At 67.7% G+C, this 41,867-nt stretch carries 40 protein-coding genes and 1 pseudogene (1 of these 41 cut by a window edge); 19 read left to right on the top strand and 22 right to left on the bottom strand.

Annotation, left to right across the window (positions count from 1 at the left end):
• Positions 1-510 carry the 3' portion of a TetR/AcrR family transcriptional regulator gene (locus AC5Y7V_RS04630; RefSeq protein ID WP_499878837.1) on the top strand. The gene continues 57 nt to the left of window position 1, outside the view, so 510 of the gene's 567 nt are visible here — the last part of the coding sequence; the start codon falls outside the window, past its left edge; the stop codon is at positions 508-510.
• Between the two features lie 199 nt (positions 511-709).
• Positions 710-2,335 (top strand): chaperonin GroEL, encoded by a 1,626-nt coding sequence (gene groL, locus AC5Y7V_RS04635; protein ID WP_499878838.1) that lies wholly within the window; start codon positions 710-712, stop codon positions 2,333-2,335.
• Positions 2,336-2,476: 141 nt separating this feature from the next.
• On the opposite strand, the gene AC5Y7V_RS04640 is transcribed toward groL, so the two are convergent.
• Genes AC5Y7V_RS04640 through AC5Y7V_RS04650 form a run of 3 tightly spaced genes read right to left on the bottom strand, consistent with a single transcriptional unit; the run spans position 2,477 to position 6,063 of the window.
• Entirely contained in the window at positions 2,477-2,875 is a 399-nt protein-coding gene (locus tag AC5Y7V_RS04640) for a pyridoxamine 5'-phosphate oxidase family protein (protein ID WP_499878839.1), read from the bottom strand.
• 18 nt (positions 2,876-2,893) lie between these two features.
• A complete protein-coding gene (locus AC5Y7V_RS04645) occupies positions 2,894-4,282 on the bottom strand; it encodes a PPE family protein (protein WP_499878840.1) in 1,389 nt (462 codons plus the stop codon).
• A gap of 38 nt (positions 4,283-4,320) precedes the next feature.
• Positions 4,321-6,063, bottom strand: a complete 1,743-nt coding sequence (locus AC5Y7V_RS04650; RefSeq protein WP_499878841.1) for an N-acyl-D-amino-acid deacylase family protein — start codon at positions 6,061-6,063, stop codon at positions 4,321-4,323.
• Positions 6,064-6,110: 47 nt separating this feature from the next.
• Here AC5Y7V_RS04650 and AC5Y7V_RS04655 point away from each other — a divergent pair, with 47 nt between their 5' ends.
• From AC5Y7V_RS04655 to AC5Y7V_RS04665, 3 genes are read left to right on the top strand one after another with little or no spacing between them, the layout of a single operon-like run.
• Complete coding sequence (locus tag AC5Y7V_RS04655) at positions 6,111-6,479, top strand: VOC family protein (protein ID WP_499878842.1); 369 nt, start codon at positions 6,111-6,113, stop codon at positions 6,477-6,479.
• Positions 6,480-6,489: 10 nt separating this feature from the next.
• On the top strand, positions 6,490-7,005 hold the full coding sequence (locus tag AC5Y7V_RS04660; RefSeq protein ID WP_499878843.1) for a mycothiol transferase: 516 nt from the start codon (positions 6,490-6,492) through the stop codon (positions 7,003-7,005).
• Between the two features lie 10 nt (positions 7,006-7,015).
• Positions 7,016-7,858 (top strand): hypothetical protein, encoded by an 843-nt coding sequence (locus tag AC5Y7V_RS04665; protein ID WP_499878844.1) that lies wholly within the window; start codon positions 7,016-7,018, stop codon positions 7,856-7,858.
• On the opposite strand, the gene AC5Y7V_RS04670 is transcribed toward AC5Y7V_RS04665, so the two are convergent.
• The 9 genes from AC5Y7V_RS04670 to AC5Y7V_RS04710 are packed head-to-tail and all read right to left on the bottom strand — an operon-like array spanning position 7,855 to position 18,249.
• Positions 7,855-8,553, bottom strand: a complete 699-nt coding sequence (locus tag AC5Y7V_RS04670; RefSeq protein ID WP_499878845.1) for an anti-sigma factor — start codon at positions 8,551-8,553, stop codon at positions 7,855-7,857. The genes AC5Y7V_RS04665 and AC5Y7V_RS04670 overlap by 4 nt on opposite strands.
• Positions 8,550-9,095, bottom strand: coding sequence for a sigma-70 family RNA polymerase sigma factor (locus AC5Y7V_RS04675; protein WP_499878846.1), 546 nt, complete (start codon positions 9,093-9,095; stop codon positions 8,550-8,552). The genes AC5Y7V_RS04670 and AC5Y7V_RS04675 overlap by 4 nt, the downstream gene beginning before the upstream one ends.
• 33 nt (positions 9,096-9,128) lie before the next feature.
• Complete coding sequence (locus AC5Y7V_RS04680) at positions 9,129-9,917, bottom strand: DUF1295 domain-containing protein (protein WP_499878847.1); 789 nt, start codon at positions 9,915-9,917, stop codon at positions 9,129-9,131.
• Complete coding sequence (locus AC5Y7V_RS04685; protein ID WP_499878848.1) at positions 9,914-11,185, bottom strand: class I SAM-dependent methyltransferase; 1,272 nt, start codon at positions 11,183-11,185, stop codon at positions 9,914-9,916. Before AC5Y7V_RS04685 ends, AC5Y7V_RS04680 begins: the two co-directional genes overlap by 4 nt.
• Entirely contained in the window at positions 11,182-11,889 is a 708-nt protein-coding gene (locus tag AC5Y7V_RS04690; protein ID WP_499878849.1) for a DUF1365 domain-containing protein, read from the bottom strand. The genes AC5Y7V_RS04685 and AC5Y7V_RS04690 overlap by 4 nt, the downstream gene beginning before the upstream one ends.
• Positions 11,883-13,181: an NAD(P)/FAD-dependent oxidoreductase gene (locus tag AC5Y7V_RS04695; RefSeq protein WP_499878850.1), complete on the bottom strand. Its 1,299-nt coding sequence runs from the start codon at positions 13,179-13,181 to the stop codon at positions 11,883-11,885. Before AC5Y7V_RS04695 ends, AC5Y7V_RS04690 begins: the two co-directional genes overlap by 7 nt.
• 36 nt (positions 13,182-13,217) lie before the next feature.
• The gene (locus AC5Y7V_RS04700; RefSeq protein ID WP_499878851.1) at positions 13,218-14,900 is read right to left on the bottom strand and encodes a cytochrome c biogenesis protein DipZ; all 1,683 of its coding nucleotides are present in this window, start codon (positions 14,898-14,900) and stop codon (positions 13,218-13,220) included.
• Between the two features lie 41 nt (positions 14,901-14,941).
• Entirely contained in the window at positions 14,942-17,830 is a 2,889-nt protein-coding gene (locus tag AC5Y7V_RS04705; protein WP_499878852.1) for an MMPL/RND family transporter, read from the bottom strand.
• Positions 17,827-18,249, bottom strand: coding sequence for an MmpS family transport accessory protein (locus AC5Y7V_RS04710; RefSeq protein ID WP_499878853.1), 423 nt, complete (start codon positions 18,247-18,249; stop codon positions 17,827-17,829). Before AC5Y7V_RS04710 ends, AC5Y7V_RS04705 begins: the two co-directional genes overlap by 4 nt.
• A 285-nt stretch (positions 18,250-18,534) precedes the next feature.
• Between AC5Y7V_RS04710 and AC5Y7V_RS04715 the strand changes: the two genes are divergently transcribed.
• The 3 genes from AC5Y7V_RS04715 to AC5Y7V_RS04725 all read left to right on the top strand — a co-directional run bounded on the left by AC5Y7V_RS04715 (position 18,535) and on the right by AC5Y7V_RS04725 (position 22,771).
• Complete coding sequence (locus tag AC5Y7V_RS04715) at positions 18,535-19,239, top strand: TetR/AcrR family transcriptional regulator (protein WP_499878854.1); 705 nt, start codon at positions 18,535-18,537, stop codon at positions 19,237-19,239.
• Between the two features lie 86 nt (positions 19,240-19,325).
• The gene (locus AC5Y7V_RS04720) at positions 19,326-19,844 is read left to right on the top strand and encodes an MmpS family transport accessory protein (RefSeq protein ID WP_499878855.1); all 519 of its coding nucleotides are present in this window, start codon (positions 19,326-19,328) and stop codon (positions 19,842-19,844) included.
• Positions 19,841-22,771 (top strand): MMPL/RND family transporter, encoded by a 2,931-nt coding sequence (locus tag AC5Y7V_RS04725; protein WP_499878856.1) that lies wholly within the window; start codon positions 19,841-19,843, stop codon positions 22,769-22,771. The genes AC5Y7V_RS04720 and AC5Y7V_RS04725 overlap by 4 nt, the downstream gene beginning before the upstream one ends.
• A gap of 70 nt (positions 22,772-22,841) precedes the next feature.
• Here the strand turns inward: AC5Y7V_RS04725 and AC5Y7V_RS04730 are convergent, their stop codons facing one another.
• The 4 genes from AC5Y7V_RS04730 to AC5Y7V_RS04745 all read right to left on the bottom strand — a co-directional run bounded on the left by AC5Y7V_RS04730 (position 22,842) and on the right by AC5Y7V_RS04745 (position 25,118).
• Positions 22,842-23,171 (bottom strand): hypothetical protein, encoded by a 330-nt coding sequence (locus AC5Y7V_RS04730; protein ID WP_499878857.1) that lies wholly within the window; start codon positions 23,169-23,171, stop codon positions 22,842-22,844.
• A 195-nt stretch (positions 23,172-23,366) separates the two neighbouring features.
• Positions 23,367-23,825, bottom strand: a complete 459-nt coding sequence (locus tag AC5Y7V_RS04735; protein WP_499878858.1) for a DUF5078 domain-containing protein — start codon at positions 23,823-23,825, stop codon at positions 23,367-23,369.
• Between the two features lie 66 nt (positions 23,826-23,891).
• Positions 23,892-24,800 carry a crotonase/enoyl-CoA hydratase family protein gene (locus tag AC5Y7V_RS04740; protein ID WP_499878859.1) on the bottom strand — a complete coding sequence of 303 codons (909 nt, stop codon included), beginning with the start codon at positions 24,798-24,800 and terminating at the stop codon, positions 23,892-23,894.
• Positions 24,801-24,806: 6 nt separating this feature from the next.
• On the bottom strand, positions 24,807-25,118 hold the full coding sequence (locus tag AC5Y7V_RS04745; RefSeq protein ID WP_499878860.1) for a hypothetical protein: 312 nt from the start codon (positions 25,116-25,118) through the stop codon (positions 24,807-24,809).
• 156 nt (positions 25,119-25,274) lie between these two features.
• On the opposite strand from AC5Y7V_RS04745, the gene AC5Y7V_RS04750 reads away from it, so the two are divergent.
• Positions 25,275-26,525 (top strand): hypothetical protein, encoded by a 1,251-nt coding sequence (locus AC5Y7V_RS04750; RefSeq protein WP_499878861.1) that lies wholly within the window; start codon positions 25,275-25,277, stop codon positions 26,523-26,525.
• Positions 26,526-26,580: 55 nt separating this feature from the next.
• Here AC5Y7V_RS04750 and AC5Y7V_RS04755 read toward each other — a convergent pair whose 3' ends face one another.
• The 4 genes and pseudogenes from AC5Y7V_RS04755 to AC5Y7V_RS04770 all read right to left on the bottom strand — a co-directional run.
• Entirely contained in the window at positions 26,581-26,823 is a 243-nt protein-coding gene (locus AC5Y7V_RS04755) for a hypothetical protein (protein WP_499878862.1), read from the bottom strand.
• 28 nt (positions 26,824-26,851) lie between these two features.
• Positions 26,852-28,924: a prolyl oligopeptidase family serine peptidase gene (locus tag AC5Y7V_RS04760; protein ID WP_499878863.1), complete on the bottom strand. Its 2,073-nt coding sequence runs from the start codon at positions 28,922-28,924 to the stop codon at positions 26,852-26,854.
• A gap of 41 nt (positions 28,925-28,965) precedes the next feature.
• A complete protein-coding gene (gene tnpB, locus AC5Y7V_RS04765; RefSeq protein ID WP_499878864.1) occupies positions 28,966-30,345 on the bottom strand; it encodes an IS607 family element RNA-guided endonuclease TnpB in 1,380 nt (459 codons plus the stop codon).
• Positions 30,345-30,721 (bottom strand): annotated as a pseudogene (locus AC5Y7V_RS04770) (IS607 family transposase); the annotation flags it as partial. The gene tnpB and the pseudogene AC5Y7V_RS04770, both read right to left, overlap by 1 nt.
• A 147-nt stretch (positions 30,722-30,868) precedes the next feature.
• Between AC5Y7V_RS04770 and adh the strand changes: the two are divergent.
• From adh to AC5Y7V_RS04800, 6 genes are read left to right on the top strand one after another with little or no spacing between them, the layout of a single operon-like run.
• Positions 30,869-32,392, top strand: coding sequence for an aldehyde dehydrogenase (gene adh, locus AC5Y7V_RS04775; protein ID WP_499878865.1), 1,524 nt, complete (start codon positions 30,869-30,871; stop codon positions 32,390-32,392).
• Positions 32,392-32,913: a DUF779 domain-containing protein gene (locus tag AC5Y7V_RS04780; protein WP_499878866.1), complete on the top strand. Its 522-nt coding sequence runs from the start codon at positions 32,392-32,394 to the stop codon at positions 32,911-32,913. The genes adh and AC5Y7V_RS04780 overlap by 1 nt, the downstream gene beginning before the upstream one ends.
• Positions 32,914-32,932: 19 nt before the next feature.
• Positions 32,933-33,211 (top strand): putative holin, encoded by a 279-nt coding sequence (locus tag AC5Y7V_RS04785; RefSeq protein WP_499878867.1) that lies wholly within the window; start codon positions 32,933-32,935, stop codon positions 33,209-33,211.
• On the top strand, positions 33,204-33,719 hold the full coding sequence (locus AC5Y7V_RS04790) for a hypothetical protein (RefSeq protein ID WP_499878868.1): 516 nt from the start codon (positions 33,204-33,206) through the stop codon (positions 33,717-33,719). The genes AC5Y7V_RS04785 and AC5Y7V_RS04790 overlap by 8 nt, the downstream gene beginning before the upstream one ends.
• Before the next feature lie 18 nt (positions 33,720-33,737).
• The gene (gene lpdA / locus AC5Y7V_RS04795) at positions 33,738-35,135 is read left to right on the top strand and encodes a dihydrolipoyl dehydrogenase (RefSeq protein WP_499878869.1); all 1,398 of its coding nucleotides are present in this window, start codon (positions 33,738-33,740) and stop codon (positions 35,133-35,135) included.
• An 8-nt stretch (positions 35,136-35,143) separates the two neighbouring features.
• Positions 35,144-35,419, top strand: coding sequence for a hypothetical protein (locus tag AC5Y7V_RS04800; RefSeq protein ID WP_499878870.1), 276 nt, complete (start codon positions 35,144-35,146; stop codon positions 35,417-35,419).
• Here the strand turns inward: AC5Y7V_RS04800 and AC5Y7V_RS04805 are convergent.
• Together AC5Y7V_RS04805 and ramB are read right to left on the bottom strand one after the other, a co-directional pair.
• The gene (locus tag AC5Y7V_RS04805) at positions 35,416-35,973 is read right to left on the bottom strand and encodes a carboxymuconolactone decarboxylase family protein (RefSeq protein ID WP_499878871.1); all 558 of its coding nucleotides are present in this window, start codon (positions 35,971-35,973) and stop codon (positions 35,416-35,418) included. The genes AC5Y7V_RS04800 and AC5Y7V_RS04805 overlap by 4 nt on opposite strands.
• The gene (gene ramB, locus AC5Y7V_RS04810) at positions 35,970-37,385 is read right to left on the bottom strand and encodes an acetate metabolism transcriptional regulator RamB (RefSeq protein WP_499878872.1); all 1,416 of its coding nucleotides are present in this window, start codon (positions 37,383-37,385) and stop codon (positions 35,970-35,972) included. Before ramB ends, AC5Y7V_RS04805 begins: the two co-directional genes overlap by 4 nt.
• Before the next feature lie 155 nt (positions 37,386-37,540).
• On the opposite strand from ramB, the gene AC5Y7V_RS04815 reads away from it, so the two are divergent.
• From AC5Y7V_RS04815 to AC5Y7V_RS04830, 4 genes are all read left to right on the top strand, one after another.
• On the top strand, positions 37,541-38,335 hold the full coding sequence (locus AC5Y7V_RS04815) for an acyl-ACP thioesterase domain-containing protein (protein ID WP_499878873.1): 795 nt from the start codon (positions 37,541-37,543) through the stop codon (positions 38,333-38,335).
• A gap of 286 nt (positions 38,336-38,621) precedes the next feature.
• Positions 38,622-39,908 (top strand): isocitrate lyase, encoded by a 1,287-nt coding sequence (gene aceA / locus AC5Y7V_RS04820; protein ID WP_499878874.1) that lies wholly within the window; start codon positions 38,622-38,624, stop codon positions 39,906-39,908.
• 160 nt (positions 39,909-40,068) lie between these two features.
• Positions 40,069-40,932, top strand: coding sequence for a 3-hydroxybutyryl-CoA dehydrogenase (locus AC5Y7V_RS04825; RefSeq protein WP_499878875.1), 864 nt, complete (start codon positions 40,069-40,071; stop codon positions 40,930-40,932).
• 84 nt (positions 40,933-41,016) lie between these two features.
• A partial coding sequence (locus AC5Y7V_RS04830; protein WP_499878876.1) for a cyclopropane mycolic acid synthase family methyltransferase occupies positions 41,017-41,867 on the top strand: 851 nt, incomplete at its 3' end.

The following is a 41,867-nucleotide window of genomic DNA, read 5'->3' on the forward strand; positions in this document are numbered from 1 at the left end:
CTGGACGTCGCCTACGAGACGTTCGCGGCCGAGGGCCTGTCGGTGCCGATCGACGAGATAGCCCGGCGCGCCGGCGTCGGGGCCGGCACCGTCTATCGACACTTCCCCACCAAGGAGGCGCTGTTCCGGGCCGTGATCGAGGACCGGATGCGTCGCCTCATCGATGACGGGCGCGCCCTGCTGGAGTCCGCGGGGCCGGCCGAAGCGCTCTTCGTCTTCCTGCGCTCGATGGTGCTGCAGTGGGGCGCGGCGGACCGGGGTCTGGTCGACGCGCTGGCCGGATGGGGCATGGACATCGCCGGCGCGGCGCCCGACGCCGAGGACGCCTTCCTGGCCGTGCTCGACGAGCTCTTGCGGGCCGCGCAGCGAGCCGGCACCGCGCGGGCCGACCTCGGCGTGCGGGAAGTGAAGACGATCCTGGTCGGATGCCAGGCGATGGAGGCCTATGACTCGGCGCTGGCCGAGCGGGTGACCGACGTCGTCGTCGACGGTTTACGCGCGCAGCGATAACCCCGGGCCGTTCTTGCACTCGGCATAGGCGAGTGCTAAGAATGACTTGGCACTCGCGACTGGCGAGTGCTAGGTCGGGACGGTGAGGCCAGCTTGGTCGTCCGTCGCGGGCACTGCACCCGGCCACAGCGTAAATGGGGCGACCCGACAAGCGGCCGCCCTGAGTGTCACCCCATAAATTCGGAGGAATCACTTCGCAATGGCCAAGACAATTGCGTACGACGAAGAGGCCCGGCGCGGTCTCGAGCGGGGCCTGAACGCCCTCGCCGACGCGGTAAAGGTGACGTTGGGCCCCAAGGGCCGCAACGTCGTCCTGGAGAAGAAGTGGGGTGCCCCCACGATCACCAACGATGGCGTGTCCATCGCCAAGGAGATCGAACTGGAGGACCCGTACGAGAAGATCGGCGCCGAGCTGGTCAAGGAAGTCGCCAAGAAGACCGACGACGTCGCCGGTGACGGCACGACGACGGCCACGGTGCTGGCCCAGGCGCTCGTCAAAGAGGGCCTGCGCAACGTCGCCGCCGGCGCCAACCCGCTCGGCCTCAAGCGCGGCATCGAGAAGGCCGTCGAGAAGATCACCGAGACGCTGCTCAAGTCGGCCAAGGACGTGGAGACCAAGGAGCAGATCGCGGCCACCGCGGCCATCTCCGCGGGCGACCAGTCGATCGGCGACCTGATCGCCGAGGCGATGGACAAGGTCGGCAACGAGGGCGTCATCACCGTCGAGGAGTCCAACACCTTCGGCCTGCAGCTCGAGCTCACCGAGGGCATGCGGTTCGACAAGGGCTACATCTCGGGCTACTTCGTCACCGACGCCGAGCGTCAGGAAGCGGTCCTGGAGGACCCCTACATCCTGCTGGTCAGCTCCAAGGTGTCGACCGTCAAGGACCTGCTGCCGCTGCTGGAGAAGGTCATCCAGGGCGGCAAGCCGCTGCTGATCATCGCCGAGGACGTCGAGGGCGAGGCCCTGAGCACCCTGGTCGTCAACAAGATCCGCGGCACCTTCAAGTCGGTGGCCGTCAAGGCCCCCGGCTTCGGTGACCGCCGCAAGGCGATGCTGCAGGACATGGCCATCCTCACCGGTGGTCAGGTCATCAGCGAAGAGGTCGGCCTGTCGCTCGAGACCGCCGACATCTCGCTGCTGGGCAAGGCCCGCAAGGTGGTCATCACCAAGGACGAGACCACCATCGTCGAGGGCGCCGGTGACCCCGACGCCATCGCCGGCCGGGTGGCCCAGATCCGCACCGAGATCGAGAACAGCGACTCCGACTACGACCGCGAGAAGCTGCAGGAGCGCCTGGCCAAGCTGGCCGGCGGTGTTGCGGTGATCAAGGCCGGCGCCGCCACCGAGGTGGAGCTCAAGGAGCGCAAGCACCGCATCGAGGACGCGGTCCGCAACGCCAAGGCGGCCGTCGAGGAGGGCATCGTCGCCGGTGGCGGCGTGGCCCTGCTGCAGTCGGCACCCGTCCTGGACGAGCTGAAGCTCAAGGGTGACGAGGCCACCGGCGCCAACATCGTCAAGGTGGCGCTGGAAGCTCCGCTGAAGCAGATCGCCTTCAACTCCGGGCTGGAGCCCGGCGTTGTCGCCGAGAAGGTCCGCAACTCGAAGGCCGGTACCGGGCTGAACGCCGCGACCGGTGAGTACGAGGACCTGCTCAAGGCCGGCGTTGCCGACCCGGTGAAGGTGACCCGTTCGGCGCTGCAGAACGCGGCGTCCATCGCGGGGCTGTTCCTGACGACCGAGGCCGTCGTGGCCGACAAGCCGGAGAAGGCGGCCGCTCCCGCGGGCGACCCGACCGGTGGCATGGGCGGCATGGACTTCTAGGTCCGCACTACGAAAAAGCCCGGTTCCCTATGGGGGCCGGGCTTTTTCGTGCGCTCGGTGAGTGTCCTCGTTCGTCGAGCGTGCGGCCAGCCGCACATTCGACGCCGAGCGTGCGGCCAGCTTCACGTTCGGCGCCGAAACTCAGGCCGGCAGCGAGAACACCACGCAGTCGTGCAGGCAGCCTTTCGCCGCGCTGGGGGAGTCGGCCTCGCGGTGCAGCAGCGCGCGCTCGGGCACCACGCCCAGGCGGACCGTGTCGTCGGCCGATTCGGTCACCTCGGCGCTGCCGTCGACGATCAGCGAGTAGCCCCCGGGCTCGCGCGGGGGCCAAAGCAGGGTGACGTCGCGGCGGTGGGCGAGGTTTTCGCGGGTGCGGCCGCCGATGAGCCCGACGTCGAGGACCGCGCCGTCACGCAGCCGCGGCTCGACGGTCACGGTGTGCGCGCGGTAGTCCTCGCCGACGGTGATCAGGTACGCGAACGGGAAGTCGCTGAGCGCCGCCGCCAGCCGCTCGACGTCGACCTTTTTCTTCGTGCGCATGGCTTCGAGGATAGGCCGCTAGTCGGTTAGCAGCGGCTCCCTGGTCTCGGGGGCGGGAGCGTCGGGGCCGCGCTCGGCCTTGTTGAAGAAACCGGAGTTGGGGATGTTCGACTCGCGGGCCGGCAGGCTGCGGACGCCGGGGTCGCCGTTGCCGGCCGCGAAGAAGCCCGACGGGGCGCCCGTCGTGGTCCGCAGGGCCGGCGGGGTGGGGGTGGGGCCACCCGCCGCGCTGACCCCGGAATTCGCGTGGCCCGCTTCGAGGCCGCTGGCGAGGGCGGAGGCGTCGGCCGGCGCGGCGAAGCCGGCGTTGCTGAGCAGGCTCGATCCGGCCGCTGCCGGACCCAGGCTGCCGGTCGACGCGCTGACCGAGTTGAGCAGCCCCGAGCTGAGGTTGGCCGCGCTGACGCCGCCCGTCATGTAGTGGCTGGAGTTGACCGCTTCCGCGCTGCTCAGCCCTTCCCCTTGGAAGAGGCCGGTGTTGGCGGTCCCGGTGTTCAAAATGCCGGCATTGACCGAACCCGAATTCAGGAAACCGGTATTCGAGACGCCCGAGTTCCCGATGCCCAAGTTTCCGCTACCGGAGTTGAAAAAGCCGATGTTGCCGGTGCCGGAGTTGAACAACCCGATGTTGCCACTGCCCGAGTTGAAGCCGCCGAAGCCGATCTGATTGCTCCCGGTCAGCCCGATCCCGAAGTCGTTGCTGCCGCTGTTGCCGAAGCCGAAGTTGTTATTTCCGAGGTTGCCGAGACCGAAGTTGTTGTTGCCCGAATTTCCGGAGCCGACATTCAGGCTGCCGCTGTTTCCGAAACCGATGTTCGAATTGCCCATACTTATGGGACCGAAACTCATTCGGCCGTTGGCGAAGCTGAAACCGAGCTTCTGCAGAACCTGCTGCCAGGGCGCCAATTGTGCGACCGCCGAGGACGCGTCCGCGTGGTAGCCGAACATCGCGGCCACGTCCGCCGCCCACATCGCCTCGTAGGCCGCCTCGGTGTCCATGATCGCCGGGATGTTGAACCCGAACCAGTTCGTGGACGCCAGGGCCTTCACCAGGGAGCGGTTGGCCGCGACCACCGCGGGCTGCACGGTGGCCGCCACCGCCGTCTCGAACGCGGCCGCGATGGCCGCGGCCTGGCTCGATGCGGCCTCGGCCTGCGCCGCCGCCGCGCTCAGCCAGCTCACATACTGCGTCGCCACGGTCATCATGGCGGCGGCCGACGCGCCCTGCCACGAACCGTTGGCCAGATCGTTTGTTACCGAAAAGAATGACGAAGCCGACGACGCCAGATCCTCGGCCAACCCATCCCATGCGGCGGCCGCAGCGAGCAGCGGCGCCGCCCCGGGACCGGCGAAGATAAGTGCCGAGTTGATTTCTGGCGGCAACCACGCAAAATGCGGGCTTGTCACTAACCCAACTTAACCGGGATGGGGGGCCCTTCGTGGCGTTATCGACCAGGTACCGGAATAGGCTTTCGGCCCCGGACCAACTTCCCTGGCCGCGCGGCGGTCGGAACGCCATTTTCGGCAATTATTTCACCGGAAACGATCGTTGTCACATATCCTTCGGCGGTCTGGTCCAGTCTTCGGCCCCCGGCGGGTAGGTCGCGCCGGATTACCGGCTTGTGCAGCCGCAGGGCGGCGTGATCGATGACGTTGAGGTCAGCCTTGTAGCCGACGGCGATGCGGCCACGATCGCCCAGCCCGGCGACGCGGGCCGGCACGGAGGTCAGCTCGCGCACGGCCTCCGGCACGGTGAACCGCCCGGACTTGCGATCGCGCGCCCAGTGGGCCAGGAAGTACGTCGTGTAGCTGGCGTCGCAGATCATCCCGTAGTGCGCGCCGCCGTCGCCGAGCCCCAGCACCACGTCGTCGCGGTGCAGCAGCTCACCGACGGTGTCCAGCGTGTTGCCCTGCAGGTTGCTGGTCGCGACCAGCAGCATGGCCCGGCCGTCGTCGTCGAGCAGCCGGTCGTAGGCCTCCTCCATCGGGTCCACCCCGCGGGCCCGGGCGCGGGCCCCGACGCTGGTCGACGGGTCGGGCTCGTAGTCGGGGTCGTCGGTCAGCGGGAAGATCCAGTCCCACATCTGGGCCACGTACAGAATCGGGTGACCGACGCCGGGCTTGTCGGCCAGGATGCGGGCCCGGACCTCCGGCTTGCGCATCTCGGCGACCCGCTCGGCCAGCGGCAGGTGCGCGATCTCGCGGTAGCTGGGGTAGAGCACGAACGGGTTGGCCGACAGTTGCAGCCCGATGATCAGCCCGATCGGGCGCGGCAGCAGCTGCGCGGTCACCTGGGGCTCGTCGCCGCCCACCCGTGAATTGGCCTTCTCGATCATGGTGATGGCGTCCGGCCACGTCGGGTCGCCGGCGTTGGCGACGACCAGCGTGAAGGTGACCGGCAGCCCGACGTCCTCGGCCACGTCGAACACCGTCTGCAGCACCGGCTGATAGCCGCCGGCCGGGATGTCCGGCACGAACTGGAGCAGCCCGCCGCCGCCGTCGACCACACCCCGCGCGATCTCTTCGATCTCCTCGCGGGCGGCGTCGTAACTCGGTATGGGCGAACCGCTTTCGGTCTTGTGGATGGTCAGCCGCGACGACGCGAAGCCCAGCGCGCCGACCTCGATCGCCTCCTTGGCCAGCGCCCGCATCTTGGCGAGGTCCTCGGCGGTGGCCGGCTCGCGGTCGGCGCCGCGCTGACCCATCACGTAGACCCGCAGCGGGGAGTGCGGCAGGTAGGCGGCGACGTCGATATCGCGCTTGCCCGCGTCCAGCGCGTCCATGTACTCGGGGAAGGTCTCCCAGTTCCACGGCAGGCCGTCGGTCATGACGACGCCGGGAATGTCCTCGACCCCGGCCATCACGTCGACGAGCACGTCGTGGTCCGCCCGGCGGCACGGTGCGAAGCCGACCCCGCAGTTGCCCATCACGACGGTGGTCACCCCGTGCGCCGACGACGGCGTCAGCCGCTCCGACCAGATGGACTGGCCGTCGTAGTGGGTGTGCAGGTCGACGAAGCCGGGCGTGACCAGCAGGCCGGTGGCGTCGATCTCCCGCGTCGCGCCGTCCCCGTTCACGGACCCGACCGACGCGATCACGCCGTCGCGCACCGCCACGTCGCCGACGTACGGGTCACCGCCCAGCCCGTCGACGATGGTGCCATTGCGGATGATCAGGTCGTAGGTCATCTAAATAATCTACGACCGGGTCGGTGCGTCGTGCCAGGATCTCTTCCGTGATCGATCACTTCGGAATCAATTGCGCCGATTATTTGAAATCGCAGGATTTTTACGACCACGTGCTGGCAGTGCTCGGGTTCTCGCGGCAGATGGACGTCGGCCCGGCGATCGGGTACGGCCGGGACGGCAAGCCGTCGTTCTGGATCGCGGAAGGGGCGGGCATGGGCCCCAATCGCGAGGTCCACGTGGCCTTCGAGGCCGCCGACGAGGACGCGGTGCGCGCCTTCCACCGGGCGGCGGTGGAACGCGGCGCCGAGTCGTTGCACGAGCCGCGGCTGTGGCCGGAATATCACCCGGGCTATTTCGGCGCCTTCGTGCGCGACCCCGATGGCAACAACGTCGAGGCGGTCTGGCACGGCGCGTAGGGTCGGCCGCATGGGAGCTGAAAGTGACGCCGCCACACGAGAGTTGCTTCGCGACGCGTTCACCCGGTTGATCGAGCACGTCGACGAGATCGCCGACGGGCTGACCGACGAGGTGTCCGACTACCGCCCGACGCCGAACGCCAACAGCATCGCCTGGCTGATCTGGCACAGCGCGCGGGTGCAGGACATCCAGCTCGCCCACGTGGCCGGCGTCGAGCAGGTGTGGACCCGCGACGGCTGGGTGGACCGCTTCGGGCTTGACCTGCCGCGCAACGACACCGGCTACGGCCACGGCCCCGACGAGGTGGCGAAGGTCAAGGCGCCTGCCGAGCTGCTTTCCGGCTACTACCACGCCGTGCACAAGCTGACCCTCGAATACATCGCCAGCGTCACCGCCGACGAGCTGTCCCGCGTCGTCGACACCAACTGGGACCCGCCGGTGACGGCCAGCGCGCGGCTGGTCAGCATCATCGACGACTGCGCCCAGCACCTCGGGCAGGCCGCCTACGTGCGGGGGATTCAGTAGGTTCTAGGGCGTGCGATTCGCCGCGACCCTGGTGCTGTGGCTGGCCGCCACGCTCGCCCTGGCCGTCGCGATCCCGGCGTCCTGGGCGCAGCGCAACCTCGTCAGCGAGGACGGCTACGCCGCGCTGGCGCAGCGCGCGGCCGGCGATCCCGCCCTGCAGTCGGCCATGGCGGCCGAGCTCACCACCCGGGCCATGGCGCTGATCGCGGCGCACGGCGGGGGGCGTTACCCCGTGGACGGCGCGGAGGTGCACGGCGTGGCCGCCGCCTTCACGGCCGGGCCGGGGTTCCCGCCGCTGTTCGCCGAGGCGAACCGCGCGGCGCATCGCTACCTGTTCACGGCCGACGGGTCTGCTCAATGGGCGATCGACGTGGCGCCGATGCTCAAGGACGCCGCCATGCAGCAGGTGCTGGCCCGCCACCACGTGACGGTGCCGGCCAGCCTGACGGTTCCGCTGACGGTGTCGATGCCGTCCTCGGTGCGGCCGGGGCAGCTGAGCCCGCTGGCCACGTGGGGGCCGTGGATCAGCGCCGGGGCGGCGGCGCTGAGCGGCCTGTGCGCGCTGTTGACGCTGGCCGCCGCGCGCCGCCGCGGCAAGGCGCTGACGAGCCTGGGCGTCTCGGCGCTGCTCGTCGGCGGGGCGGGCTGGGCGGGCATCGAGGCCGGCGGCCGCCACGTCGACGACGCGCTCAATCGCACCACCGGGAACATCCGCCAGATCGCCGAGGCGATGGTCGCCCACGCGGAGGCCGGGTTGCGCGACTGGCTCGACCTGACGCTGGTCGCCGGCGCCGGGCTGGTCGCAGCGGGGGTGCTCGTCGCGGTCCTGGGCGGCCTCGCCAGGAAGGCCTAACTGAGTGGGAGCTCGGCGAGGATCGGGGTGGTCGGCTGCGGCGATCCCTTGCCGGGCTCGACGGTGAACGCGAGTTCGGTGGAGGCGCCGATGTTGGTGAGGGTGTCTTTCGTCGACGGCGACACCGCCGCCGCGTCCATCGTTCCGGCCGAGGTCGGGCCGTTGGCCGAGATCAGCCACATCTGATAGACGGTGCCGGGCGAGGGGGGCGGCACGTTGTTCATCACCAGCACCGCCGCGTTGCGGTCGCGGGAGAACATCACCGTCGCGGTGCCGTTGGCCAGCGGCCGCGACACCGTCTGGACGTCCGGGGCCGACAGGACCTGTTCGGCGACCGAGTGCTTGGCCGGGGGACGCATCAGCACGCCGGCGCCGAACGCCGCGGCGCCCACCACGACCGCCGCCGCCGCGGAAGCCAATATGGCTCTGCGCCAAGGCATCTGGCGGACGTTGTCCGGCGCCACGGCCGACAGGGTGGTCGCGCGCAGGCGCGGCGGCGGTTCGTTCGCGGTGGCCGCCGACACCACCGCCATCGTCTCGCGGACGGCGCGGACCTCGTCGTTGAAGGCCTGGGCCACCGGCGACGGCGCCGCGGCGACCCGGCGCTCGATCTCGGCGCGCTCCGCCTCCGACACCGCGTGCAGGGCGTACGGCGTGGCCAGCTCGAGCAGCTCGAATTCAATAGGTTCGGTCATGGCACGTCCAGGCAGTTACGCAGGCCGCGCAGCGCGTCGCGGATGCGGGATTTGATCGTCGACAGGTTGGCGGCCAGCCGCTGCGACACCTCGCTGTACGTCAGCCCCTGGTAGTAGGCCAGCTCGATGCACTGCCGCTGCGCGTCGCTCAACCCCTCCAGGCATTGGGTCACCCGGCGCCGCTCGTCACCGGCGATCGCCGAGTCCGCGACGACGTCGGAGGCCGGTTCCGCGCTGGCCGCACCGTAGCGGGATTCCCGGTTGCTGCCGGCCTGTTCGGCGCGCACCCGGTCCACGGCCCGCCGGTGCGCGATGGTCAGCAGCCAGGCCAGGGGAGAACCCTTGGCCGGGTCGTACTGCGCGGCGGTGCGCCACACCTCGAGGTAGACCTCCTGGGTGGTTTCTTCGCCGTAGCCGGGATCACGCACCACCCGCGTCACCAGTCCATACACCCGAGCTTTGGTGAGGTCGTAGACCGTCGCGAAGGCGGCGCCGTCCCCGCGCGCGACCTGGCGCAGCAGGGCGTCCAGCTCGTTGCTCATCGATCGGTAGCCTAGCGCCCGTCATCGCTTTCCCTATCCCGGTGGCCGGGGAAAGAAATACGCCGTCCGTTCCCGGTATTCGTCGAAGCCGGGGCGCCCGGCCATCAGCTTCTCGGTCAGCCGTGCGCCGCTCACGTGCACCAGGAAGTAGGTCATGAGCAGCGGCGAGCCGACCGTGACCAGAGGCAACCAGCCGTTGATGGTGATCAGCCACAATCCCCACCACACCGCCGCGTCGCCGAAGTAGTTGGGGTGCCGCGTCCACGCCCACAGGCCGCGGTCCATCACCGCGCCGCGGTTCGCCGGGTCGGCCTTGAAGGCCCGCAGCTGCTGATCGCCGACGGCTTCGAATGCGAATCCGACCAGCCACACCGCGATGCCCGCCGCCATGACGGCTTTGACCGGTCCCACCGTGGGGCCGGTCACCGACGACAGCTGCAGCGGCACCGAGACGAACCAGGTGATGAGGGCTTGCAGCACAAAGACCTTGCGGACGATCTGGGCGAGGGTGGCGCCCCGGAGCAGGGCGGCGTAGCGGGGGTCCTCGCCCTTGCCGGCGGTCTTGCGCTGGATGTGCCAGCTCAACCGCAGCCCCCAGATCGCCACCAGCGCCAGCAGCAGCCACCGCCGGGTCACGTCACCGTGGCCGAGCGCGGCGGCGACGGCGGCGATGGCGACGAACCCCACGCCCCACGCCACGTCGACGACGTTGTAGCGCCCGATTCGCCGGCCGACGGCGAAGGCCACCGCATGCACGACGGCCAGCGCCAGCAGCGAGGCGCCGCTGACCTGCAGGAGATTGACGAGGTTCGATGCGCTCATCGGCCGCCCTCCCGGGTGAACGTCCACTGATACACATCAAGGTAGCCCGACCGGAAGCCGGCCTCCGAGTACGCCAGGTACAGCTCCCACATGCGGGCGAATACCTCGTCGAAACCCAGGCGCGCCAGCGCATCTCGCCGCGCGACGAACCGTTCGCGCCAGAGCCGCAGCGTCTCGGCGTAATGCGCGCGCAGCGAGGTCGCCTCGACCGTGCGTAATCCCGTGTGCCGCCCGGTGATAGCGGAGATCGCCTGCGTGGACGGCAGCAGCCCGCCGGGAAAGATGTACTTCTGGATCCAGGTGTGCGTGTTGCGGGTGGCCAGCATCCGGTCGTGCGGCATCGTGATCACCTGGATCGCGACGCGCCCGCCGGGCCGCACCAGGCGTTCGACCGCGGCGAAATACGTTGGCCACGAACGGTATCCCACCGCCTCGATCATCTCGACCGAGACGACGGCGTCATAGCTGCCGGTGACGTCGCGGTAGTCGCACAGCTCGATCTCCACCAGGTCCGACAGCCCCGCCGCGGTGACCCGCAGCCGCGCCAGCCGCTGCTGTTCGACCGACAGGGTGACCGAGCGGACGCGCGCGCCGCGGGCGGCCGCCCGGATGCACAACTCGCCCCAGCCGGTGCCGATCTCGAGGACGCGGCTGCCGCGTCGCACCCCGGCCGCGTCGAGCAGCCGGTCGATCTTGCGGCGTTGCGCGGCGGCCAGGTCCTCCGGCGCGGCCGGCAGCCGGTCGAACAACGCTGAGGAGTAAGTCATTGTCTCGTCGAGGAATTCGGCGAACAACTCGTTCGACAGGTCGTAGTGCTCGGCGACGTTGCGCCGGGCCCGTTCCCGGCTGGGGGCCCGCCAACCGGGCCGGAACGCGGGAGCGAAGGGCCGCAGCCACTGCAGGGTGGCCGGCACCAGGTCGGCCACCGAGGCGGCCAGGACCGTCAACGCGCCGGTGAGGTCGTTCGACGACCATTCGCCCGCCATGTAGGACTCGCCGAAGCCGATCAGGCCGTGCCGCCCGATGCGGCGGGCCAGCGCCTCGGGTCGGTGGATGAACAGGGTCGGCGCCGTCGGATCGGCCGCGCCGACGAAGGTGCGGTCGGGATAGACCAGGCGCAGCGGCAGGCGAGCGGCGGCGCGCCGCAGCAGCCGGCCGGCGACGGCGCCCGACGCCGCCGCGAGCGGGCCCGACGGCACGCTCGCGACCGCGGGCCAGCGGCCCGGATCGATTGCCGCCGGGGGTTTTTCAATGGCCGCGACGCTCATCGCGGTACCACCGGAACTCGACGTAACCACAACTTGATCCCCTGTATCCGGATCCGCGCCGACACCGTCAGCGGTGCCAGCGGTGCGATGAACTGCATGACGGCGACCTGGCTCACGGTGGCCGGCCGGCGGCGTCCGCGCAGCTCGGCGGTGAAGACCGGGCACGCCGGGCGGCGGTCCCGGTGCAGCGCCACGGTGACGTCCACCTCGTCGCCCGGTTTCGGCGCCTGCACCAGGTAGTAGCCGTCCACCTGATTGAAGGGCGACACGTAAAAATTCTTGGCGGTCACGACGGGCAGATCGGCCGGCGGCAACAGGTAGGCGTGGCGCTCGCCGTAGGTGTTGTGTACCTCGGCGATCACGTGGCACAGCCGGCCGTCCCGGTCGTGGCACCAGAAGACGCTCAGCGGGTTGAAGACGTAGCCGAAGACGCGGGCCTGCAGCAGGGCGGTGACGCGGCCGTCGGGGGCCGGCAGTCCGTGGTCGGCGAAGAAGGCGCCGAGCCTCGCGCGCAGCGAGCCGTGCGAGTCGCCCGAAAAGTGGTCCTCGGCATGGAATCGCGCGAACGGTCGCAGCCACCAGGGCAGCCGGGGGAGGTCGTCGATGTCGACATACCAGCTGTAGCTTCGGTATTCGAAGGAGTGGTGCACCGGTGCCCGCCGCGAATGCGTGATGGTGGCGCGGTAGATCGCCGGCGTCAGCACGTGGTCACCGCCTCGCGCCGGGCCGCGGCGGGCCAATCGGCGCCGAGCCGGCGGGCCGCGCGCAGCCCGGACGCGGCGCCGTCCTCGTGGAAGCCCCAGCCGTGGTAGGCGCCCGCGAACACCACCCGATCGTCGTCAAGGCTGGCCAATTTGGCTTGGGCGGCAACGGATTCCGGTGTGTAGAGCGGGTGGCTGTAGGTCATCTCGGCGATCACTGAGGCCGGGTCCACCCGGTCGCGGCCGCCCAGGGTGACCAGGTAGCGGCGCCTGGCGTCCAGCCGCATCAGCCGGCTGATGTCATAGCTGACCACCACGTGGTCCGCTCCGGGTGCCACCAGGTAGTTCCACGAGGCGCGGGCGCGGCGGTGGCGGGGCAGCACGGACTCGTCGGTGTGCAACTGCGCGCGGTTGGTCGAGTAACCGATGGCGCCCAGGACGGCGCGCTCCCGCGGGGTGGCGCCGTCGAGCAGCAGCAGCGCCTGGTCGGGGTGCACCGCGACGACGGCGGCGTCGAAGATCCGTGGCGCCTGCCCGCCCGCGCGCACCAGGACCCCGTGGGTCAGCCGCCGCAGCGAGTGCACCGGCGTCGCGGTGCAGACGCGATCCAGGCGAGAAGCGATGGCCCGCACGTAATTCGCCGAGCCGCCCGTGACCGTCCGCCATGTTGGGGAGCCGAAGACCGACAGCATGCCGTGGTGGGCGAGGAAGACGAACAGGTAGCGGGCCGGATAGTGCAGGGCGTCGCCCGCGGCGCAGGACCACACCGCCGCCACCAACGGCGTGATGAAGTAGTCGACGAAGTGGCCGGAGAAGCGGTGCCGGTTCAGGAAGGCCGCCAGGGTCTCCAGGTCGTCCTGGGCGGGGTCGTGCAGCAGGCGCGTCGCGGCGCGGTGGAAGCGGAGGATCTCGGCGAGCATCAGCAGATGGCGGGGCCGCAGCGACTGCCGGCAGGCGAACAGGCCCCGAATGCCAAGGGCCCCGGCGTATTCGAGGCCGATGTCGTCGGCGCGCACCGACATCGACATGTCGGACTCCTGGGTCGCGACGCCGAGCTCGGTGAACAATCGGCACAGCGTGGGGTAGGTCCGGTCGTTGTGCACCAGGAACGCCGAGTCGACGGCGACGACCCGGCCGTCACCGTCGTCGACGTAGTGGGTGTGCGCGTGGCCGCCGAGTCGAGTGTCGGCCTCGTACAGGGTGACCCGGTCGCGCCCGGACAGGACGTAGGCGGCGGTGAGGCCGGCGACGCCGCTGCCGATCACCGCGACCGAGCGGGGTTCTGGCTGATCCACACCCGTTATTCGGAGCCACCGGCGAAATGGACGGGTTCAGCCGAATGTGAACGAAAACACCTGCAGGCCTTTGCCGACCCGCATGTCCAGCTGGTCGCGGTGCGCGGTGTCATCGGAGGCGATCTGGTGCAGCGTGGGCGGCCCGTCGATCGGCGTCGTGGTCGTCTTGCCGCCCCGGGTCACGCTGATGGTGCCGGTGCCGCCGACGACCACGTAGACGCTCTTGCCGGTGTAGTTCAGCCGGATGCCGGCGTCGTCGCCGTCGGCGGTGGCGCCCTGGTCGTCCAGCGTCCAGCGGCCGCGCAGCGCGAACCGGTCGTCGGGCATCCTCGTCGGGTAGGCGAACGTGGCGGTGCCCGCGCGGTATTCGCCGGCGCCGTCGTAGTTGACGGCCTTGCCGGCGCCCAGGTAGGTCTCCGGCGTGAGCCTGGTCCGCGGGGTGGCGTCCACCGCGTTCGTCGGGGCGGGCAATTTGACGTCCGGGTTGGCGGCGGTCAGCAATTCGCGGATCAGCTTTTCGGTCGTGTCGTAGTCGCCCTCGCCGAACTTGGTGTGGCGGATCGTCCCGTTGGCGTCGATGAGGTACTCGGCCGGCCAATACAGGTTCTGGTAGGCGTTCCAGGTCGCGTAGTCGTTGTCCAGCGCGACGGGATAGGCGATGTGCAGCGCGGCGGCGCCGCTGGCCACGTTGGCGGGAACCCGTTCGAACGCGTACTCGGGCGTGTGCACCCCGATGACGACCAGGCCGGCGTCGCGATACCGGTCGTACCAACCCACCGCGTGCGGGATGGCGCGCTGGCAGTTGATGCACGAGTACGCCCAGAAGTCGATCAGGACCACCTTGCCGCGCAGCGAGGCCGGGTCGACCGGCGCGCCGCCCGGGGTGTTGAGCCACTCGGTGATCCCCGTGATGGCGGGTGCCGGGCCGCACTGCTGCAGTTGGTTGGAGCCGTCAACGCAGTCGGCCAGTTGGCCCGTCACCGCGCCGCGTAGCTGGTGCCGAATCTCGTTGGCGCCGATGTCTTTCTGCATCGCGGTGGTGTAGTCGGGGACGGCGCGCTGCAGCGTGGCGGGCAGGTTGAAGACCAGCGCCACGGCCAGCACGATCATCGTGATTCCGCCGGCGACCCGGATCACGTGTTGGCGGCGGCGGAATGCGGCGACGCGCTCGGCCAGGCGCCGCCCGGCCAGCGCGAAAACCAGCAGCGGCAGCGCGGTGCCGATCGCGAACGCCGCCGTCAACAGCAGCACCGGCGGGCCGATGGACGCGGTGCCGCCCGCGACGACGATGGCCGCCAGCACCGGTCCGGCGCACGGCACGTACAGCGCGCCCAACGTCAGGCCCAGCCCAAAACCGTTTCGGCTCAGGCTATTCGAGCCGAGCGCGGGCAGCGGGATGCGGGCGAACGGGCGCTCGATCAGGTGCGCCAGCGGCGGGAAGATCAATCCGAGGCCGATGAGCGTCAGCGTCACCAGCGCGGCCCAGCGGATCGCGTCCTGCGGCAGGCGCAGCGCCGACAGCAGGGCCGAGCCGGCCAGGGTGACCACGCTGAAGCTGCAGACCAGCCCGGCGATCACCAGGTACGGCCGGGCCGCCGGGCTGCTGTCGCGCGTGCTGCCGGCCCCGGAGAAGAACACCACCGGAAGCACCGGCAGGATGCACGGCGAGACGCCGGTGATCAGGCCGCCGAGGAATCCGATCAGCGCGATGGTGGGCATGGCTGTTATTCGGAGCTGATGCGGCTAGGGACTGGTCGGGATCAGTCGCTGTAGGCCAGGGAGCGGTCCGGCGGATGGGGCTGCACCGGCTGCGACGGAACCCGCAGCGGCCGGGAGCGCACCCGCATCGGCCACCAGAACCAGCGGCCCAGCAGCGCGGCGATGGACGGGGTCATGAACGCGCGGATGATCAGCGTGTCGAACATCAGGCCCAGCCCGATCGTGGTGCCCACCTGACCGACGATCCGCACGTCGCTGACGACCATGGACGCCATCGTGAACGCGAACACCAGGCCCGCGTTGGTCACCACCTTGCCGGTGCCGCCCATCGACCGGATGATGCCCGTGTTCAGACCGGCATGAATTTCCTGCTTGAACCGGGAGACCAACAACAGGTTGTAGTCCGAGCCCACGGCCAACAAGACGATCACGGACATCGCCAAAACCATCCAGTGCAGATCGATGCCGAGGATGTGCTGCCAGACGAGCACCGACAGCCCGAACGAGGCGCCCAGCGAAACCGCCACCGTGCCAACGATTACCGCGGCGGCGACCAGCGCGCGGGTCAGGATCAACATGATGATGAAAATCAGGCACAGGGAGGAGACTCCGGCGATCACCAGGTCCCATTTGGCGCCCTCGGCGATGTCCTTGAAGACGGCCCCCGTGCCGGCCACGTAGATCTTCGCGTCCTCCAACGGGGTTCCCTTGAGCGACTCCTCGGCCGCGGTGCGTATCTTGTCGATGCTGGCGATGCCCTCGGCCGACGCGGGATCGCCGCGATGCAGGATGATCATCCGCGCCGCGCGCCCGTCGGGGGACAGGAAGTTCTTCATGGCGCGCTGAAAGTCTTTGTTCTTGAACACTTCTGGTGGCAGATAGAACGAGTCGTCGTTCTTGGAGGCGTCGAAGGCGTGGCCCATCGCCGTCGCGTTGTCGCTCATCTCGTTCATCTGGTCGAAGATCCCGGACATGGTGCTGTGCATGTCCAGCATCATGGTCCGCATGTTGACCATGGTCTGGATCATCGGCGGGAACTGGGCGACCATCTGCGGCATCAGCCGATCCAGGTCCTTGATGTCACCGACCAACGTGTTGAGTTTCTCGTCGATCTGGTCCAGGCCGTCCAGCGCGTCGAATATCGAGCGAATCGACCAGCAGATCGGGATGTCGAAACAGTGCCTCTCCCAATAGAAGTAGCTGCGGATCGGCCGCCAGAAATCGTCGAAGTCCGAGATGCGGTCCCGGAGCTCGTTGGTGATCTCCTGCATCTGTTCGGTGTCGCCGACCATGCGGTGGGTGGTGCCGACGAGCTGCGTCATCAAGTCGTACATCCGCTGCATGTTGGCGATCGTCTTGGTCATCTCGTCGGCCTGCTTGACCATGTTGTCCATCTGATCGCGCTGGTATTTCATGGTCTGCGTCTGAGCGGCGTTCTGCATGCTCATCTGGAACGGAATCGACGTGTGGTCCATCGTCGTCCCGTCGGGCCGGGTGATGGCCTGGACGCGGGAGATCCCCGGGACCCGAAAGATGCCCTTGGCCAACCTATCCAGGACCAGGAAGTCGGTCGGGTTACGCATGTCGTGGTTCGCCTGGATCATCAAGATTTCCGGCTTCATCCGGGCCTGGGAGAAGTGGCGATCCGCGGCCGTCAGGCCCGCGTTGGCGGGGATGGTGCTGGGCAGGTACTCGCGGTCGTTGTAGTTGGCGCGGTAGCCGGGCAGGGTCAGCAGACCGATGAGGGCGACGGCGAATGTGACGGCGAGGATGGGCAGCGGCCAGCGGACCACCGCGGTGCCGACCCGGCGCCAGCCCCGCACCCCGAGCTTGCGCTTGGGGTCGAAGACGCCGAACCGGCTGCCGACGGTGAGGATCGCGGGGCCCAGCGTCAGCGCGACGAGCACCGCGAGCAGCATCCCCACCGCACACGGAATGCCGAGGGTCTGGAAATACGGCATCCGCGCGAAGCTGAGGCAGAACATCGCCCCCGCGATGGTCAGGCCGGAGCCCAGGATGACGTGGGCCGTCCCGCGGTACATGGTGTAGAAGGCCGATTCCCGGTCTTCGCCGGCATGGCGGGCCTCCTGATAGCGGCCGACGATGAAGATGCCGTAGTCCGTCCCGGCCGCGATCGCCAGCGAAGTGAGCAGGCTGACGGCGAAGGTGGAAAGCCCGATGAGCCCGAAGTGCCCCATCACCGCGACGGCCCCGCGCGCAGAGGTCAATTCGAAGCCCACCGTGACCAGCAACAGGATCACGGTGAGGATCGACCGGTAGACGAACAGCAACACGATCAAAATCACCGCGACCGTCGTCAGCGTGATCCTGACCATGGACTTGTCGCCGCTGTGGTGCAGATCCGCGGCCATCGCCGAGACGCCGGTGACGTACGCCTTGACCCCGGGCGGCGCGGGCACGCTGTTCACGATCTTGCGCACGGATTCGACGGATTCGTTGGCCAGCGGCTCGCCCTGATTACCGGCGAGATTGACCTGCACGGTCACGGCCTTGCCGTCGTTGCTCTGCGCGCCCGCCGCCGTGAGCGGATCGCCCCAGAAGTCCTGGATGCTCAGCACGTGCGCCTTGTCGTCGCGCAACTTGCGGATGATGGTGTCGTAGTACCGGTGGGCGTCGTCGCCGAGGGGCTGGCTGCCCTCCAGCACGATCATCGCCGAGCTGTCGGTCTCGCCTTCGTTGAACGCGTGGCCGATCTGTTTCATCGCGACGAAAGACGGTGCGTCCTTTGGGCTTAGCGAGACCGACCGCTCCTGCCCGACCACTTCCAGCGCCGGCACGAACAGGCTCAGGACGACGGCGACGCCCACCCAGAACAGGATGATCGGCACCGCGAGGGTGTGGATCGTCCGCGCGATGCGCGGCCGCTCGGCGTGGGTGTCGGCGGCGAATCCGGCGAATCGGGTGGTCACGCGGACTTCACCACGCAGAAGGTGAAGGCGTGGACCCCGTTGGAGAATCGCTCGGCCTTGACCACGTCGTCCACCGTGATGCGGCAGCCGATGCTGTCGCTATCGCCCCGCGCCGTGAGGTTTCCCATCATGGCCGCCTTGTCGGTGGTGACGCGCAGCGTCCACGGCAGCGGCGCCCCGTCGATGCGCTGCGGGTCGGCGTTCACGTCGAAATAGCTGATGTCGGCGCGCGTTCCGGGCGGCCCGAACACCTCGTAGACAATCCGTTTCGGGTTGAACGGCTTGGGATTCTGCAGGTTGCTGTCGGCATACGATTCACGCTTTTCCGAGCCGAAGTAGCCGTGGACCCGATACACGATGAAGCCACCGACCATCACGACCGCGACGATGACCAGTGGAATCCACGTCCGGGACAGCACCTTGAAAATTGGAATCCCTTTCAGCGGTCGGTAGTTCTGCGTGCGGTCCGTCGCCGCCGAACGTGGTCAACTACGGATCGCCGCGCTGCGCCCGTCCGCCGATCCCGGTGAGAACAGCCAAGGCTTACCTAAGTAAATCACGGCCGAATTGTCGCCCGGTCCGGGACCGTTGACTCCTTCCCCTCGCGCCCTGGAGTGTAACGCATATCACGTGCGTAACCGGAATCGACTGCGAGCTGTGACCTAGGACAAATCACATGGCGTGCGTTATACAAATCACGTAATGTGCGTTATCCTCGCCCGATGGCGCAACTGACCTTTCAGCGCGCCCGCACGGAGGAGAACAAGCGCCAGCGTGCGGCGGCACTCGTCGAAGCCGCGCGGTCACTGGCGCTCGAGACGGGCGTCGCGTCGGTCACCCTGACCGCCGTCGCCGGTCGCGCCGGAATCCACTATTCCGCGGTGCGCCGCTACTTCACCTCGCACAAGGAGGTCCTGCTGCACCTCGCCGCCGAAGGCTGGGTGCGCTGGTCGACCACGGTGTGCGAGCAGCTCGGCGAGCCCGGTCCGATGTCGCCCGAGCGGGTCGCCGAGACCCTGGCCAACGGGCTGGGGGCCGACCCGCTGTTCTGCGACCTGCTCGCCAACCTGCACCTGCACCTCGAGCACGAGGTGGAGGTCGAGCGGGTCGTCGACATCAGGCGCACCATTTCCGCCGCCGCCGTCGCGCTGGCCGACGCGATCGAGCGCGCGCTGCCGAAGCTCGGCCGGTCCGGTTCCTTCGACATCCTGATCGCCGCCTACTCGCTGGCGGCCGCCTTCTGGCACATCGCCAATCCGCCGGAGCGGCTCACCACCGCCTACGCCGACGAGCCGGAGGTGCTGGTGCCCGAGTGGAACATCGAATTCCCGTCGGCCCTCACCCGGGTGCTCACGGCAACGTGCATCGGCCTCGTCACCGAGTCCCCACGACAAGACAGGGAGGCATGAGCGCCATGGCTTGGCGAACTGCAACCGGTGCGAACGATGCCGAGCTGTCCGACCGCTCGGCGCCTGAGCCGAGGACGGAGCCGCTGATGAAGCAGGGCTCCGCCGCCGGTGGCGAGGGCAACAAGGTCGCCCCGCAGCGCGCCCAGAAGAAGGGGTTGTTGAGCCGTTTCTGGCTGGTGCTCACGATCATGGCCGTGGTCGCGGTGTCGGGCTTCGTGGTGTTCCGGTTGCACGGCGTCTTCGGCGTTCACAAGGGTTCGTTCGGTGGTGGCACCTCGGGCGAGGTCCTCGACGAGTTCAACGCCAAGACGATCACGCTCGAGGTGTGGGGCTCACCGGGCAGCACGGCAACCATCAACTACCTCGACGAAAACTCCCATCCGCAGCAGGCCCTCAACGTGCCCTTGCCTTGGAGCAAAATATTGAGTTCAACAAAGCCCGGCATCCCGGCAAACCTGGTGGCGCAAGGCGACGGCAGTTGGATCGCCTGCCAGTTCGTCGTGAACAACCACGACGGGCACGGTGACGTCATCAAGGCTCCGAATCGCTCGGATGCCAACGAAAACGTGAATCCCTTCGTCTACTGCCTGGACAAGTCCGCATGAGCGAGCCGGGCGTGGTTCCGCCTCGCGTCGACCAGCCGCTGATTCCGCCGTTCCTGCCGCGGATGATCCACCGGCTCGCCCTGCCGATCGTCCTGGTGTGGTTGGGCATCGTCTTCATCACCAACACTGCGGCTCCGCAGCTGGAGGTCGTCTCCAAGACGCACTCGGTGTCGATGAGTCCGACCGACGCGGCATCCTTTCAGTCGACGATGAAGGTCGGATCGACGTTCAAAGAGTTCAACTCGGACAACTCGGCCATGATCTTGCTGGAGGGTGACAAGCCGCTCGGGGCGGAAGCCCACGCCTATTACGACGAGATCGTCAGGCGCGTCGAGCAAGACAAGCAACACGTTCAGCACGTCCAGGATTTTTGGAGTGATCCGCTGACGGCGGCCGGTTCCCAGAGCCACGACCAGAAGGCCGCGTACGTGCAGGTCTACCTCGCCGGCAACATGGGTGGCGGGCTGGCCAGCGAGTCTGCCCTGGCGCTGCGCAAGATCGTGGACTCGGTGCCCGCGCCGCCGGGAATCAAGGCGTACGTCACCGGCCCGGGTCCGCTGTTCGCCGACCAGTCCCACGCGGGCGAGAAGGGCGTCGCGCTCGTCACGCTTATCACGTTTGTGGTGATCGTGGTGATGCTGCTGTTCGTCTACCGCTCGGTCACCACCATGCTGATCATGCTGGCGATGGTGTTCATCGAGTTGGCCGCGGCTCGAGGCGTCGTTGCCTTGCTGGCCAACAACGAGATCATCGGACTCTCCACGTTCGCCAACAACTTGTTGGTGTTGATGGCGATCGCCGCCGGAACGGACTACGCGATTTTCGTGGTCGGCCGCTACCACGAGGCCCGCGGCCTGGGCGAGAGCCGCGAACAAGCCTTCTACACCATGTTCCATAGCACCGCGCATGTCGTGCTCGGGTCGGGCCTGACCATCGCCGGCGCGATGTACTGCATGAGCTTCTGCCGATTGCCGTATTTCCAGTCATTGGGCGCACCGTGCGCCATCGGCATGTTGGTGGCGGTGCTCGCGGCGTTGACCCTAGGCCCCGCAGTGCTGACCGTGGCTTCGTTCTTCAAGCTCATGGATCCGAAGCGCAAGCTGCAGACCCGGGGCTGGCGTCGCATCGGCACCGCGGTCGTCCGCTGGCCCGCACCGGTTCTCGCGGTGACCATCGGGATCGCGTTGGTCGGACTGCTCGCCCTGCCCGGTTACAAGACGGACTACGACAACCGCCACTTCCTGCCGGGAGACACCCCGGCCAACGTCGGTTATGCCGTCGCGGACAAGCACTTCGACCAGGCTCGGCTCAATCCCGAGCTGTTGATGATCCAGACCGATCACGACCTGCGTAACCCGGCCGATTTCCTGATCCTGGACAAGGTGGCCAAGGCGGTCTTCCACATCCCCGGTATCGGACGGGTGCAGACCATCACCCGACCGTTGGGCACGCCGCTCGACCACAGCACCCTCGGTTTTCAGATGGGTGCACAGGCCGCAGGGCGGATCCAGACCCAGCACTATCAGGAAGAGCAGGCGGCAAACCTGCTCAAGCAGGCCGACGAGCTGAAGAAGACCATGGCAACGCTGCATGAGCAGATGCAGGTGACCCAGGACCTGAGCAACACGACGCACGAAACCACCAGGCTCACCAAGGAAACCGTGCAGATCACCGAGTCGTTGCGGGACGACATCGCCAACTTCGACGACTTCTTCCGGCCAATTCGTAGTTACTTCTACTGGGAGCGGCACTGCTACGACATTCCGGCCTGCTGGGCGATCCGGTCGATCTTCAACGCGCTCGATGGCATCGACCAGGTGGCGCAGAACATCGTGAACCTCAGCGCGAACCTGGACAAGCTGGATCAGATCCAGCCGAAGCTGGTGGCGCTGATACCGCCGCAGATCGAGAGCCAGCAGCGCAACCTCGACACCGTCATGTCGAACTACGCGACCACGACGGGTCTCAACGAACAGGCGAAAGCGCAGTCCGACAACGCCACCGCCCAAGGCGATGCCTTCGACAAGGCCAAGAACGACGACACGTTCTACCTTCCGCCGGAGGCGTTCAAGAGCCCGGATTTCGCGCGGGGTCTGAAGAACTTCATCTCGCCGGATGGGCACGCCGTCCGGTTGATCATCTCCCATGAAGGCGACCCGGCGAGTCCCGAAGGCATCCGCCACATCGAACCGATCAAGCAGGCCGTGCACGAGGCGATCAAGGGCACGCCCTGGGAGGGCTCCAAGGTCTACCTCGGCGGTACCGCCGCGACGTACAAGGACATGCACGACGGCTCTGACATCGACCTGCTGATCGCCGCAATTGCCGCCGCCACACTGATTTTCATCATCATGCTGGTGATCACCCGAAGCGTCGTGGCGGCCGTTGTGATCGTCGGTACGGTGTTGCTGTCACTGGGCGCCTCGTTCGGACTCTCCGTGCTCCTATGGCAGTACATCCTGGGCATGAAGTTGCACTGGATGGTGCTGGCGATGGCGATCATCATGCTGCTGGCGGTCGGCTCGGACTACAACCTGCTGCTGATATCGCGGTTCAAAGAGGAAATTCACGCCGGGCTCAAGACGGGGACGATCCGCGCGATGGCCGGTTCGGGCTCGGTGGTGACCTCCGCCGGTCTGGTGTTCGCCGCGACCATGGCCACGTTCATGTTCAGCCCGCTGCTGGTGATGGCCCAGGTGGGTACGACGATCGCGCTGGGTTTGTTGTTCGACACCTTGATCGTGCGGTCGTTCATGACGCCGTCGCTGGCCACCCTGCTGGGGCGCTGGTTCTGGTGGCCGCAGCACGTGCGGCCACGGCCGGCCAGCACCATGCTGCGGCCGTACGGGCCGCGTCCCGCCGTGCGCGAGCTGATCCTGCACGACGTCGACGGGGCCCCGGCGGGCGGAGTGGTACAACCGCGCTGACCTTACGTGGGGCTATGAGGGGATTCCGCTACGCCCGAAGGCATTTCGCACTACCGAAGCGGGCTCAGGTTCAGGCGTAGGTGCGCAGCTGCACCATCTTGCGCATGACGTCGGAGAGCTTGTGCACCGGCGCCCCGCACGTCAGGCAGTAGCCGCCCGGGCAGCGGTTGATCCGGTCGACCTGCGCCAGCACCTGGGTCTTGAGCCGGCGCAGGCAACCGATGCACAGGATCTCGACGACGTTGCCGGACGGGTCGAGGTTGGGCCGGTTGCATTGATCCACGGCGTGCCGGTACACGATGTGCGTTGCGCGGTTGGTGCAGCCGCCCTCGGATTGGCACGCGATCTCCTGCCAGTCCAGCGTCGCCAGCGCGTCCGACTGGGGGTCAACCGCGCTCATCGCGTCCCCAAGGGGTCGCAGCATCCCGGCATGCGCATGATGTCAATCCTGTAAAAGGTGGTCGAGCGGACCGGCGTCCCCAATTGCACGGAATACCAGTCAAGAACTATTGATTTGTCCCCAAAAGCGGGGAAATAAACGATTCCCGACAGTCGCCGAGTTTAAACCGGCGCGTGAATAAAGACCAGAGTGGATCTAGGACCAGTTCCATACCGACATGTCGCCGGGTGGGTATTGGTTGCACACGTCGGTGGCCTTGGCGACGACGCCCTTGTTGTTGAAGAAGATCTTCATGTGGTTGACCCAGGCGAAGGTCAGCGGATCGCCGTTGTAGAAGTTTTCGGAATAAGTCCGGCGGTCCGCGGGCGACAGCGAGTAAAACCAGTGCGCCTTATCGATCGTCGCCTGCTGAAGGTTGGCGTGGTTGTTGAAGTCGATCATGTACCGCTGGTAGTACACCGGGCTGGTGTCCCGGACGGCCGCCAGGTACTGCTCGGCGTCGCAGGTGGTCTCGATCTGCCGGCGTGGGACCGGGAAGTCCTCCGTGGAATCGGCCGCGGCCGTCTTCGGGAAGGTCGCAGCCGCAATGCTCATGGCTACCAGGAAAGCAACAAAAACAACGCCTGCGCGCAGGGCAGTACTCAGCCGAGACATAGTCGTTACGGTAGCACTTTCTCCGGCCGCGGTGGGGTGCCTGGGGCATATTCGTAGTCCATCTCACTATCCATCGCGATCAGGCACGATGACGTGGCGGGGATCCGGTCGCAGCTCCGGTGGGGCCTGGCTGTAATCGCCGAACGGGCCGTCGCGGCGCTCGACCGCGGCGCGCACGCCCTGGGTCTGGGCGGTGTTGATGAAGTCGAGCGCGTCGGGGGTGTTGCGCATCAGGCCGTCGAGGATGCCGCCCAGCATCTGCGTGGAGGCCAGGCCCATGTTCTCGTAGGCCTGGTTGACGACCAGCTTCTGCGCCCGCAGCTGCGACAACGGGATTCGCGCCAGCTCGGCGGCGACCTCGGCGACGCGCGCCTCGAGCCGCTCGAACGGCACCGCCTCGTTGATCAGCTCGACCTCGGCGGCCTGGACGCCGGTCAGCGGCCTGCCGGTCAGCGAGTGCCACTTGGCCTTGGCCAGGCTAAGCCGGTAGAGCCACATGCCGGTCAGATACGCGCCCCACATCCGGCTGTACGGGGTGCCGATCACCGCGTCGTCGCTGGCGATCACGATGTCGGCGCACAGCGCGTAGTCGCTGGCCCCGCCGACGCACCAGCCGTGCACCTGCGCGATCACCGGTTTGGATGCGCGCCAGATGGCCATGAACTTCTGCGTCGGCCCGGTCTCGCGCGCGGTGACCATGGCGAAGTCCTTGCCGGGGTCCCACTGGCCGTCGGTCATCATCGCGTCGCCCCAGTGCTGGAAGCCGCCGCCGAAGTCGTAGCCGCCGGAGAACGCGCGGCCGGCGCCGCGCAGCACGATGACCTTGATCTCGTGGTCGCGTTCGGCCAGCCCGATCGCCGCCTCGATCTCGTCGGGCATGGGCGGGACGATCGTGTTGAGGTGCTCGGGGCGGTTCAGCGTGATGGTGGCGACCGGGCCGGCCGTCCGGTATAGCAGGGTTTCGAACTCGGGCATGGCTTCCTAGGGGTCGGGCTGGCGGTTTTCCGGCGACGACGCATAGATTCGCCCGCCGATCTTCAGGTACGGCGTCGTCAGGTAGGCCGAGAAGGCGACGACCGCGGAAAAGATGACCGCCACGACGACGGCGTTGGGCCAGAATTTGCCCACCCCGGCCGCGAACGAGACGATGCCGATGATCGAGGTGGCCCAGTAGAACCGGCGAGCGGGACGGCGTTCCTTGATGAATCGGTAGCGCGCCTGCGCGGCCCCCACCACGATGAAGATCAAACCGGTCGCCAGCAGGGTGAGTTCGATGCGTTCGGTGGCCGCCACGCGACGATCCTATGGCCGGCCGGGGCGCGCCGCCCCGAACCGCCCCCACAGCCGGGGCCGCTAGCATGTCCAACCAGGTGGGGGTGGGAAGGTCTGCCAGTGGGCGGGGCGGCGTTCGAACGTAACCGGCAGCCCAGGTTGATCGGCCAGGGAGCAATGGGCAAGGTGATCGCGACGGCTGCGGCCGTCGCGTTGGCGCTGGCGCCGTTGACCGTGCCGGCCACCACACCCGGTGTGGCACAAGCGGCTCCGTGCGCCGGCGACGGGTCAAACCCCGCGTCCTGCCAGAACTGCCTGGCTTACGTGGAGGAGTACCACACCGCGAACGTGTGCTACAACGCCGCGCCGGCCCGGCCCGCCCAACCGCCGCTGAGCGCGGTGCCGGTGTGGACGCCGGAACCGCTTCCCGTGGAGCCCGTGCCGCCGGTGCAACCGCCGCCGCGCGCCGTTCCGCCGAGCCCCTCGACCCCCACCCCGGTTCCGCCGCAGACCCCGAAACTGCCACCCGGGGCGGCGGGCAACGCCCCGGTGGTGGCGCCGCCGAAGGGCCTGGACGCGCCACCGAACGCGGTCACGGACGCCAAGGCCGCACCGGCGACGCGCATCAACCCCGCCAGCCCCCTGGAGCCGCCGAGCCAGGTGTACGACTTCAATCGCCAGGTGCAGAACGTGGTCGACGCCCGCAGCGGCAACGTCGACCTGATCAAGGCCGACAACCAGGAGCTGGTGCGCCCCCGGCACTGGGACTACGTCGACTACGACGACGACCACCGCCCGGCCCTGTTCAATCCGCTCAGCGAGGCGATGACCTTCCGCTACTTCTACGACGGCGCCTATCGGGAGGCGTTCGTGCCGGCCGGGGGCCGGATCGTGCTCGACGCCGCCACGGCCGGCGTGGTCCCGTTCACCGCGGTCGGCTACAGCCATGTCGTGTCGGGCAGCTTCTACGGCGGGGCCTGGATACCGCCGGCGGGGTCGAGCGCCCCAGCGCCGTCGAGCTACACGCCGCCGGCGCCCCCGGAGGTGTACCAAAACGTCGCCGCCGATGTCGTCGCGGCCAACCAGACCGTGGCGGTCGGCCAGGTGGTGGTGCTGGGCCACGACGCCGGCCAGCCCGTGGGCAGCCAGGACACCTTCCTGCTCGACGACTCGACCCTGGCCTGGGGTCAGGTGAACGATCCCAGCAGCCCGGCCCAGATCAGGGTGACCAGGACCCAGTCGCTACCGGGCGCCGGGCCGACCGACAACGGCAGCTACCTGGTGGCGCTGGCCGCTCTCAAGGCACCCGCCCAACACGCCGAACCCTGGTGGCCGTCGGCGCTGAGGTACGGGGGGCTCGCGATGGCGGTCGTCGTTGTCGCCTGGATGATCGGTCGCCGGAACCGGCGCGAGGAGCTAGACGTCTAGTGGCGATCGCGAGCGCGGCGCTTGCGCCGGGCGAAGCGGGTCGGCACCACCCGGCTCAGGGATGGTTGACGCAGAAGGCCACGCACATCGCCGAGACGGGAATGGACACCCATTGCGTCTGCCCGTCCGCCTGGCGCTCGCAGTAGATCGGGCCGGGATTGCCCCACACTTTCGCGCCCTCCGGTGCGCATGGCTTCCCGAGGTCGGTATCGGCGTGCGCCGGGCCACTTCCCAGGAGGATCGCGATGGGAGCGACGGCCGTCAACGTCGCCACGCCGATGAACCTCAGTGCTCGCATGATGCACGCCTTCCTCGAACAAAATCAGTTAGATCATCTTAGATCTTAGTCCCGCCGACAGCGTGCGCCACAGGAACGAGAAGCTGAGCGCCGATTTGAACGCGACCTGTTCGTTGTCGGCGGCGCCGGCATGCCCGCCCTCGATGTTCTCGTAGTACCAGACCCGGTGGCCCGCGGCCTGCAGGGCGGCCGTCATCTTGCGGGCGTGGCCCGGATGCACCCGATCGTCGCGGGTGGACGTGGTCATCAGCACCGGCGGGTAGTCGCGGGCCTGCGAAATGTTCTGGTATGGGGAGTATTCGGAGATGAACGCCCAATCCTCGGGGTTGTCCGGGTCGCCGTATTCGGCCATCCATGACGCCCCGGCCAGCAGCAGGTGGTAGCGCTTCATGTCCAGCAGCGGCACGTCGCAGACCAGCGCGCCGAACCGCTCCGGGTATTGGGTCAGCATGATGCCCATCAGCAGCCCGCCGTTGCTGCCGCCCCGGGCGCCCAGCTGTCCGACCGTCGTGATCCCGCGATCCACCAGATCGGCCGCCACCGCGGCGAAGTCCTCGGCGACCTTGTGCCGGTTCTCGCGCATCGCCTGGGTGTGCCAGCCGGGCCCGTACTCCCCGCCGCCGCGGATGTTGGCCAACACGTAGCTGCCCCCGTGGGCCAGCCACAGCCGGCCGAGCACGCCGCTGTAGGCCGGCGTGTTGGCGGTTTCGAATCCGCCGTAGCCGCTCAGCAGCGTGGGACCGGGTCCGTCGGCACCGCTGCGCCGCACGACGAAGTACGGGATCGAGGTGCCGTCCTGTGACGCAACGAAATGCTGTGACACGGACAGGTTTTCGGCGTCGAAGAACGCCGGGGCCGACTTGATAGGGTCGAGCGGGCCCTCGCCGGTGCCCCGCATCAGGCGCGACGGCGCGAGGAATCCGCTGGAGTCGAGGAAGAACTCGTCGCCCTTGTCGTCGGCCGCGACGACGACGGTGTTGGTCGCCGCCGGAATGCCCGCGACCGGCTCGCGGTGCCACTCGCCCCGTGACGGCGAGGGTGGGGTGACGATCTCCACCCGGCTGGCCACGTCGGCCAGCGTGACCATCAGCAGGCGGTCCTTCGTCCACGCGTAGTGGTTCAGGGCGGTGTGCTCGTCGGGCTCGAACACCACGTGTAATTCCGCTGTGCCCGCGAGGAATTCGTCGTAGTCGGCGGCCAGCAGCGATCCCGCGGCGTACGTCGCGTCGCCGAGGTACCAGTCCGTGCGCAGCTCGATGAGGATCCACTCGCAGTGCATCGACAGGCCCGCGTCTGTGGGCGCGTCGATGCGGATCAGCTCCGGGCCGCGCAGCTCGTAGACCTCTTCGTTCCAGAAGTCGAGCGCCCGGCCCAGGAAGGTGCGCTCGAAGCCCGGGGTCCGATCCACCGAGGCCGAGACCCGCACGTCGTCGCGGGCGCCCTCGAAGACGGTCTGCGCCTCGGCCAGCGGGGTGCCGCGCCGCCATCGCTTGATCACGCGCGGGTAGCCGGACTCGGTGAGCGAGTCGGCACCGAAGTCGGTGCCGACCAGCACGGTGTCCATGTCGGCCCAGGCGACCTGCGACTTGGCCTCGGGCAGTTCGAACCCGCCGGGGACGAATTCGCGTGTGATCATGTCGAATTCGCGCACGACCGACGCGTCCGAGCCGCCGCGGGACAGGCCGATCAGCGCCCGGGTGTGGTCGGGTTCGATGACACCCGCGCCCGCCCACACCCATTTCGTGTCGTCGGTGCGGCCCAGCTCGTCGACGTCGATGAGCACGTCCCACTCCGGCGAAGAGGTGCGGTAGCTGTCCAGCGTGGTGCGGCGCCACAGCCCGCGCGGGTTGGTGGCGTCGCGCCAGAAGTTGTAGAGGTGTTCGCCGCGGCGGACCACATACGGGATGCGGGCATCGGTGTCGAGCACCTCGAGGGCCTCGCCGCGCATCCGCTCGAACTCCGCGTCGCAGAACTCGGCCAGGGTGGGCTCGTTGCGCGCGCGCACCCAGGCCAGCGCGTCGTCGCCGGTGACGTCCTCGAGCCAGAGGTAGGGGTCTGGTGAGCTCGGGTCGGGGGGCGCGGCGCCTTCAGATGATGTCATGGCAGCCATTCTGGCCGTTGCAAGTGGGTGATCTTTAGTGGTCACGCGACTTGCACCCCGTCTCGGGGTTGTTCGGCAGCCGTGCGGCTGCGTCCCTTCCGCGCTTCACGGCCACCAGCCCGGCCAGGCCGGGTCTTACGGTCGGCTCCACGCTTGACGGCGGCCCCAACTGGGCCGACGACGCTAACGGGTTCCTCGTAGCGTGCGAGGTTTATCGCGGCGTTGTCATCACGCTGGTGCGATGCTGAGCAACAGTCGCAATGCCAGTGCTCGTCCCAGCCGATGTCTTGCACATACCCGCAGGCATGGCAGGTTTTTGAGGACGGGAACCAGCGGTCAGCGATCACCAGCTGCGATCCATACCAGCCTGTCTTGTAAGACAGGCGCCGGCGCGGGGCGCCCAAGGCGGCATCGGCGAGCCCGCGCCGTCTGGCGCGGGCACCGGGCAGCCCTTTCTGCCGCAGCATGCTGGCGGCGTCCAAACCTTCCACCACGATGCGGCCGTGAGTTTGAGCCAATCGTGTGGTCAGGACGTGCAAATGATGAGTGCGGACATCGTTGACCCGGCGATGTAGCCGGGATAGCTCGGTGGTGCGCTCCCGGTACCGCCGGGAGCCTTTCAGACAACGGGAGCGAGCACGCGAAACGTGACGCAGTTCCCGTAGCGCGGTATCGAGTGCGCGTGGATTGGCTACCCGCTCAATCACGCGCCCGTCGGTTGTGGCGACGGTGGCCAAGCGTCGGACTCCGACGTCAACACCGACCCTCGAGTCCGGCCTCGCCACGCGAGGCTGCTGAGGGCGCTGCACCACAACCCGCACGGACGCATCCAACCGGGTGCCGTTGCGGCGCACACTGATCGCCAACACGCGCGCCCGGTCCTTGGCGATCAACCGTTGAACACGGCGGGTGTTCTCATGGGTGCGCACGGTGCCGATCACCGGCAAAGTGAGATGGCGGCGGTCCGGTTCGACGCGCATCGCACCGGTGGTGAAACACACCCGGTCCGCGTCGCGGCCCTTCTTCTTGAAGCGGGGCAAACCCATCCGTTTACCGCCACGGTCACCGGAGCGGGACTGCTGCCAATTCCAGTACGCCTCCACCGCACCCCGGACGCCGTCGCCATAGGCTTCTTTCGAGCATTCCGGCCACCACACCTGCCCGGTCTCGCGGTTGACGCACACCTCGTTCTTGACCCGGTTCCAGCGGTCCCGCATCACCCGAAACGACGGCTTCACCGTCTCGATACCCGTCTGCTTCCACGCCACGTGATCGGCCTTCAGCGCGGCCACGGTCCAGTTGAATGCCTTACGCCGGGCACCGAAATGCCGTGCCAACGCGCGAGCTTGCTCGTCGGTCGGGTCCAGGGTGAACTTGAACGCCTGAACCGTGAAACCTTCGGGGACCTCAAACCTGGCCATCACGCCACCTGATGCTCTGCGTCATCGGCAGTGGCGGCGATCGCACGCCGGGCACGGTTGGCAGCAGCGCGTTGCCGTACAAGCGAGCGCACATCAAGGTCAGGATCGCAGTCATGTCCCGCACTACGTCGTCATCGACCCCAGCGGTGTCGACGACGACCAGTTCCCGTCCTTGCACTGCCAGCGCGGCTTGCCCGTACTCGGCATCGAATCGGCAGAACCGATCACGGTGCTCCACCACAATCCGCGTCACCGCCGGATCACCCAGCAGCGCAAGGAACTTGCGGGGATGCCCGTTCAACGCCGAACCGACCTCCGTCACCACCTTATCGACCGGGCTCTGTTCGGCCGTGGCCCACGCGCTCACCCGCGCAACACCGTTGCGCTCAGCCCACGTCGCGAGATGCATGACTTCGTTCCTACAGCACATCACTGACAACTACCGATCACTCAACCCGCAACAGCTGGCAACCCCGGCGGTAGTGTGAGGTGTGTTACACACGGTCGAATGAGGAGCGGGCAGATGACTGTTTTCGCACGTCCGGGCGCCGCCGGGGCATTGATGTCGTACGAAAGCCGGTACGAGAACTTCATTGGGGGCCAGTGGGTCGCCCCCGCGGCCGGCCGCTATTTCGAAAACCCGACGCCGGTGACCGGCCAGACCTTCTGCGAGGTCGCCCGCTCCGACGAGGCCGACATCGCTCACGCGCTGGACGCCGCGCACGCGGCGGCCCCGGCGTGGGGCAAGACCGCGCCCGCCGAGCGCGCGGCGATCCTGAACAAGATCGCCGACCGCATCGAGGAGAACACGGCCGCGCTGGCGGTCGCCGAAGTCTGGGACAACGGCAAACCGATCCGCGAGGCGCTGGCCGCCGACATCCCGCTAGCGGCCGACCACTTCCGGTATTTCGCGGCGGCACTCCGTGCGCAGGAGGGTTCGCTGTCGCAGATCGACGAGGACACCGTCGCCTACCACTTCCACGAGCCGCTCGGCGTGGTGGGACAGATCATTCCGTGGAACTTCCCCATCCTGATGGCCGCGTGGAAGATGGCGCCGGCGCTGGCCGCCGGCAATGCGGTGGTGCTCAAACCCGCGGAGCAGACGCCGGTTTCGGTGCTGTACCTGATGTCGCTGATCGGTGACCTGTTGCCGGCCGGCGTGCTCAACGTCGTCAACGGCTTCGGCGCCGAGGCGGGCAAGCCGCTGGCGTCGAGCAACCGGATCGCCAAGATCGCGTTCACCGGCGAAACCACCACCGGGCGGCTGATCATGCAGTACGCCTCGCAGAACCTGATTCCGGTGACCCTGGAGCTCGGTGGCAAGAGCCCCAACATCTTCTTCTCCGACGTGATGGCCAAAGGGGACGACTTCCAGGACAAGGCGCTGGAGGGCTTCACCATGTTCGCCCTCAACCAGGGCGAGGTGTGCACCTGCCCGTCGCGCAGCCTGATCCAGGCCGACATCTACGACGAGTTCCTCGAGCTGGCCGCGATCCGCACCAAGGCGGTCCGGCAGGGCGACCCGCTGGACAGCGAGACGATGCTGGGTTCGCAGGCGTCCAACGATCAGATGGAAAAGATCCTGTCCTACATCGAGATCGGCAAAAACGAAGGCGCGCGGGTGATTTGCGGCGGCGAGCGCGCCGAGCTGGGCGGCGACCTCTCCGGCGGCTACTACATGCAGCCGACCATCTTCGGCGGCAACAACAAGATGCGGATCTTCCAGGAGGAGATCTTCGGGCCGGTGGTGGCGGTGACGTCGTTCACCGACTACGACGACGCGATCTCGATCGCCAACGACACCCTCTACGGCCTGGGCGCCGGCGTGTGGAGCCGCGACGGCAACACCGCCTACCGGGCCGGGCGCGACATCCAGGCCGGCCGGGTGTGGGTCAACTGCTACCACGCCTATCCCGCGCACGCCGCGTTCGGCGGCTACAAGCAGTCCGGCATCGGCCGGGAGAACCACAAGATGATGCTCGACCACTACCAGCAGACCAAGAACATGCTGGTGTCTTACGCCGAAAAGGCGCAGGGATTCTTCTGATGGTCGCCGGCGACGATGCAGAGCGCAGCGATGAGGTGGGGGCACCTCCCGCTCGCGGGGGAGAGCGGCGCCGTGATACCGCCGGTGCGGTCATCACCGCCACGGCCGCGGAACTGCTGGAGTCGTTGCAGCAGCGGCATGGCCCGGTGATGTTCCACCAGTCCGGCGGCTGCTGCGACGGGTCGTCGCCGATGTGCTACCCGCGCGGGGATTTCCTCGTCGGCGACCGCGACGTGTTGCTCGGCGTGCTCGACGTCGGGGACGGCGTGCCGGTGTGGATCTCGGGCCCGCAGTACCAGACCTGGAAGCACACCCAGCTGGTCATCGACGTCGTCCCCGGGCGCGGCGGCGGGTTCAGCCTGGAGGCGCCCGAGGGCGTGCGGTTCCTGTCCCGCGGGCGCGTCTTCACCGACGAAGAGCAGGCCGAGCTGGCGGCCGGACCCGTCATCACGGGCGCCGCCTACGAGCGCGGCGAACGCCCGGCGGCGCGCGGGCGCGTGGTGGCCGTCGACGCCGGATGACGGCGCTACCCTCGTCAGCGTGATCCCGCTCCCGCGCCCCTGGCTGCTGGCCGGCGCCATGCTGATGGGCTGCGCGGTCGGGCTGTTGGCCGGGGTCGCGCTCACCGTGTTGGTCCACGCGAGGATCCGGCCCGACGTCGCCGTCGCGCTGGTGCTCGGGGCTCCCGGCGCGCTCGGCCTGCTGACGGTCCTGTTCTCGGGGCGCCGCTGGGTCACCGCGCTGGGCGCGTTCATCCTGTCGCTCGGGCCGGGCTGGTTCGGCGTGCTCGTCGCGCTGCGGGTGACCTGCGGTGGCTGACGACGAGGACACCGGGACGCAATCGTGGGTGCCGGACTTCTCCGACGACGACGACGAGGCCCCCGGCCCGCGGCCGCCCGAGGAGGCCGAGGCCGCACCGAAGGTCAAGGAGGTGCCCGCCGACGAGGGTGCCGGGGCCGACGGCGGCGGCCTGCCGGTGCAACCGGTCACCGTGCCCGGTCGCTACCAGTACCTGCGGTGGTGGCACCTGGTTCTGGTGCTTTTCGGCGGGTGGATCGTGGCGGGCGTGGTCGGGCTCGGGCTGTTCTATTGGTGGTATCACTCGACCGGCAAGACGCCCGCGGTGTTCACCGTCCTGGTCTACGTCGTGGCCTGCGCGGTGGGCGGCGTGCTGCTGGCGATGGCGGAGGGCAGGCCGCTGATCTCCGCGCTGTCGCTCGCGGTGATGTCGGGGCCGTTCGCCTCGGTCGCCGCCGCGGCGCCGCTGTACGGCTACTACTACTGTGCCCACACCGGCCACTGCCTGATCGGCGTCATCCCGTACTAGCCCATTAGGGTAGGGCTCGTGACTGCTCACTATGACGTCGTCGTCCTCGGGGCCGGTCCCGGCGGATACGTCGCGGCCATCCGCGCCGCGCAGCTCGGATTGAACACCGCGATCATCGAGCCGAAGTACTGGGGCGGAGTCTGCCTCAACGTCGGCTGCATCCCGTCCAAGGCGTTGCTGCGCAACGCCGAACTCGCGCACATCTTCACCAAGGAGGCGCAGACCTTCGGCATCGGCGGCGAGGCGACCTTCGACTACGGCGTCGCCTTCGACCGCAGCCGCAAGGTGGCCGAGGGCCGCGTCGCCGGCGTGCACTTCCTGATGAAGAAGAACAAGATCACCGAGATCCACGGGTACGGCCGGTTCACCGACCCGCACACGCTGTCCGTCGACCTCAACGACGGCGGCACCGATACCGTCACGTTCGACAATGTCATCATCGCCACCGGCAGCAGCACCCGGCTGGTCCCGGGAACGTCGCTGTCGGAAAACGTGGTCACCTATGAGGAACTGATCCTGACGCGGGAGCTGCCGCAGTCGATCGTCATCGCCGGCGCGGGGGCCATCGGCATGGAGTTCGGCTACGTCCTGAAGAATTACGGCGTCGACGTCACCATCGTCGAGTTCCTGCCGCGCGCGCTGCCCAACGAGGACGCCGAGGTGTCCAAGGAGATCGAGAAGCAGTTCAAGAAGCTCGGCGTCAAGGTCCTGACCGGAACTAAGGTGGAGGCCATCAACGACGACGGCGCGGTGGTCACGGTCACCGTCAGCAAGGATGGCAAGTCCGAGGACCTCAAGGCCGAAAAGGTGTTGCAGGCCATCGGTTTCGCGCCCAACGTCGAGGGTTACGGCCTGGAGGCGGCCGGCGTCGCGCTGACCGACCGCAAGGCGATCGGCGTCACCGACTACATGCGCACCAACGTCGAACACATCTACGCGATCGGCGACGTGACCGGCAAGCTGATGCTCGCCCACGTCGCCGAGGCCATGGGCGTGGTGGCGGCCGAAACCATCGCCGGCGCCGAGACTTTGGCGCTCGGCGACTACCGCATGCTGCCGCGCGCGACCTTCTGCCAGCCCAACGTCGCGAGCTTCGGGCTCACCGAGGAGCAGGCCCGCGAGGAAGGCCACGACGTCGTGGTCGCCAAGTTCCCGTTCACCGCCAACGCCAAGGCGCACGGGGTGGGCGACCCGAGCGGCTTCGTCAAGCTGGTCGCCGACAGCAAGTACGGCGAGCTGCTGGGCGGGCACCTGATCGGCCACGACGTGTCCGAGTTGCTGCCCGAGCTGACGCTGGCCCAGAAGTGGGACCTCACCGCCACCGAGCTGGCCCGCAACGTGCACACCCACCCGACCATGTCGGAGGCGCTGCAGGAATGCTTCCACGGCTTGACCGGCCACATGATCAACTTCTGAGTCTGCCAATGATCCGCAGCGACACCGTGATTGGCGTCCTCGGCGGCGTCGCCGCGGGTTATGTCCTGTGGTTGGTGGCCTTTTCGATCGCCGACGACAACGCGGCGGTGGGGACCTGGGCCCCGCCGGTGCTGCTCGGCTCGGCCGTGCTCGCGGTCGTTGCCGTGCTGTGGGGCCTCGTGCAACGCCGCCGCGGGAAATACGCGTGGTCGGGGTTCGGCCTCGGCCTGCCGGTCGCGCCCCTGGCGCTGACGCTGGCGGTGCTGGCCGACGTGTACTTCTAGCGGGGCTTGTCCAACGGGATCGCCAGGGCCGACATCGTCGCGGCCAGGCCGTCGTATTGGCTTGCCAGCAAGCAGAATTCGATGAGCTGGCGCCGATCCAGGTGCGTCGCCAGCTGCCGCCAGGTGTCCTCGGTGACGGTGCGACCCTTGACGAACTCGTCGGTGGCCGCCAGCAGCGCCTGCTGCCGCACGGTCAGGCGCGCCTCGACCCGGTCCAGCGTCTCGGGCCAGGCGAAGATGGCGGCCTGCAGGTCGTCGTCCAGGCCCTGATGGCGCGCCATCCCGCGGTGGTGCTGCAGCTCGTATTCGCAGCCGCGCACGTGCGCGACCCGCAGGATCACCAACTCGGTGTCGATCGCCGGCAGCCGGCCCCGCAGCAGGCGCCCGCTGTACATCGACCAGGTCCAGAACAGCGCGCGGCGCTGTCCCAGGGTGGTGAACAGGTGCATCTCCGGCACCCCCATCCGGCGCGCGGCCGCCTTCGACATCACCCAGTTGATGGGCCCCAGCTCGCGGAACCGCCCCGACGGGATCCGGCCGGCCGGCGCGCTCATGGCTGCTTCACCAGGTACGGCGACACGGTGCTGCGGTGCTCGTCCAGATCCAGCGCGCGGCCCAACGCCGGGAACGCCCGCTGTGGGCAGTTGTCGCGTTCGCAGACCCGGCAGCCCGCGCCGATCGGTGTGGCGATATCACCCGACAAGTCGAGTCCTTCCGAGTAGGCGAGCCGGTGCGCGTGGCGGAGCTCGCAGCCCAGCCCGATCGCGAAGGTCTTACCGGGCTGACCATACCGCGCGGCGCGGCGCTCCACGGTGCGAGCCACCCACATGTAGTTGCGCCCGTCGGGCATCTGGGCGATCTGCACCAGGATCTTGCCCGGGTTGGCGAACGTCTCGTAGACGTTCCACAGCGGGCACGTCCCGCCGCTGGAGGAGAAGTGAAAACCGGTGGCCGACTGACGTTTTGACATGTTGCCGGCGCGGTCCACCCGGACGAACGAGAACGGCACGCCCCGCATCGTCGGCCGTTGCAGCGTCGAAAGCCGGTGTGCGATGGTCTCGTAACTGGCCGAGTAGAACGACGACAGCCGCTCGACGTCGTAGCGGAAGTTCTCTGCGACGTCGTGGAATTGGCGGTAGGGCAGCACCGCGGCCGCCGCGAAGTAGTTCGCCAGCCCCAGCCGCAGCAGCGTGTGCGACTCCTCGCTGGTGAACTTGCCCTCGGCGACCAGGCTGTCGATCAGGTCGCCGAACTCCAGGAAGGCCAACTCGGCGGCCAGCTTGAACACCTGCTGACCCGGCGAGAGGTGATTGCTGATCTCCAGCGTCTTGGTGCCGGGGTCGAAGCGGTGCAGGACGCTGTCCCCGAGATCGATGCGCCTGACGATGTGCACCCCGTGCACCTCGGTGAGCCGGCGGGTCAGCTCGCGGGCCAGGTCGCCGTGGTGCAACCGCATCTTGATCGTGAGGTCCTCGGCGGCGGTGTCCAGCTCGTGCAGGTAGTTCTGGCGTTGGTAGAAGTAGTCGCGCACCTCTTCGTGGGGCATCGTGATGGATCCGCTGCCGCTGCCGTCGGAGTACCGCTCCTCGGTGGCCGCGGCCAGCTGCGCGGTGGTGATCCGGTAGCGCCGGTGCAGGTTGACCACCGCGCGGGCCAGCCCCGGATGGGCGCTGACCATCTCGGCCACTTCGGTCGGGTCGACGTCGATGTCCAGGTCGCGGTCCATGGTCACCTCGCGCAGCTCGGCGACCAGCCGGGTGTCGTCCTGGGAGGCGAAGAACGTCGCGTCCACCCCGAACACCTCGGTGATCCGCAGCAGCACGGCGACCGTCAGCGGGCGAACATCGTGCTCGATCTGGTTGAGGTAGCTGGGCGAGATCTCCAGCATCTGGGCCAGCGCGGCCTGGGAAAACCCGCGCTCGTTGCGGAGTTGCCGAACGCGGGCGCCGACGAAAGTTTTGGCCACCTAACGAATCGTACCCGGCGCTGCGAAGGCCCGGTTCGCAGAGTTGGCACCGCCGCGCTTTCGGGTCAGGATTGGTGTTTCCGAGTTGCTATTTGGCATTATCCGCGTCGGGTATGGGGGCTAACCTGGGTTAGCGATCCGGAGGGAGGGAAGCCGTGAGCCTGGACAAAGAACTGATGCCGGTTCCCGACGGCCATCCCGACGTGTTCGGTCGCGAGTGGCCGCTGCGGGTCGGCGACATCGACCGCACCGGCCGGCTGCGGCTGGACGCGGCCGCCCGCCACATCCAGGACATCGGCCAGGACCAGCTTCGCGAGATGGGCTTCGAGGAGACCCATCCGCTGTGGATCGTCCGGCGCACCATGGTCGACCTGATCCGCCCGATCGAGTTCCAGGACATGCTGCGGTGCCGGCGCTGGTGTTCGGGCACCTCGAACCGCTGGTGCGAGATGCGGGTCCGCATCGACGGACGCAAGGGTGGCCTGATCGAATCCGAGGCGTTCTGGATCAACATCAATCGGGAAACCCAGATGCCGTCGCGCATCGCCGACGACTTCCTGGCGGGACTGCACAAGACCACCTCCGTGAACCGCCTCAAGTGGAAGGGCTACCTCAAGCCCGGCAGCCGCGACGACGCGACCGAGATCCACGAGTTCCCGGTCCGGGTGACCGACATCGACCTGTTCGACCACATGAACAACTCGGTGTATTGGAGCGTCATCGAGGACTACCTGGCGTCGCACCCCGAGCTGCTGCAGTGGCCGCTGCGCACCACGATCGAGCACGAGGCGCCGGTCGCGCTGGGCGACAAGCTGGAGATCATCTCGCACGTCCACCCGGCCGGCTCGACCGATCAGTTCGGTCCCGACCTGGCCGACCGCGCTGTTACAACGCTCACATACGCCGTCGGGGACGAGACGAAAGCCGTCGCCGCGATCTTCGCTTTGTAGCGGTACCCCCGGTCCCGTCAATTCCCGTTCTGACCTGCTGAAATATGGTTACCGACCGGTAGCTTCTGAAACGGTTCAGTTAGCGTTCATCTTTGCAATATTTGCAAAGTCGTTCGATCGTGTGGCGGAAATTCGCAAATGAAACGGGTGGACCTGCAGGAACAAGCTGTGCCATCTTCGAGTTAGCACGCCAGTGAAGTTGAGCCATAGCTACCGTCGCAAGCCGGTTGGCGTGGACCGTTCAGCGTTAACTCAAGCAATGATGACCGTTTAAGGAGTAAGCCCAATGTCCGTCGTTGGCACCCCCAAGAGCGCCGAGCAGATCCAGCACGACTGGGACACGAACCCCCGGTGGAAGGGCGTCACGCGCACCTACACCGCCGAGGACGTCGTCGCGCTGCAAGGCACCGTCGTCGAGGAGAACACCCTGGCCCGCCGCGGCGCGGAGGTGTTGTGGGAAGAGCTGCACGACCTGGAGTGGGTCAACGCGCTGGGCGCGCTGACCGGCAACCAGGCCGTACAGCAGGTGCGCGCCGGCCTGAAGGCCATCTACCTGTCCGGGTGGCAGGTCGCCGGTGACGCCAACCTGTCCGGCCACACCTACCCCGACCAGAGCCTGTACCCCGCCAACTCGGTGCCGCAGGTGGTTCGCCGGATCAACAACGCGCTGCTGCGCGCCGACCAGATCGCCAAGGTCGAGGGCGACCGGTCGGTGGAGAACTGGCTGGCGCCGATCGTGGCGGACGGCGAGGCCGGCTTCGGCGGCGCGCTCAACGTCTTCGAGCTGCAGAAGGCCATGATCGCGGCCGGTGTCGCGGGTTCGCACTGGGAGGACCAGCTGGCCTCGGAGAAGAAGTGCGGTCACCTGGGTGGCAAGGTGCTGATCCCGACCCAGCAGCACATCCGCACGCTCACCTCGGCGCGCCTGGCCGCCGACGTCTGCGACGTTCCGACCGTGGTGATCGCCCGGACCGACGCCGAGGCGGCCACGCTCATCACGTCCGACGTCGACGAGCGCGACCAGCCGTTCATCACCGGCGAGCGCACCCGCGAGGGCTTCTACCGGACCAAGAACGGCATCGAGCCCTGCATCGCGCGGGCCAAGGCCTACGCCCCGTTCGCCGACCTGATCTGGATGGAGACCGGCACGCCCGACCTCGAGCTGGCGCGCAAGTTCTCCGAGTCGGTGAAGGCGGAGTTCCCCGACCAGATGCTGGCGTACAACTGCTCGCCGTCGTTCAACTGGCGCAAGCACCTCGACGACGGCACCATCGCGAAGTTCCAGAAGGAGCTTGCCGCAATGGGATTCAAGTTCCAGTTCATCACGCTGGCCGGGTTCCACGCGCTGAACTACTCGATGTTCGATCTGGCCTACGGCTACGCCCGCAACCAGATGAGCGCCTACGTGGAGCTGCAGGAGCGCGAGTTCGCCGCCGAGGAGCGTGGCTACACCGCCACCAAGCACCAGCGCGAGGTCGGTGCCGGTTACTTCGACCGGATCGCGACCACGGTGGACCCCACCTCGTCGACCACGGCGCTGACCGGTTCGACCGAAGAGGGCCAGTTCCACTGAGCCTCTGAAGTCTGCCGAGCAGACGCGGAATCGCACGTTTGCGATTGAGATCATGCGAGTCTGCGTCTGCTCGCGGCTGAAGTAGCATTGGCCCCGCCCGGCCACGCTGGGCGGGGCCTATTGCGGTGCATGACAATACGACTCGGGAGAGAGACAACAAGTGAGCGACGCAGCGATCCAGCGGGTCGGGGTTGTCGGTGCGGGGCAGATGGGCTCCGGCATCGCCGAGGTCTCCGTCCGCGCGGGAGTCGACGTGACGGTGTACGAGCCGACCGAGGCGCTGATCACGGCGGGGCGCAACCGCATCGTCAAGTCGCTGGAGCGGGGCGTCAGCGCCGGCAAGGTGACCGAGCGGGAGCGGGACCGCGCGCTCGGCAAGCTGACCTTCACCACCGACCTCAAAGACCTGGCCGACCGCCAACTGGTGATCGAGGCCATCGTCGAGGACGAGGCCGTCAAGGCCGAGCTCTTCGCCGAGCTGGACCGGGTCATCACCGATCCCGACGCCGTGCTGGCGTCCAACACCTCCAGCATCCCGATCATGAAGGTCGCCGCGGCCACCAAGAACCCACAACGCGTGCTGGGGCTGCACTTCTTCAACCCGGTCCCGGTGCTGCCGCTGGTCGAGCTGGTGAGCACGCTGGTCACCGACGAGGCCGCCGCCGCCCGCACCGAGCAGTTCGCCGGCGCGGTGCTGGGCAAGCAGGTGGTGCGCTGCTCGGACCGGTCCGGCTTCGTGGTCAACGCGCTGCTGGTGCCCTACCTGCTGTCCGCGATCCGGATGGTGGAGGCCGGTTTCGCCACCGTCGAGGACGTCGACAAGGCCGTCGTCGCCGGGCTGTCGCACCCGATGGGCCCGCTGCGGCTGTCCGACCTCGTCGGCCTCGACACCCTCAAACTCATCGCGGATAAAATGTTCGAAGAATTCAAAGAACCGCAATACGGTCCGCCGCCGCTGCTGCTGCGCATGGTGGAGGCCGGTCGGCTGGGCAAAAAGTCCGGCCAGGGTTTTTATAATTACTGACGCCGCCGCGTGGCCCTGTAGCGGCCGATCTGCGCATCCGATATTATCCTCCGGGTCAACAAACGAGAGGTGTATCGGGCAACCATGACTTCGTTGGAGCCGTATTACGAAGAGTCGCAATCCATCTACGACGTTTCGGACGAGTTTTTTGCGCTATTCCTAGACCCGACAATGGGCTACACCTGCGCTTACTTCGAGCGAGACGATATGACCCTCGAGGAAGCGCAGAATGCGAAGTTCGACCTGGCGCTGGGAAAGCTGAACCTCGAGCCCGGGATGACGCTGCTCGACATCGGCTGCGGCTGGGGCGGGGCGCTGCAGCGGGCGGTCGAGAAATTCGATGTCAACGTGATCGGAATTACGCTCAGCCGCAATCAGTTTGAGTACAGCAAGGCCAGGCTGGCGGCGATCCCGACCGAGCGCGACGTCGAAGTGCGGCTGCAGGGCTGGGAAGAGTTCGACGACAAGGTCGACCGGATCGTCAGCATAGGGGCATTCGAGGCGTTCAAGGCCGAGCGTTGGCCCGCGTTTTTCGACCGCGCCTATGACATCCTTCCCGATGACGGTCGGATGCTCTTGCACACAATTTTGGGGCATTCACAGAAGCAGATGCACGAGCGCGGCATCACGCTGACGATGAAGGACATACGATTCACGCGATTCATCTACATGGAAATTTTCCCGGGCGGGCAGTTGCCAGCGCAGGAAGACATTGTGGCACTGGCGCCGGCGGCTGGATTTTCCGTCGAAAAAGTGCAATTGCTGCGCGAGCATTATGAACGGACGCTGAATATCTGGGCGGCCAATCTAGAGGCGAACAAAGAAAAGGCGATCGCCATCCAGTCCGAAGAGGTCTACGAGCGCTATATGCACTATTTGACGGGCTGCGAGGATTTCTTCCGCAAGGGCATCAGCAACGTCGGCCAGTTCACCCT

Source organism: Mycobacterium sp. NGS34 (assembly GCF_059812845.1).

Excerpts from the sequence above, each read along its gene's own strand:
- AC5Y7V_RS04650 (WP_499878841.1), bottom strand. The coding sequence starts at position 6,063 with ATGACCTACGACCTGATCATCCGCAATGGCACCATCGTCGACGGGCTG.
- AC5Y7V_RS04750 (WP_499878861.1), top strand. The coding sequence starts at position 25,275 with ATGGGCAAGGTGATCGCGACGGCTGCGGCCGTCGCGTTGGCGCTGGCG.
- groL (WP_499878838.1), top strand. The coding sequence starts at position 710 with ATGGCCAAGACAATTGCGTACGACGAAGAGGCCCGGCGCGGTCTCGAG.
- AC5Y7V_RS04760 (WP_499878863.1), bottom strand. The coding sequence starts at position 28,924 with ATGACATCATCTGAAGGCGCCGCGCCCCCCGACCCGAGCTCACCAGAC.
- AC5Y7V_RS04685 (WP_499878848.1), bottom strand. The coding sequence starts at position 11,185 with ATGAGCGTCGCGGCCATTGAAAAACCCCCGGCGGCAATCGATCCGGGC.
- AC5Y7V_RS04700 (WP_499878851.1), bottom strand. The coding sequence starts at position 14,900 with ATGCCCACCATCGCGCTGATCGGATTCCTCGGCGGCCTGATCACCGGC.
- AC5Y7V_RS04755 (WP_499878862.1), bottom strand. The coding sequence starts at position 26,823 with ATGCGAGCACTGAGGTTCATCGGCGTGGCGACGTTGACGGCCGTCGCT.
- AC5Y7V_RS04725 (WP_499878856.1), top strand. The coding sequence starts at position 19,841 with ATGAGCGAGCCGGGCGTGGTTCCGCCTCGCGTCGACCAGCCGCTGATT.
- adh (WP_499878865.1), top strand. The coding sequence starts at position 30,869 with ATGACTGTTTTCGCACGTCCGGGCGCCGCCGGGGCATTGATGTCGTAC.
- AC5Y7V_RS04660 (WP_499878843.1), top strand. The coding sequence starts at position 6,490 with ATGGGAGCTGAAAGTGACGCCGCCACACGAGAGTTGCTTCGCGACGCG.
- aceA (WP_499878874.1), top strand. The coding sequence starts at position 38,622 with ATGTCCGTCGTTGGCACCCCCAAGAGCGCCGAGCAGATCCAGCACGAC.
- AC5Y7V_RS04675 (WP_499878846.1), bottom strand. The coding sequence starts at position 9,095 with ATGAGCAACGAGCTGGACGCCCTGCTGCGCCAGGTCGCGCGCGGGGAC.
- AC5Y7V_RS04740 (WP_499878859.1), bottom strand. The coding sequence starts at position 24,800 with ATGCCCGAGTTCGAAACCCTGCTATACCGGACGGCCGGCCCGGTCGCC.
- AC5Y7V_RS04670 (WP_499878845.1), bottom strand. The coding sequence starts at position 8,553 with ATGACCGAACCTATTGAATTCGAGCTGCTCGAGCTGGCCACGCCGTAC.
- tnpB (WP_499878864.1), bottom strand. The coding sequence starts at position 30,345 with ATGGCCAGGTTTGAGGTCCCCGAAGGTTTCACGGTTCAGGCGTTCAAG.
- AC5Y7V_RS04730 (WP_499878857.1), bottom strand. The coding sequence starts at position 23,171 with ATGAGCGCGGTTGACCCCCAGTCGGACGCGCTGGCGACGCTGGACTGG.
- AC5Y7V_RS04800 (WP_499878870.1), top strand. The coding sequence starts at position 35,144 with ATGATCCGCAGCGACACCGTGATTGGCGTCCTCGGCGGCGTCGCCGCG.
- AC5Y7V_RS04640 (WP_499878839.1), bottom strand. The coding sequence starts at position 2,875 with ATGCGCACGAAGAAAAAGGTCGACGTCGAGCGGCTGGCGGCGGCGCTC.
- AC5Y7V_RS04805 (WP_499878871.1), bottom strand. The coding sequence starts at position 35,973 with ATGAGCGCGCCGGCCGGCCGGATCCCGTCGGGGCGGTTCCGCGAGCTG.
- AC5Y7V_RS04735 (WP_499878858.1), bottom strand. The coding sequence starts at position 23,825 with ATGTCTCGGCTGAGTACTGCCCTGCGCGCAGGCGTTGTTTTTGTTGCT.
- AC5Y7V_RS04720 (WP_499878855.1), top strand. The coding sequence starts at position 19,326 with ATGAAGCAGGGCTCCGCCGCCGGTGGCGAGGGCAACAAGGTCGCCCCG.
- AC5Y7V_RS04780 (WP_499878866.1), top strand. The coding sequence starts at position 32,392 with ATGGTCGCCGGCGACGATGCAGAGCGCAGCGATGAGGTGGGGGCACCT.
- AC5Y7V_RS04680 (WP_499878847.1), bottom strand. The coding sequence starts at position 9,917 with ATGAGCGCATCGAACCTCGTCAATCTCCTGCAGGTCAGCGGCGCCTCG.